Origin of the sequence: Amycolatopsis sp. NPDC004625 (assembly GCF_040609695.1) — a bacterium.
Taxonomy (GTDB): domain Bacteria; phylum Actinomycetota; class Actinomycetes; order Mycobacteriales; family Pseudonocardiaceae; genus Amycolatopsis.
This window is the reverse complement of the sequence record NZ_JBEXKX010000024.1, coordinates 1-57,023: the sequence shown is the minus strand read 5'-3', so window position 1 is coordinate 57,023 and position 57,023 is coordinate 1. Positions and strand designations below refer to the sequence as shown.

Sequence of the window (57,023 nt, the reverse complement as noted above, 5' to 3'; positions counted from 1 at the left end):
GTGAGTGGTAAGGCGAGTTAGAACCCGCCTTACCACTCACGACCGGGGCGGCTGTCCGGGCGATCTTCTGCAACGAATCGGCAACGGCGGGCCCCGGCGACCCGGCCCCGGCCCGTCCCCTTGTACGGATGTGAGCAAATTTCACGTCCGCTGAACGACGTTCACCGGCCCTCTGCCACCCCGAAACACACCCGGGCGGCCGCGGAGTACCCGGCGACCCGCTCGCGCCGTCTGAGGCCGTTTCACGTCTCCTCGTTCGTGACACCGGACGGTCACGCACCGCAACAAGATCAATTCGCCGTCCGGAGACCCCTCGTCACCCCGTGACGGACACGGACAGTCACCGTCGCCGGCTTCGGCAGAGGCTCCCGGCGGCGATCGAGACCTTCGATCAAGCCCCGGCCGGAGCCGCATTCCGCGGCCTGGGGGAGCCCATCCGGACCCCCGTCACTAGGCGCACCGGAAGCTGCACGCCTCATCTGCACGGCCATTTGGCCGCCGGTAACTCCATAGCATCGTGTTCGCTGGGCTATCCGTTAGCAACCGGCCGTGTACTAGCCCGATCGTGTTACTTCGAACCCACTGAGTGACTGTTCGTTTGAGATAGATACCCATTCGATCCCCCCGCGAAGGGCTCAGGACGGCTACAGTGCCTTCGACGACACCACTTTCGGTCTAAAGCTGGCGCGGCTGAACGGCCGAAGGTCCCGGTGCCGGTCGGGGGGCACGACCGACTCCAGGGAGGTAGTGACGTGGCTACCGTCGGCATTTCTCAGGCCGTCCGATCCACGCCAGCCGGCGCGTTGCCGGCGAGCATGGTTCCGCACCCGCGGGAAGAGCTCTTTTCGGTACTGGTGGTCGACGACCACCCGCTGTTGAGGGAGGCAATCGCAGCAAGACTCGCACAGATGGGTGCGGGGACCGTCCACGAAGCCGCCACGGTGGCCGAGGCGAGGGCGCGAGCACAGGCCACCGGGCCTTGTGACCTGGCGATCCTCGATCTCGGACTGCCGGACGGCAGCGGCATCGAGCTGGTTACGGAACTCCGTAGCCACGGCTGGCCGCGCGTGGTCGTACTCGCATCCTCGGACGACCCGTACGCGGTCCGCTCGGCCTTCCAGGCCGGGGCCCAGGCGTACCTGCTGAAGTCCGCGTCACCGGTCGTCGTGACCGATGGCGTGCGGCGTGTGCTCGAGGGCGGCGTCTACGCCGACCCGAGCGTGGCTCCGGTGCTCGCCACCGGGACCCGCGTCGCGGGCACCGACAACACCCCGCGCGAGCTGTCCGCTCGCGAGGTGGAGGTGCTCCAGCTGGTCGCCGACGGGCAGTCCAACAAGGAGATCGGCGAGGAGCTTTCGCTCTCCGCCCTCACCGTCAAGTCCCACCTGTCCCGGATCGGGCGCAAGCTCGGCACGGGCGACCGGGCCCAGATGGTGGCGCTGGCCATGCGGGCCGGCGTGATCCGCTGACGCAAGCAAACAGCCCTGCGGGGCGGGCAGACCAGGCGCGGTATGCCCGTCCCGTAGGGTCGTCATTCATGGGAAGTGCAGAGGCCGAGGACACCGGGATGGAGATCGAGTCCACGGGCGGCCCTGTGCTGCTACGCGAACCCGCCGAGGGCACGCCCCCGGTGATCACTGATCCCGGCGAGCTCGCCGAAGCGTGCGCGAGACTCGCCGCGGGCACCGGCGCGGTCGCCGTCGACACCGAACGCGCGTCCGGCTACCGGTACTGGCCCAAGGCCTACCTCGTGCAGCTGCGCCGCGAGGGTTCCGGCACGGTGCTGATCGACCCGATCGCGCTGGCCGACGACCTCGCCCCGCTGCGCGACGTCCTCAACGACCTGGAGTGGGTGCTGCACGCCGCCTCCCAGGACCTCCCCTGCCTCGCCGAGCTGGGCCTGCACCCGGCGGCGCTGTTCGACACCGAGCTGGCCGGCCGGCTGGCGGGCTACGAACGCGTGGCGCTCGGGACGCTCGTCGAGCTGCTGCTCGGCTACACCCTCGAAAAGGGCCACAGCGCGGCCGACTGGTCGAAGCGGCCGCTGCCGGTCGACTGGCTGAACTACGCCGCCCTCGACGTCGAGCTGCTCGTCCAGCTGCGCGAAAAGCTGGAAGCGGAGCTGGGCGCCCAGGGCAAGCTGGAGTGGGCGCGGCAGGAGTTCGAAAACGTGCGGACGGCCCCGCCGCCGCCCCCGCGAGCCGAGCCGTGGCGCCGGACGTCCGGCGTGCACAAGATCCGCAGCCCGCGCGGCCTCGCGGCGGTCCGCGAGCTGTGGCAGGCGCGGGACGAGCTCGCCCGCAAACGCGACCGCGCGCCGAGCCGGATCCTGCCGGACAGCGCGATCGTCAACGCCGTCACGGCCGACCCGAAGACGGTCGAAGAGCTGCAGGCGCTGCCGGTGTTCAGCGGCCGCGTCCAGCGCAAGTACACGGCGAGCTGGCTGCGGCACCTGCAGGCGGCCCGCGCGCTGCCGGCTTCGGAGCTGCCGTCGCCGTCGCAGCCGACGGACGGCCCGCCCCCGGTGAACCGCTGGGCGGACAAGGACCCGGACGCGGCGGCCCGCCTGTCGGCGGCCCGCGCGGCGTTGGCGGCGATCGCGGAGGACCGCCGGCTGCCCGTGGAGAACCTGCTCCTGCCGGACCTGGTGCGGCGCACGTGCTGGCGTCCACCGGCGGAGACGGACGAAGACGCGGTGGCGGCGGTGCTGCGCGCGGGCGGCGCCCGGCCGTGGCAGGTCGAGCTGACGGCGAGCGTGCTGAGCAAAGCCCTGCAGGCCACCGCTTCCTGACGGAGAAGGGACCCTTCGCCGGGTGGCTCGGGAAACCGACGCAGACCCGGCGATCAGCGCCCCCGGCGCGCGGTCGATGCAGTTCGGGATGCGGGAGCTGTTCCCGATCATCCGCACCCGGCTGAGCGGCCGCGGCTAATCCCCCAGCGCCGCCAGCAAAGCGTGCGCCTCGGCGCGCAGCCCGTCCGTCGGCTCCCCCGCCCCCACCAACCGGACCACGCCGTCGGCGGCCTCCCGGACGTGGGCCTCGACGTCCAGCGCCGGGTCGTCCCGGCGGATCACCGCGATGCTCTCCACCAACCCGAACACCAGGTCCGTCCGGATCCCCACGGCGGACGGCGCCACGCCCGAAGCCGCCACCAGGCGGCCGTACGCCGCCTTCAGTTCCGCTCGCTCGGTGCGGAACCGCGCCAGGTTGGGCGATCCCACCTCCGGCAGCAGGTACAGCGCGCCGAGGTTGTGGCGGGCGCCGCCGAGCAGGCCGATGTCCGCGTACGCCAGCGCCCACAGGCGGACCGCCGCCGGGGCCGCGCCCGCGGCCAGCCGGGCGGCCAGCGCCAGCGACGGGCGGACGGTCTCGGCCAGCAGCGCCGCCAAGATGTCTTCCTTCGCCGGGAAGTGGTAGTACAGCGACGCCTGGCGCAGTCCCGCGCGTTCGGCGATCGCCCGGGTCGTCGTGGCCGCGTACCCGGCTCCGGTGAACAGCTCGCCCGCCGCGTCGAGCACCGCCTGGCGCGCGTCCGGGCGGTTCGCCGCCGCTCCGCTCGCCCTCGGCCTGCCGACTCCCGACCCTTTGACCACGGACGTGATCTTGCCAGGTCTTCGCGCGCGACACGCGCACGGAGGCACGGTTACGCCCGGATGTCGTCATTGACGCCGTGTCGGTCCTGCCGTTAACGGATCCCTAACCCGGCGGAGATCATCGTGTCGCGGGGAAAACCTAATTTCTGTCGTGCGATCGAAACAAGGAGCCCGCATGACGCCACCCGACGATCTCGCCGCCTTCGGTTACCGCCAGGAGCTTCGCCGGTCGCTGGGCGGGTTCTCCGCCTTCGCCGCCGGATTCTCCTTCGTCTCCATCCTCACCACCGTCTTCCAGCTCTTCGGTTTCGGCTACACCTTCGGCGGCCCGCTGTTCTTCTGGACGTGGCCGGTCGTCCTGGCCGGCCAGCTGCTCGTGGCCCTCAACTTCGCCGAACTCGCGGCGCGCTACCCGCTGGCCGGATCCGTGTACCAGTGGGCGAAACAGCTCGGCCGGGGCTTCCTCGGCTGGCTCGCCGGCTGGATGATGCTGCTCGGCTGCATCGTCGCCCTCGCCGCCGCCGCGATCGCCCTGCAGGTCGTGCTGCCGTCGGTGTGGGACGGCTTCCAGTTCGTCGGCGGCGACCCGTCGGTGACGTCGCCCTCCGGCGCGGCCAACGCCGTGCTGCTCGGCACGCTCCTGCTCGTCTTCACCACCGCGGTCAACACCGGCGGGGTCCGGCTGATGGCGCGGATCAACGACGTCGGCGTCGCGGCCGAACTGCTCGGCGTCGTCGTCCTCGTGACCGGGCTGATCCTGTTCGCCGTCCGCGGTCCGCAGGTGGTGCTGCACGACGCACCCGGTACCAGCGCCGGAATCGGCGGCGTGCTCGCTTCGACGCTCATGGCGGCGTACGTCCTCTACGGCTTCGACACCGCGGCTTCGGTCGCGGAGGAGACGAAGGACGCGCGAAGGACGGCCCCGCGGGCGGTGCTGCGGGCCGTGCTCGTGTCCGGGATCGGCGGCCTGGCCGTGGTCGTCACCGCGCTGATGGCCGCGCCCAGCCTCACCGACGGGCAGCTCGCCGGCAAGGGGCTGCCGTACGTGATCACCGCCGTCTTCGGCGACACCCTCGGCCGGGTCTTCCTCGCCGACGTCGCGATCGCCGTCGTCGTCTGCACCCTCACGATCCAGACCGGCACGGTCCGGCTGGTCTACGCGATGGCCCGCGACGCCGCGCTGCCCGCGTCCGCCCGGCTGGCCGGGGTCAGCGCGCGGACCGGGACGCCGGTCGCGCCCGCGCTGCTGTCGGGCGCGCTGGCCATCGGGCTGCTGCTGCTCAACGTCGGCAACCCGACGCTGTTCAGCACGATCACCGGGACGTCGGTGGTCGTCGTCTACCTGGCCTACCTGCTCGTCACCGGGCCGCTGCTGGTGCACCGGCTGCGCGGCCGGTTCCCGGCCGAGCCCGGCCGGTTCTCCCTGGGCCGGTGGGGCGTTCCCCTGAACGGCGCAGCCGTTCTCTACGGAATCGCCATGATCGTGAACATCGCCTGGCCGCGTGCGGAGATCTACGATCTCGCCGGTTCGGGCGCCCCCTGGATGCTCTTGTTCCCGATAGAGTTCGTCGGCGGCGCACTGCTGATCGGCTGGCTCTGCTGGCTGCGGCTGCGCCCCGCTCCCGCCCTCGAACCCGCGACCTGAGAGAGGACGACCATGAGCACCACCGCGACGACCTACGGAGCGCGCGACCACGCCCGCGCGCAGGCCGGCACCGTGGTCGACACGATGCCGTCGATCCCGGCGAGCACCTGGCCGGCCCCGCCACCGGAGGTCGATCCCGAGGCGCTGACCTGGGCCGAGATCGTGGCCGGTGGCGGGTACACGCACAAGGTGCTGGCCCGGGGCACGCGGCTGCGCCTGACGGACGCCGACGGTGACGCCTGCGCCCACCTGCTGCTGTTCAACGCCGACCAGCCGTGGGAGCGGCTGAACGTCGCGGACACGGTGAAGGTGCAGTGGAACGCCTACCTCGGCGAGTCGGTGGCGCTGCTGTCGGACCAGGGGCGGGTGCTGGCCACGATCGTCGCCGACTCCAGCGGACGGCACGACGCACTATGCGGGACGTCCACTGTGGACGGAAACGCGGAACGCTACGGCGACGGTTCGCCGCACGGCCCCTCCCCCGCCGGGCTGGCCCTGTTCACCCTGGCCGCGGCCAAGAACGGCCTCGGGCCGAGGGACCTGCCGCCAAGCCTGTCCTTCTTCCAGGGCGTGCGGGTCCAGCCCGAAGGCGGGCTGGAGTTCACCGGCTCCGCGGGCGCCGGCCGGTCCGTCGACCTCCGGATCGAGATCCCGTCGGTCGTGCTGCTCGCCAACGTCGCCCACCCGGTCGATCCCCGGCCGGACTACACCGTGACCAAGCTCGAAGTCCTCGCCTGGCGCGACCGGCCGACCACCCCGGACAGTCCGGAGTGGACGCACACGCCGGAAGCGCAGCGTGCCTTCGAAAACACCGCCGACCACCTCACCGCCCGGGGGATCGCATGAGCACGGCGTACGAGTCCCAGCTGGAGGTCAGCGTCGACGTCCCCGCGCGGGCGCCGTTCTCCACGGTGCTGCGGGAAGGGCAGGAGCTGGCGATCATCGACCTGGGCGGCAACCAGGCCGTCGACTTCCTCTGCTACGACGCGAACGACACCGCCAAGCGCTACAGCGCGCCCGCGACGATCGCCGCGCAGGGCAACATCTTCCTGACCACCGGCAGCGTCCTGCGCACCCAGGAGGGTGCGCCGCTGCTGACCGTCGTGGCCGACACCTGCGGGCGGCACGACACGCTCGGCGGCGCGTGCAGCAAGGAGTCCAACAGCCTCCGCTACGGCCAGCACACCCGCCACCAGCACGCCTGCGTCGAGAACTTCCTCGCCGAAGGCGCCAAGTGGGGCCTGGGCAAGCGTGACCTGGTCAGCAACGTCAACTGGTACATGAACGTGCCGGTCGAAGAAGACGGCACCCTCGGCATCGTCGACGGCATTTCCGCGCCGGGCCTGGAAGTCCGGCTGCGCGCGGAGACCGACGTGCTGGTGCTCGTCTCGAACTGCCCGCAGATCAACAACCCCTGCAACGGGTTCGACCCGACGCCGGTGCGGCTGGTCGTCATCTCCCCCGGAGGCGGCGAGTGAGGCTGCTCGTCGCCAACCGCGGCGAGATCGCGGTCCGGATCCTGCGCAGCGCGAAGGAACTGGGTCTCGAAACCGTCGCGGTGTACTCCGACGCCGACCGCCTCGCCCCGCACGTGCGGCTGGCCGACCGGGCCGTCCGGCTCGGGCCGGCACCCGCGGCGGAGAGCTACCTGCGGGCCGACGCGATCATCGCCGCGGCAACGGAAACCAGCTGCGACGCCGTCCACCCCGGCTACGGCTTCCTGTCGGAGGACGCGGCGTTCGCTCGGGCGTGCGAAGACGCCGGGATCGCCTTCGCCGGGCCGTCCCCGGAGCACCTGGAAGTGTTCGGCAGCAAGCACACCGCGCGCGAAGCGGCGATCGCGGCGGACGTGCCCCTGCTGGCCGGCACCGGCCTGCTGTCCGATGTGGACGATGCGCTCACGCGGGCGGAGGACATCGGCTACCCGGTGATGCTCAAGGCGACCGGCGGCGGGGGCGGCATCGGGATGCGCGCCTGCGCGTCCCCGGACGAGCTGCGCGCCGCCTGGGACACCGTGCGCAGCGTCGCGGCCAAGAGCTTCGCCAGCTCCGGGGTCTTCCTCGAACGCCTGGTGACCCGCGCGCGGCACGTCGAGGTCCAGGTGTTCGGCGACGGCTTCGGCGAGGTCCTGGCCCTGGGCACCCGCGACTGCTCGCTGCAGCGGCGCAACCAGAAGGTCGTCGAGGAGTGCCCCGCGCCGGATCTCCCCGAAGCCGTCCGGAAACACCTGGTCGAGTCCGCCGTCGCGCTGTGCTCGTCCGTGCGGTACCGGTCCGCCGGCACCGTCGAATACGTCTACGACGCCGAGCGCGGCGAGGCGGCGTTCCTCGAGGTCAACACGCGGCTGCAGGTCGAACACCCGGTCACCGAGGCGGTGTACGGCGTCGATCTGGTGGCCTGGATGCTCCGGCTGGCCCAGGGTGACCGCGGGATGTTCCGCGCGGTCCCGGTCGCGCGCGGGCACGCCGTCGAGGCGCGGGTGTACGCCGAGGACCCGGGCGCCGGGCACCGGCCGAGCGCGGGGCTCGTCACGCGGGTCACGCTGCCGCCGGACACCCGGGTCGACACCTGGGTCGAGCCGGGCACGACCGTCACCACGCACTACGACCCGTTGCTGGCCAAGGTGATCTGCACCGGAACCGATCGCGCCGACGCAGTGGCGAACCTGCGGGAAGCGCTCGCCGCGACCCGGTTCGACGGCGTGCAGACCAACCTCGGGCAGCTGCGGGCCGCGGCCGTCGACACCGCCTTCGGCACCGCAACCCACGACACGTCCACTTTGGACGAGGTCGGAGACGCGGAAGCGCGGATCGACGTGGTCCGCGGCGGGACCATGACGACCGTGCAGGACTGGCCGGGCCGCACCGGGTTCTGGCACGTCGGGGTGCCGCCGAGCGGCCCGATGGACGACCTTTCGCTGCGCCTGGGCAACCTCGCGCTCGGCAACCCCGAGGGCGCACCCGGCCTGGAGTGCACTGTGGACGGCGTGGCGCTGCGGTTCTCGCACCCGGCCGAGGTGTGCGTCACCGGCGCGCCGACGACCGTCCTCGTGGACGGCGCCGAGGTTCCGTTGTGGACTCCGGTCGAGGTCCCCGCGGGGGCGACGCTCGACGTCCGGGCGTGCACGGCCGGGCTGCGCAGCTACGTGCTGGTGCGCGGCGGCATCGACGTGCCGGAGTTCCTCGGCAGCGCGGCGACGTTCACCCTCGGGAAGTTCGGCGGCCACGGCGGCCGCGCGCTCGCCGCGGGGGACGTCCTGCGGCCCGGCCCGGCTCCCGCGGACCCGGTCGTCGGGCCGGTCGCGGAGACCGAACGGCCGGCCTTCGCTCCCCATTGGACGATCGGTGCCCTCGAAGGACCGCACGCGGCACCGGAGTTCTTCACCCCCGAAGACGTCGACACGTTCTACGCCACCGACTGGCAGGTGCACTTCAACTCGGCGCGCACCGGCGTCCGGCTGGTCGGCCCGCGGCCGCGGTGGGCGCGGGCCGACGGCGGCGAGGCGGGCCTGCACCCGTCGAACATCCACGACACGCCGTACGCGATCGGCGCCGTCGACTACACCGGCGACCTGCCGATCCTGCTCGGCCCGGACGGGCCCAGCCTGGGCGGGTTCGTCTGCCCGGCGACGGTCGCCACCGGCGAGCGGTGGAAGCTCGGGCAGCTGCGCCCGGGCGACACCGTGCGGTTCGTGCCGATCGGCGCCGACCACGCGGCGGCGCTGCGGACGCGGCCCGCGACGGCGGTCGAGCCGAGCCGGGCCGCCCGCGACGACGGCGGTGTCCTCGCGCGACTGTCCGCTTCGGACTGTGCGGAACCTTCGGGCGAGCCGTCGGTCACCTACCGCCGCAGCGGCGACGACAACCTGCTCGTCGAGTACGGTGAGATGAAGCTCGACCTGGCGCTGCGGATGCGGGTGCACGCGCTCGGCGAACGGCTCGCCGCCGAAGGGGTGCCCGGGATCGTCGACCTCACCCCGGGCATCCGGTCGCTGCAGGTGCACGTCGACCCGGACGCGCTGCCGGTCGGCAAGGCGCTCGGGCTGGTGCGCGAGCTGGAGCGGGACCTGCCGCCGACGCACGCGCTCGTCGTGCCGAGCCGCAGTGTCCGGCTGCCGCTGTCGTGGGACGACCCGGCCACGCGCGAGGCGATCGAGCGGTACATGACGGGCGTGCGCGACGACGCGCCGTGGTGCCCGTGGAACATCGAGTTCATCCGGCGGGTGAACGGTTTGTCCACTGTGGACGACGTGTACCGGACCGTGTTCGACGCGGAGTACCTCGTGCTCGGTCTCGGGGACGTCTACCTCGGCGCGCCGGTGGCGACGCCGCTGGACCCGCGTCACCGCCTGGTGACGACGAAGTACAACCCGGCGCGGACCTGGACGGCGGAGAACTCCGTCGGCATCGGCGGCGCCTACCTGTGCATCTACGGCATGGAGGGCCCGGGCGGGTACCAGTTCGTCGGGCGCACGGTCCAGGTGTGGAACAGCTGGCACGGCGGGGCGCAGCCGTGGAACCTGCGGTTCTTCGACCGGATCTCGTGGTACCCGGTGTCGGCGGACGAGCTGCTGGACCTGCGGGCGAAGAGTTCCGCCGGGCAGCTGCCCCTCGACACGACCGAGGGCTCCTTCGCGCTCGCCGACTACCAGCGGTTCCTCGCCGACAACGCCGGCAGCATCGCCGAATTCCGGGCGACGCAGGCGGCGGCGTTCGAGGCGGAGCGGCAGGCGTGGGCGGCGGCGGGCGAGTTCGACCCGAAACCGGAACCGGTCACCCGGCCGCCGGCCCGGGTCGAGGCGCCGCCGGGCGGCCACGTCGTGGAGGCGCCGTTCGCGGCGACGGTGTGGCGGGTCGACGTCACCGCGGGCGAGCGCGTCGAGCCCGCGCAGTCGCTGGTGACGCTGGAAGCGATGAAGACCGAGGCGCGGATCCCCGCGCCGGCGGGCGGTGAGGTGGTCGAAGTGCTGGTGTCCCCCGGCGACCAGGTGGCGCCCGGCACGCCGTTGGTGGTGCTGGGATGAGCGCGGTGGACCGGGTCCGGGCGGCGTACCGGCGGATCGCGCAGGTGGACCGGCCGGAGATCTGGATCGACCTCCGGCCGGAAGCCGACGTCCTGGCCGAGGCCGCGGCCTCGGCGGCACGCGGGCTGCCGTTGTACGGCAAGCTCGTGGCGGTCAAGGGCAACATCGACGTCGCCGGCCTGCCGACGACGGCGGGCTGCCCGGACTACGCGTACAAGCCGGAGGCCGACGCGCCGGTGGTCGCGCGGCTGCGGGCGGCCGGCGCCCTCGTGCTCGGCACGACGAACCTGGACCAGTTCGCGACCGGCCTGGTCGGGACGCGCAGCCCGTACGGCGCGGTGCGCAACGCGGTCGATCCGGCCTACGTCTCCGGCGGGTCGAGCTCGGGTTCGGCGGTGGCGGTCGCGTTGGGAATCGTGGACCTCGCCCTGGGAACGGACACCGCGGGATCCGGCCGGGTGCCCGCGGCGTTCAACGGGATCGTCGGCCTGAAGCCGACTCCGGGACTGCTGCCCACCGAAGGGGTCGTGCCCGCCTGCGCGAGCATCGACTGCGTGTCGCTGTTCGCGCGGACGGTCGAGGAGGCGGCGTTCGCGCTGACCTGCCTGGCCGAGCCCGCGCAGGTCCACACGGGACGGTTCCGGCTCGGTGTGCCGTCCCCGGCCCAGCTGGGTCCCCTGGCGCCGGGCTGGGCGGAAGCGTTCGACGCCGCCGTGTCGGACTACGCCGCGGCGGGCGCCCAAGTGACCACTGTGGACATCTCGGCGTTCCTGGAGGCGGCGCAGCTGTTGTACGGCGGTGCGTTCGTCGCCGAGCGGTACACGGCGGTCGGCGAGTTCGTCGACGCGCACCCGGACGTCGTCGACCCGGTGGTGCGGTCGATCATCGGGCCCGCGCGGGACATCCGGGCGCACCGCCTGTTCGCCGACCAGGCGACCTTGGCGGGGTTGCGCGCGGAGGCGTTGGCCGCGCTGGCCGGCGTCGACGCGCTGCTGCTTCCGACGACGACCGAGCACCCGACGCTCGCCGAAGTGGCCGCGGACCCGGTGGCGGTCAACGCCCGCCTGGGCCGGTTCACCAACTCCACCAACCTGTTCGGGCTGCCGGCCCTGGCGGTTCCGGCCGGGTCGGTGGCGGGGCGTCCGTTCGGCGTGATGTTCCTGGGTGCCCCGCACGACGACCTGAAGCTGGCGGCGCTGGCGGGCCTGCGTGCACCCCGCATCCCGATCGTGGTGGTCGGTGCGCACCTGCGGGGCCAGCCGCTGAACCACGAGCTGACGTCCCGCGGCGGCCGGTTCGTGTCCGCGGTTTCGACGGCGCCTTCGTACCGGCTGTACGCCTTGGACACGGTGCCGCCGAAGCCGGGCCTGGTCCGGGTCGCCGCCGGCGGGGTGCCGATCGCGGCGGAGGTGTGGGAGCTGCCGGCCGCGGGGTTCGGCGAGTTCGTGGCCGGAATCCCGGCTCCCCTGGCGATCGGCAAACTCGAACTGGCCGACGGCACGCGGGTGCCGGGCTTCCTCTGCGAGCCGGCGGCCACGGAGGGAGCGGAAGACATCTCGGCGAAGGGCGGCTGGCTGGCGCACCTCGGCATCGGGTAAACCGGTTGCGCGGCGGAGTGACACTGAGGTGGTGAACGTTCTTCCGTGCGGCCACCTCGCGGCGGCCGCCGGGGCGCGGATCTGCGCCCACCTCACCACCGACAACGGACCCGAGTGCTTCCGCGTGCTCACCGGCGTCAGGACCGAATTCGACCTGCTGTGCCGGGAATGCGCCGACGCGGCGGCGCCCGAGCTGCTCGACGCGTGCGTCGGCTGCTTCGGACGTGCAGAGGAGGAGGCCGGCCTCGGCTGGCGCGGCCGCCCGGAGATCCTCCGGCACGATAGGGACCCCGGCGGCTCGTGGACCACGTCCGGCGGGGCACCCGCCCCGCTGAACGACCGGTGTCTCGCCGGCCTGCCGGGCGGCTGGCTCGCCTGGACGGCCGACGGCCTGGTCGCGCTCGACCCCGCGCCCCGGCACGTCGCCGCCGTCCGCCTCCCGGAGGAGCCGCCGGAGAACTGGGCGGGGCACGTGCGCGGCCCGGCCCTGCACACCTCGCCCGACGGCCGGTTCGCCGCCGCGGTCACCGACTACGGCCGGTACGGCGCGGTCTTCGAGGTGGCCTCGGGTGCGGTGACCCTGGAGCTGGACCGGCAGGACCACCACACCGAGACGACCCCCTTCCCGATCGCGTTCCTCGGTTCCCGGGTCGTCGCGGCCACGGACTGGAACCGGCTCGACGCCTTCGACGCCGCCACCGGGCGCCTGCTCACCGAGCGCGCGACGGACGACGAGAAGCACTACCTCAACTACTTCTTCGGCGCCCTGCTGCCGAGCCCGTCCGGCCGAGCGCTGCTCACCGACGGCTGGGTCTGGAGCCCGTTCGGCGTCCCGCTGGTGATCGACAGCGCGGCGTGGCCGGACGGCGACGTCCACGCCCCGGAGCACGGCCGCGCCCTCGCCCAGCGCGAATACGCCTGGGACGACCCGGTGGCCTGGCTCGACGAGCGAACGGTGGCCCAGCAACGCATCGGCGAAGACGACGAGCTGATGCTCGACGGCGTCACCCTGCTCGACGCTGCTACCGGCCGCCGCAAGGCGGTGTTCGCCGGGCCGAAGGGACGGATGTGGTCCCACGGCGGCCTGCTGTACGTCGCCGCCGAGGCCGGGCTGGAGATCTGGGATCCCGCCGAGGGCGCGCGGATCGGGTTCCTCGACGGCTTCGCGCCGATCGCCCACCGCGAAGGCACCTTCGCCGAACTCCGCGATGGTCAGCTCCGGATCTGGACTTCGCCGAGGACGCCCGACGCATGAGGCCCTCCCGCGCGGCCGTCGCGCCCCGGCCGTCGCGCAGAGACCTCGGCGGCCCCCGGGCCACGCTTCCGTGTCCCGTCGAGCCGGTGAACGACCGGTGCCTCGCGCCCTTGCCGCTTCCCTCGTGCTGAAAGCGTGCGTGGCTCACCGGCGCCCGGCACGCCCCCGCGCACAGCCGCCCGCTCGACGGCCGACGTCGCCGCCGAGGGCGCCCGGATCGGGTCCCACCCCACCGCCCACCGGGACGGCACCTTCGCCGAACTCCGTAACGATGAGCTGAGAACTTGGGCAACTCCGCGGTAACAAGCCTCACCCCGGGGCACCTCCCCGCCGATTCATTTCAGTGAACCCCCGGAGGCGGCCATGACCACGGCGACCAGATCACCGCAGACCACCCTCGTCCACTCCTACCTGTTCCTCCGGCGCGCCATCGGGCTCATCGGCCTCGCGCTGCCGTTCGTGCTCGTCCTCGGCAAGCAGCTGGCGCAGGGCGGCGACGTCGCCGGCTCGCTCAGCAGCTACTACTACACCGACCTGCGGGACGTCCTCGTCGGCGCGATGTGCGCGGCCGGGGTGTTCCTCCTCGCCTACTACGGCCACGACCGGATCGACAACCTCGTCAGCAGCGTCGCCGGGCTGGGTGCGATCGGGCTCGCGCTGTTCCCCACCACCCCCGACCACGACGTGACGCCCTGGGACCGCACCTCCGGCGTCCTGCACCTCGTCTTCGCGGCGGTGTTCTTCCTCTCGCTCGCCTACTTCTGCCTGCGCCTGTTCCCCCACGACGGCGAGCAGCCGGAGAAGTTCGGCGCCCTCTACCGCACCTGCGGCGGCGTGATCCTCGCCTGCCTGGTGCTGATCGCCCTGGCCAAGTACCTCGGCCTGACGCCGTCGCTGCACCCCGCGCTGTGGCTGGAGGCCGTCGCCGTGGAGGCGTTCGGGGTCGCGTGGCTCGTGAAAGGACGGACGATGGAACCCGGGAGTGTGCCGTAGCCCACTCGACCGGGCCACACCACTGGTTACCCGCGGGTAACAAGGGCTATCGTGCGGTCAAAGACCTCTACTCTCTGGAGCATTCGTGGCCGCACCAGCAACGCCGCTCGCGCCGAACGCGCGGGGCGTGCGAACCGTCGCCTTCGTCGAGGGGGTACGCACCCCCTTCGGCAAGGCCGGCGACAAGGGCATCTACGCCGGGACCCGCGCCGACGACCTCGTCGTCAACGCCATCCGTGAGCTGCTGCGGCGGCACCCCGAACTGCCGCCCGAGCGCGTCGACGAGGTGGCCATCGCCGCCACCACGCAGATCGGCGACCAGGGCCTGACCATCGGCCGCACCGCCGCGCTGCTCGCCGGCCTGCCGAAGTCCGTCCCCGGCTTCGCCATCGACCGCATGTGCGCCGGCGCGATGACCGCCGTCACCAGCGTCGCGTCCGGCATCGGCTTCGGTGCCTACGACATCGCCATCGCCGGTGGCGTCGAGCACATGGGCCGCCACCCGATGGGGGAAGGTGTCGACCCGAACCCGCGGATCATCGCCGACAAGCTCGTCGACCCGACCGCCCTCGTCATGGGCCAGACCGCCGAGAACCTGCACGACCGCTTCCCGGCGATCACCAAGCAGCGCACCGACGCCTACGCCGCGCGCAGCCAGGAGCGTTACGCCGAGGCCGTAAAGACCGGCAAGATCGGCCCCGAACTGGTCCCCGTCGCCACCCGCTCCAAGGAGCTGGGCTGGGGCCTGGCCACCGAGGACGAGCCGCCCCGCCCGGGCACCACGCTCGAAACCCTCGCCGGGCTGAAGACGCCGTTCCGCCCGCACGGCCGGATCACCGCGGGCAACGCGGCCGGCCTCAACGACGGCGCCACCGCCTCGATCCTCGCCGACGAAGAAACCGCCCGCGAGCTGGGCCTGCCGGTCGCCATGCGGCTGGTCGGCTACTCCTTCGCCGGCGTCGAGCCGGAGGTCATGGGCATCGGCCCGGTGCCGGCCACCGAGAAGCTGTTCAAGCGCACCGGCCTGTCCATCGACGACATCGGCCTGTTCGAGATCAACGAGGCCTTCGCCGTGCAGGTGCTGGCCTTCCTCGACCACTTCGGCATCGACGACGAAGACCCGCGCGTCAACCAGTGGGGCGGCGCCATCGCGTGCGGCCACCCGCTGGCCTCGTCCGGCGTCCGGCTCATGACGCAGCTGGCCCGCCAGTTCGCCGAGCGGCCCGACGTGCAGTACGGCATGACCACGATGTGCATCGGCATCGGCATGGGCGGCACCGTGATCTGGGAGAACCCGGCCTTCGAGGGGGCGAAGTAAATGACTTTCACCGCTGAAGCAGCGAAGGCCGCCTTCCCGGACGAGGTGGTCACCAACGCCGTGACGCGCCTGGTGAAGGTGCCTGGGCTGACCAAGCCCGTCGCGCTCATCACGCTCGACAACGGCCACGACCACACCCGGCCGAACACCTTCGGCCCGCAGGGCCTGGTGTCGCTGAACGCCGCGCTGGACAAGGCATTCGAGGCCGAGCCGGCCGCGATCGCCGTCACCGGCAAGCCGTTCATCTTCGCCGTCGGCGCCGACCTGTCCGGCGTCGAGTCGGTGAGCGACCCGGCACTGGCGCGCGAAATCGCCCAGACCGGGCACGACGTCTTCCGGCGGCTCACCGAGTCGAAGATCCCGACCTTCGGGTTCGTCAACGGCGCGGTCATGGGCGGCGGCCTGGAGCTGGCGCTGTCCTGCCACTACCGGACGCTGTCGGAGAACACCGCCGCCATCGCGTTCCCCGAGGTCTTCCTCGGCCTGTTCCCGGGCTGGGGCGGCACGCAGCTGCTGCCGAACCTCATCGGCGCGGACGCGGCCGTCACGGTGATCATCGAGAACGCCCTGGCGCAGAACAAGATGCTGAACGTCAAGCAGACGGCCGAACTCGGCATCGTCGACGCGGTCTTCGGGTCGGCCGACTACCTCGAGCAGTCGCTGCTGTGGCTGGCGAAGGTGGTCAACGGCGAGATCACGCCGGAGCGTCGCGAGATCGACCGCGGCTCCGCGTGGGACGCGGCCATCGCCCGCGCCAAGTCCCTTGTGGACGGCCGCACGCACGGCGCCTCGCCGGGCGCGACCAAGGCCGTCGAGCTGCTGGAGCTGGCCCGCGAAAACGACCTCGACCGCGGGTACGCGGCCGAGACCGACGGCCTCGCCGAGCTGCTCATGTCCGACGTCCTGCGCGCCGGGCTGTACTCGTTCAACCTGGTCAACAAGCGCGCCAAGCGCCCGGCCGGCGCGCCGGACAAGTCGTTGGCCCGCAAGGTGAACAAGGTCGGCATCGTCGGCGCCGGCCTGATGGCCAGCCAGCTCGCGCTGCTGTTCGTGCGCCGCCTCAAGGTGCCGGTCGTGCTGACCGACGTCGACCAGGAGCGCGTCGACAAGGGCGTCGGCTACGTCCACGCCGAGATCGACAAGCTGCTGGGCAAGAAGCGCGTCTCCCCGGACGGCGCGAACCGGCTCAAGGCGCTGGTCACCGGCTCGCTCGACAAGGCCGCGTTCGCCGACGCCGACTTCGTCATCGAAGCCGTCTTCGAGGAACTGGGCGTCAAGCAGCAGGTGTTCACCGAGCTGGAGCAGCACGTCAAGCCCGAGGCGATCCTGGCGACGAACACCTCGTCGCTGTCGATCACCGCGATGGCGTCGAAGCTGCAGCACCCCGAGCGCGTGGTCGGCTTCCACTTCTTCAACCCGGTCGCCGTGCTGCCGCTGCTGGAGATCGTCCGCGGCGAGCAGACCGACGACGCTTCCCTGGCGACGGCGTTCTCGGTCGGCAAGCAGCTGAAGAAGTCCAGCGTGCTGGTGAAGGACGCGTCGGCGTTCGTCGTCAACCGGCTCCTGCTGCGCTTCCTCGGCGAGGTGCTGGTCACCGTCGACGAGGGCACGCCGTTCGACGTCGCCGACTCGGCGCTCGAGCCGCTGGGCCTGCCGATGACGCCGCTGACGCTGATGCAGCTCGTCGGCCCGGCCATCGCGCTGCACGTCGGCGAGACGCTGCACGAGTCCTTCCCGGACCGGTTCACCGTGTCCGAGAACCTCGCCAAGTTCGTCAAGGCGGGCAAGAAGGGCGTCTGGATCTGGGACGCGCAGGGCAACCAGTCCGCCGATCCCGAGGTCGTCGAACTGTGGACGCAGGGCGACCAGCCGTCCACTTCGGAGCAGGTGCGCGACCGGGCGCTGTCGGCGATCGCCGAGGAGATCCGGATCATGCTCGACGAGGGCGTGGTCGCCGAGGCGCAGGACATCGACCTGTGCCTGATCCTCGGCGCCGGCTGGCCGTTCTGGAACGGCGGCATCACCCCGTACCTGGACCGCTCCGGCGTGTCCGAGCGCGTGAACGGCAAGCCGTTCCTCGCCCCGGGTGTCGCTTCGGTCCCGGCGCGTTAGTACTCGCCCTCCCGAGGGCACTTCGGCGGCGGCGCAGTGAGTTTCAGCTGCGCCGCCGTCGCGTCGGAGTCGATGACCGTCACCCGCTCGGCCTTGCGGTAGCGGGCGTGCAGCTCCTGCGCCCACGCCTTCAGGTCGGTGCCCGGGACGGCGAGCAGCGAGACCGACGGCGGGTCCACGAACACCCGCCGCGCCTTAGGGTCGTCGTGCAGGGAGTGCGCCGCGGCCTGCATTTCGGCGTCGGATTCGAAGACCACGACGACCGCCGCGCACAGCGCGTGCCCGGCCAGCGGCGCCGGGTTCGTGTCGACCGGCAGGTCCGGCGGCCGGACCAGGGCCGCGACGCCGACCGCCAGCCCCACCCCGGCGGCCAAGGCCAGCGTGATCACCGGCACCAGCACGCGGACCAGCGGCTTCTCCTCCACACCGAAGATCACAGCACACGTTGGCCGCCGGGACACCGCCCGTTCACCCCGGCGGCTTAGCGTCCCGCCGTGACCACCGACAGACGCCGCTTCCTCAAGGGCGCCGGCCTCGCGGCCGCCGCCGTGCCCCTCGCGGCCCCGGCCGCCGCCGCGTCCGACCTCGACCTGGGCCGGGTGTGCGGCCGCTACCAGTGGCTGGTGGGAGACCACCACACGCACAGCCAGTACTCGTACGACGCGATGTACCGGATCGACCAGATCGCCGCCGGCGGGCGGGCGCACGGCGCCGACTGGATCGTCTTCACCGACCACGGCCACGCCGAGCACGAGAAGGTGTCCGTCGAGCCCACCGAGGCCGACTTCCTCGCCGCCCGGCGGAAGTACCCGGACCTGCTGCTGTGGCACGGCATGGAGTGGAACGTCCCGGGCGCCGAGCACGCAACCGTGTTCTTCCAGGCCGGTGCGCAGCAGGCGGCGAAGCTGCGCGAGTTCGAGCGGACCTTCGACTGGCGGCTGACGAACTCCGAGGCGTCGAGCCCGGCGAACGAGGCCCTCGCGCTGCGGGCGTTGCGCTGGCTCGCCGACGAGGAACGCGCGCGGCGGATCCACGCGCCGGTCGTGCTGATCAACCACCCGCTGCGCAACGGCCGCGTCGCCCCGCACGAGCTGCGTGCCTACCGCGACGCCGCGCCGCACATCGTGATCGGCATGGAGGGCGCGCCCGGCGCGCAGGCCGACGGCTTCCCGAAGCCGCTCGGCAACGGCGGCGCGCGCGGCGGCTACGCGAACGCGCCCGGCCCGAACTCGTGGCCCGGGTTCCCGGCCGAGGCGTACCGGACGTTCGGCGGCTGGGACTGGGCGACGGCGAAGGTCGGCGGCCTGTGGGACTCGCTGCTCGCCGAGGGCAAGCCGTGGTGGATCACCACGAACTCCGACTCGCATTACAACCGCGGCGACACCCTCGTCCGCCCGCCGGTCCCGGACGGCTGGTACGACGGCACCGGCAAGTTCCCGGACCCGGTCGACAGCGGCGTCCGGCAGTTCGTCCCGCCGTACGCGGACTTCTACCCCGGCGAGTTCAGCCGCACGCACGTCGGCGTCACGCGGCGCAGCCTCGAAGGCGTCCTGGAAGGCCTGCGGGCCGGGCGGATCTGGCTGTCGCACGGCGGCCTGGTGCCGGACCTGCAGGTCGGCGCGTACGGCGGCGGTTCCTCGGCGACGCTGGGCGGCCGGCTGCGGGTGCGGCGGGGGTCGGACGTCACGGTCGTGGTCTCCGCGCGGCTGGCGTCCCGGCCGAACGGCGGCGGCTCGGTGCCGCGGCTGACCCGCCTGGACGTCGTCGCGGGCCCGGTCACCGGCCCGGCCGCCGACCGCGACACGATGGCCGCGCCGGGCACGCGCGTGGTCGAATCGTTCGAGCCGCGGTGGGCACCGGGACGGCAGGTCGTGTACCGGCACACCTTCCGGAACGTGCGGGATCCGTTCTACGCGCGGATCCGCGGGACGAACGGCGACGGCGAGCCGGCCCCGGACGTCATCGGGCAGGCGAACCCGTTCGAGGACTTGTGGTTGTACGCGAACCCGATTTTCGTGGACGTGTGCTGAACCGGAGAGTGCTGCTCGTCCGCTCGATCATGATCGGGCTGCGGTGGTTGCTGCGCCTGCCCGCGCCGGTGCTGCGGGTGCTTTCGGGACGCCCGGTGGTCGTCGACGGGCAGCAGCCGGTGCTCTCGGCCCGGGTGCTCATGCAGGTGTCGCGCTTCGCGCCGTTCGACGCGCCGCACCGCAACGGCAGCCTGGCGCGGGCCCGCACCGAGCTGAACCTGGCGGGTGCGCTGGCCGGCGCCGGGATCTGCCCCGGCGTCCGGACCCGCGATTCCTCGTGGCCCGGGCCCGGCGGGCCGCTGCCGCTGCGGCGGTACGAACCGGCCGGCGTCCCGGCGCCCGGCCCGGCGCTGGTGTACTTCCACGGCGGCGGCTTCGTGCTCGGCAGCCTCGACACGCACGAAGGCGCGTGCCGCCTGCTCGCGGAGGAAGCCGGGGTGCGGGTCGTGTCGATCGGCTACCGGCTGGCCCCGGAACACCCGTTCCCGGCGGCGGCGTCGGACGCGGTGGCGGCGTTCGCCTTCGTCCACGGACACGCGGCGGAGTTCGGCATCGACCCGGCCCGGCTGGCGGTGGGCGGCGACAGCAGCGGCGGCAACCTGGCGGCGGTGGTGGCCCACGCGGCGGCCCGCGGCGAGCTGCCCCGGCCGGCGTTCAGCCTCCTGCTCACCCCGGCGACGGACGCCCTCGGCGCGTCGGAATCCCACCGCCGGTTCGGCTCGGGCTTCCGCCTGGACCGCGACGAGTGGGCCTGGTACCGGGACCAGTACCTGCGCGACCCGGCGTCCTACCCGGACCCGCGAGCCTCGGTCCTCTACGACGAGAGTCTCGACGGCCTCCCCCCGACGTACGTGGCCACGTGCGGCTTCGACCTCCTCCGCGACGAAGGCGAGGCGTACGCGGCTCGCCTCGCCTCAGCGGGCGTCCCCGTGGTCCGCCGACGTCACGAAGGCCAGCTCCACGGCTTCGCGAACCGCGTCGGCGTGGACCCGGACGCCCACGCAGCCATGCTCCACGCGGCCGGAGTCCTCCGCGCCGGCCTCGCCCTCTCCCCCGGCCCTCGTGAGTGAGAAACAGTGTTAGAACACTGTTTCTCACTCACGAGGCTGCTAGCGGGCGGGGAGGTGGACCGTCACGCCGAGGCCGCCGCCCACGATCGGCTCCGCCGTGACCGTTCCGCCGTGCGCCGCCACCGCGGCCCGGACGATCGACAGGCCCAGGCCCGCGCCCGAGCGGGCCGTGCGGGCCACCCCGGCCCGGCGGAACGGCTCGAACAGCTCCGCCACCCCCGCCGGGTCGACCAGGCCGCCCGAAGACCGGACCCGCAGCGTCGACCACTGCGGCCCCGGCTGCGTCACGACCTCCAGCCAGCCGCCCTCGACGTTGTGGCGGACCGCGTTCTCCAGCAGGTTGCCCGCGATCCGCTCCAGCAGCGCCGGATCGCCGAACGCGGGCGCCGGCACCACCGAGAACGTCGCCCGGACGCCGCGTTGCGCGGCTTCACGCTGGACCGCGCGCCACGCCCGGTCGACGACCGCCGCCAGGTCCACCGGCTCGCGCACACCCAGGCCGGCGCCGTCGGTGCGGGCCAGCAGCAGCAGCGAGTTGACCAGCTGCCCGGCCCGCTCGGTGGCGTCCCGGACGACGCCGCCCATCCGGCGCAGCTCGGCTTCGTCGGCGTCGTCGTCGGCCAGGGTGACGTCGAGTTCGGTGCGGATCACCGACAACGGCGTCCGCAGCTCGTGGCTGGCGTTGGCGACGAAGTGGCGTTGCGCGTCGAACGCCGACTGGAGCCGGTCGAGCATGTCGTCGAACGTGCTCGCCAGCTCGGCCAGCTCGTCGCGCGAGCGGATCTCGCCGATCCGCTCCCCCAGCGACTCGACCGACAGCCGCCGCGCGGTGCCGGTGATCTCGCGCAGCGGCAGCAGCACGCGCGAGGTGAACGTCCAGGCGAGGATCGCCGCGGCCGCCACCACCAGCAGGAACGCGATCGACCCGAACAGCAGCATCCGGTTCCGGGCGTGCACGCGCAGGTGCTCGGCCAGCGTCGAGGCGTCGACCGTGACGCCGTCGACGACCACCACGCTGCCCGGCGGCATCTGCGGCACGGCGTCGAGCGAGTCCCGCACCAGCGTCCAGGCCAGCCAGAGCAGCAGCAGGCTGACGGCGGCGACCAGCACGGTCGCCAGCAGGGTGATCCGGGCGCGGAGGGTGCGGGTGCCCGGCAGGTTCACGCGCGCTGCGGTGTGCCGGGCTCCGGCACCCGGTACCCGGACCCGACGACCGTCTCGATGATCCCCGGCTCGCCGAGCTTCTTCCGCAAGGTCATCACGGTGACCCGGACGGTCGTGGTGAACGGGTCGGCGTTCTCGTCCCAGACGCGCTCGAGCAGTTCCTCACTGCTGACCACCGACCCGGCGGCCTGCAGCAGCACCTCGAGGACGCCGAACTCCTTGCGCGTCAGCTCGACCGGCCCGCTCGCGCGCCGGACCGTCCGCTTCGCCGGGTCCAGCTCGACGTCCCCGGCGGTGAGCAGCGGCGGCGCGGCCGGCGTGGCCCGGCGGCCCAGCGCCCGCACCCGCGCGACCAGCTCGGGGAAGGCGAACGGCTTGGCGAGGTAGTCGTCGGCGCCGAGCGACAGCCCTTCGACGCGGTCGGACACCGAGCTGCTCGCGGTGAGCATCAGCACCCGGGTCAGTTCCCCGGACGCGACGATCTCGCGGCACAGCTCGTCCCCGGACATCCCGGGCAGGTCCCGGTCCAGCAGCACGACGTCGTACCGCGTGACGGCGGCCTTCTCGTGCCCGTCGTCCCCGGTGAGCGCCACGTCCACGGCCATGCCCTCGCGGCGCAGCCCACGGGCGATCGCGTCGGCCAGGGGTTCTTCGTCCTCGACTACCAAAACTCGCACCAGCCCACAATCCCATATTTTCCTGAGAGTGCCCTTTAAGGACCCGGGGTCAGCCAGCGCAACGCGAACCACAGCCGCATGCGGACCTCCGGATCCGCCAGATCCACCCCCAACGCCTTCTCCACCTGCGCGATCCGGTGCCGGACGCTGTTGCGGTGCACGCCCAGTTCCGCCGCGGTCGGCTCCCAGCCGCCGTGGTGGGCCAGCCACGTCCGCAGCGTCGGCACCAGCGCCCGGTCCCCCGCCTGATCCAGCGCCAGCACCGGCTCCAACGCCCGCGCCGCGAACCCGCGGGAGGCACCGGGGTCCAGCAGCGCGTCGAAATCCAGCGGCGAATCCCCGGCCACGACCGGACGGCCGAGCGCGAGCGCCCGCGAAAGCAGCAACTCCCCTTCGCTTTCCGACAGTTCTCCGGCCGGCGCCGGCGAGCCCACCGCCGCCAGCCAGCCGTGAGCACGCAGGTCCTCCAGCACCGCGCGCGGCGGCACGGATCCCGCGATCGCCACGAACCGCCCGGGCGACACCGAGACCAGCGGGGTGTCCAGCCGCGCGCGCAGCCAGTCGGGCCGGTGCGCCGCCTCGTCCGGACCGCGCCGGTAGGCCGCTCCGGCTACGAGCCGGACGACCTCCGACCCCAGCAGCGATGCGGCCGCGTCTCCGGGGGACGTCCGGCCGAGCAGCAGGCCGGTGGCCGCCGCGCCCAGCTCGGCCGCGTCCGAGCCCGCGCGGCCGACCAGCCCGAGCAGGGCCGCGCCGACGGCGAGGATCGCCCGGTCGGCGCCGTCGAGCCGGCGCGTGCGGCCGACGACCACCAGGTGCGACGCCGTGGCCTGCGGGTACACCGGCTGGACGACGACGAACCCGCCGTCGAGCTCGGTGGTCGCGCTCCGGATCCCGCTGCCCGCCCGCACGGTCGCCATCAGCTCCCGCACCGGCAGCGGCAGCGGCGCGGGCGCGTCGTGCGCCGAGGCCAGCACGTCCCCGGCGCCGACCAGGGCGACCCACGAGCGCAGCACCGCCGCCAGCGACGACGTCAGCTCGCCGAGGCCGCCGCCCGCGGCGCGCGTGAGCGTCTCGCGCGCCGCCGTGATCCGCCGCTGTTCCCGCTGGCCGGCCTCGGTCAGGGCGACCGAGACCGCCCGGTTGACCGCCAGGAACGGCGTCCGCGTCGGCACCACCAGCAGCGGCAGCCCGTGCCGCGCGCAGGCCCGGCGCAGCGGCTCCGGCAGCGTTTCGTGCACCGACGGGGTGAGGCCGAACCCCAGCGCCGTCACGCCGGCGTCGCGCAGCCCGCGCACGTACCGGTCGAGCTGCTCCGGCAGGTTGACGCCCGCGGTGAGGATCAGTTCGCCGCCCAGCAGGTAGGGCGCCGGGTCCTGCAGCTCGCTGACGTGCGCCCAGCGCACCGGGGCGTCCAGCGCGCCCGGCCGCAGCGTCTCGGGGACGACGTCGAGCGCGAGTTCCCGGTTGCCGACGACCGCGCGTAACGGAACATTCACCTCCGTGTGCACTGCATCCGCGTTATGGGTCATCTCATCCCTAACCAGGTCGACTTGGAGACGGATCATCCCATGCCGAAGGGGTGGCGAGCGAACCTACGGTGACCCGAAACCGACGTGAGGAGGACACCGTGACCGGCGACTACGCGGTGATCGCGCTGTACATCGCGGGCATGCTCGGGGTCGGCTGGTACGGCCTGAAGCTCGCGAAGACGAAGTCCGACTACCTCGTCGCCGGGCGGCGGCTGGGCTGGTTCATGTACTCCGGCACGATGTCGGCCGTCGTGCTCGGCGGCGCGTCGACCGTCGGCGGTGTGAAGCTCGGCTACACCTACGGCCTCTCCGGTATGTGGCTGGTGGTCAGCATCGGCGTCGGCATCCTGGTGCTGCACGCGCTGTTCGCGCGGCGGCTGGTGCGGCTGAAGGTCTACACCGTCGGCGAGATGCTCGACCTGCGCTACGGCGGCCGCACCAGCGCGGTGTCCGGCGTCGTCATGTGGGGCTACACGCTGATGCTCACGGTGACTTCGACGCTGGCCTTCGCGACCATCTTCAAGGTGCTGTTCGACCTGCCGAACTGGGCGGGCATCGCGGTCGGCGGCTCGATCGTCGTGCTCTACTCGGTGCTCGGCGGCATGTGGTCGATCACGCTCACCGACATCGCCCAGTTCGTCATCAAGACCATCGGCATCCTGGCCATCCTGCTGCCGGTGGCGATCTCTTCCGCGGGCGGCTTCTCCGGCATGAGCGAGAAGCTGGACGCGAGCTTCTTCAGCTTCACCTCGATCGGCACCGACACGATCATCACCTACTTCGTGATCTACACCTTCGGCCTGCTCATCGGCCAGGACATCTGGCAGCGCGTGTTCACCGCCCGCACCCCGGCGATCGCGACGTCCGGCGGCATCACCTCCGGCGTCTACTGCCTGGTCTACGGCCTGGCCGGCGCCCTCATCGGCACCGCCGCACACACGCTGTACCCGGACCTCGCCAGCGCGCAGGACGCCTTCGCGACGATCGTCGAGCGGCTGCTGCCCACCGGCGTCCGCGGCCTGGTGCTGGCCGCTGCGCTGTCGGCGATGATGTCGACGGCGAGCGGCGCGCTCATCGCGTGCTCCACCACGACGACGTCGGACCTGCTCAGCAAGCTCGGCCTGAAGAAGGGCGGCGAGGTCAGCCGCAACCGGATCGCCACGCTCGTGCTCGGCCTGCTGGCCATCGGCATCGCGATGATCGTCGACGACGTCGTCAACGCGCTCACCATCGCCTACGACATCCTGGTCGGCGGCCTGCTGGTGGCCATCGTCGGCGCGCTGTTCTGGAAGCGCGGCACCCGGCAGGGCGCGTACGCCTCGATGGTGGCCGGCACGATCTCGGTGATCGCGTTCATGATCATCGACGGTGTCGAGGCCAACACGCCGATCTACTGGGGCCTCGGCGTGAGCCTGGTCGTCTACCTGGCGGTCAGCCTCGCCACGCCCCGCACGTCCGACGCCGTTCTCGCCGTTTGGACCCGCCGCCTGAGCGGCCAGGACACGCCCACCTCGATTCGGGAACAGGAGCCTGCCAGTGCCTAACATCGGACCCCTCGACTCGTCGCGCATCCCCCGGTTCGCCGGCTTCGCGACCTTCGCGCGGCTGCCGCGGATCGACCAGGTCGAGCGCGCCGACGTCGCCGTCGTCGGGGTGCCCTTCGACTCCGGCGTGTCCTACCGGCCCGGCGCCCGGTTCGGCCCGGCGGCCGTGCGCGAGGCGAGCCGGCTGCTGCGGCCGTACCACCCGGAACTGGACGTCTCGCCGTTCGAAGAGAAGCAGGTCGTCGATGCGGGCGACATCGCGGTCAACCCGTTCAACATCGGCGAGGCGATCGAAACGCTGCAGCAGGAAGCCGAAGCGCTGCAAGCGAACGGGACGCGGCTGGTGACCGTCGGCGGCGACCACACCATCGCGCTGCCGCTGCTACGGGCCGCGGCGAAGAAGCACGGACCCCTGGCCCTGCTGCACTTCGACGCCCACCTGGACACCTGGGACACCTACTTCGGCGAGCCGTACACCCACGGCACGCCGTTCCGGCGGGCGTCGGAGGAAGGGATCCTCGACACGAGCGCGTTGTCGCACGTCGGCACGCGCGGACCGCTGTACGGCAAGCGCGACCTCGAAGAGGACCGCCGGCTCGGCTTCGGCATCGTCACCTCCGGCGACGTCCTGCGCCGCGGCGTCGACGAAACCGTCGACGCGCTGCGGCAGCGCATCGGCGACCGGCCGTTGTACGTCTCGGTCGACATCGACGTGCTCGACCCGGCGCACGCGCCCGGCACCGGCACTCCCGAAGCCGGCGGGATGACCAGCCGCGAGCTGCTGGAGATCCTGCGCGGGCTGCGCGATCTCAACCTGATCGGGGCCGACGTGGTCGAGCTGGCCCCGGCTTACGATCACGCCGAGATCACCGCCATCGCGGCCTCCCACGTCGCCTACGACCTGGTGAGCCTGCTTTCGCTGGGGAAGGGCGCATGACCCGCATCGGCGGCGACGTCGTCGTCGAGACCCTCCGGGCGCTGGGCGCCGACACGGTGTTCGGCCTGCCGGGCCAGCACGCGCTGGGCCTGTTCGAGGCGCTGCGGCGCGCCGGCGACCTGCGCGTGATCAGCGGGCGCGTCGAGAACAACCTGGCCTTCGCCGCCGACGGCCACGCCCGAGCCCGGCTCGCGGCGGACCCGGACGGCCCGGTCCCGGTGACGCCCCTGGTCGTCTCGACCGGCCCGGGTGCGTTGCTGACGTTGGCTTCCCTGCAGGAGTCGCGGGCGGCTTCGGTGCCGGTGCTCGGGATCTCCAGCCAGATCCCGGTCGCCGGGCTGGGCGGTGGCCGGCACGGGTACCTGCACGAGCTGCCCGACCAGCAGGCGAGCTTCGCCGGCGTCGTCAAGTCGGTGCACGTGGTGCGGCGCGCGAGCCAGATCCCGTCGGCGCTGCGGGAAGCGTGGACGTCGGCGGCGACCGCGCCCTACGGCCCGGTGTGGGTCGAGATCCCCCAGGACGTCCTGCTCGGCCCGGCCGGGATCCCGCCGATCACGTCGGTGTCGGCCACGCCCGCGCCCCTGGAACCCCTGCCGGAGCTGGTCACCGCGGCCGCGGATCTCCTGGGCGCGGCGTCGAACCCGGTGATCCTGGCCGGCGGCGGAGCACTTCGCTCGGGCGCGCAGGCCGAGCTGCTGGCGCTGGCCGAGGCGCTGCGCGCGCCGGTGATCTCGACGTTCGGCGGCAAGGGTGTCTTCGGCTGGGACCACGAGCTGTCCGGCCGCTCGTGGCTGGAGGACTGGCACACCACGGAGTTCCTCGCGGCCGCCGACGTGCTGCTCGTGCTCGGCTCCGGGCTGGGCGAGCTGTCCAGCAACTACCGCGAGTTCGCTCCGCGCGGCCGGGTGATCCAGGTCGAAGCGGACCTGGGGAAGCTGGAGTCGAACTACCCCGGCCTGGGCATCCACGCCGACGTGCGGCCGACGCTGCAAGCACTGCTGGAGTGGGTGCCGATGCGGGCGTCCGACGGCCGCGCGGAGAAAGCGGTGTCCGGCTTGCTCGCGCGCGTCGAGTCGCGTTTGGACAGCCAGGACCTGGCCACCGAGCGCAAGCTGGTCGACGACATCCGGGCCGCGCTGCCCGAGGGCACGCAGACGTTCTGGGACATGACGATCGCGGCGTACTGGGCGTGGTCGGCGTGGAACCCCGAGGGCGCACCGATCCACACCGCGCAGGGCGCGGGCGGGCTGGGTTACGGCCTGCCGGGCGCGCTCGGCGGCGCGGCCGCGGGCCGCCCGACGCTGGCGGTGTCGGGCGACGGCGGCGCGATGTACGGCCTCGCCGAGCTGGCCACGGCGGCGCAGCACGGCCTCGACGTCACGTGGCTGATCATCGACGACGGCGGCTACGGCATCCTGCGCGAGTACCTGACGGACACGTTCGGCCAGTCGACGGCCACCGAGCTGGCGCGGCCCGACTTCGTGGCCCTGGCGAGCTCGTTCGGCGTCCCGGCGCGGCTGTCCTCTCTGGACACCGTGGGCGCGGACCTCGCCGAGGCGCTGCGGACGCCCGGGCCGTCCGTCGTCGTCCTCCCCGCGTTGCTGAAGATGTTCGCGCCGACCCACCTGGAGCAGGCATGACCCGCACGCTCGACCTGACCGATCCGGCGACCGGCGAGGTCTTCGGCACCAGCCCGATCGCCTCGCCGTCCGAAGTGGACGCAGCCATGGCGGCCGCCGCGCAGGCGTTTGCGGTCTGGCGCCGCAGCACCCCGGCCCAGCGGCAGCTGGCGCTGCTGAAGCTCGCCGACGCCCTGGAGGCACGGGCGGGCGAGTTCGCCGACCTCGAAGTCCGCGAGACCGGCAAGATCCGGTCGGTGGTCCTGGAAGAGGAGATCCCGGAGTGCGTGAGCGCGCTGCGGTTCTTCGCCGGGGCGGCCCGCCACCTCGAGGGCACCGCGGCGGGCGAGTACACACCCGGCCACACGTCGGTGATCCGCCGCGAGCCGGTGGGCGTCTGCGCGCAGATCGCGCCGTGGAACTACCCGCTGATGATGGCGGTCTGGAAGATCGCCCCGGCGCTGGCGGCGGGCAACACGGTGGTGCTCAAGCCGGCCGAGACGACCCCGTCGACGGCGGTCCTGCTGGCCCGGATCGCGGCGGACTTCCTGCCTGCGGGGGCGTTCACGGTGCTGACCGGCGACCGCGACACGGGCCGGGCCCTGGTGCGCCACCCGCGCACGGACCTGGTCTCGATCACGGGCTCGACCCGGGCGGGCATCGACGTCGCCACGGTGGCGGCCGCGGACCTCAAACGCACCCACCTGGAGCTGGGCGGCAACGCACCGCTGGTGGTCTTCCAGGACGTCGATCTGGCGGAGACGGCGGAAGGCATCGTGGGCGCGGCGTTCTACAACGCGGGCCAGGACTGCACGGCAGGCAGCCGCGTCCTGGTCCACGAGTCGATCCACGACGACTTCGTGGCCGAGCTGGCGAAGACGGCGGCCGCGCAGACCCCGGGCGTCGACTACGGGCCGTTGAACAGCGCAGCGCAGTTCTCGCGCGTCGAAGGCCTGATCACGCGGTTGCCGTCGCACGCCCGCATCGAGACCGGCGGGTCACGGTTCGGTTCCCACGGCTTCTTCTTCTCCCCCACGGTGATCTCGGGGGTGCGCCAGGACGACGAGATCGTCCAGGAGGAGATCTTCGCCCCGGTGATCACCGTCCAGTCCTTTGCGGACGAAGCGGCCGGCATCGAGCTGGCCAACGGCGTCCCGTACGGACTGGCGTCGTCGGTGTGGACCCGGGACCTCGCCGTCGCGGCCCGGGTGTCGGCCGGGCTGGACTTCGGCTGCGTGTGGGTCAACACGCACGGGCCGCTGGTCGCCGAGATGCCCCACGGCGGTTTCGGCCACTCCGGCCACGGCAAGGACCTCTCGGGATACGCGTTCGCGGAGTACACCCGAGTGAAGCACGTGATGACGAGGTTCGCGTGACCGCCCGGGTGACGGAGGTCGAGCACCACGGCATCGCCCCGATCCCGCCGGCCGAGCAGACGTCCCGCCCCCGCGACCTGTTCCGCCTGGCCTTCGGCGGCGCGAACACCTTCGCCACGATCATCCTGGGCACCCTCCCGATCGCGTACGGCCTGAGCTTCCGCGACGCGGTCCTGGCCACCGCCCTCGGCGTGGTGGTGGGCGGCCTGGTCCTGGCCCCGATGGCCCTGTTCGGCCCGCGAACCCGAACCAACAACGCGGTGTCGTCCGGCGCCCACTTCGGCGTGGTCGGCCGGTGCGTGGGATCGTTCCTGTCGCTGCTGACGGCGATCACGTTCTTCGCGATCTCGGTCTGGGTGAGCGGCGACGCGGTGGCGGGCGCAGCCCAGCGCCTGTTCGGCTTCGACGGCGGCGCGGTGCTACGCGGCGTCGCGTACGGCGTGATCGCGATCGCCACGCTGGTGGTGTGCATCTACGGCTACCGCTTCATGCTGCTGGTCAACCGCATCGCGGTGGTCCTCGGCACGGCGATCATGCTCCTGGGGGTGTTCGCCTACGGCGGCACCTTCGACCCGGGTTACGCGGGAACGGGAACGTACGCGCTGGGAACGTTCTGGCCGACGTTCACCCTGGCGGCGTTGACGGCCCTGGCCAACCCGATCTCCTTCGGCGCGTTCCTCGGCGACTGGGCCCGCTACATCCCGGCGAGGCACAGCAAGCGCTCTCTCCTGGCGGCACCGTTCCTGGCCCAGGTGGCCACGCTCCTCCCGTTCGGCTTCGGCATCGCCACGGCAACCCTGGTGGCGAACCCGGCGGACTACATCACCGGCCTGACGGCGATTTCCCCGCTGTGGTACGCAATCCCGCTGATCGTGGTGGCGCTGATCGGCGGCCTGTCGACCGGAACGACGTCGCTGTACGGAACGGGCCTGGACTTCAGTTCGATCTTCCCCAGGCTGTCCCGGGTCCAGGCGACACTGCTGATCGGAACGCTGAGCGTGGCGTTCATCTTCGTCGGCAACTTCGTCCTGGACATGGTGTCGAGCATCAACACGTTCGCCACCCTGATCGTCCTGTGCACCAGCCCCTGGATGGTGATCATGATGATCGGCTTCATCCAGCGCCGGGGCTGCTACGACGTAGAAGACCTGCAGGTGTTCAACGAAGGCCGAAAGGGCGGCCGCTACTGGTTCACCCGGGGAGTGAACTGGCGGGCAATGGCGGCGTGGATCCCGGCGACAGCGTTGGGCCTGCTGTGCGCGAACACCCCGATGATCGCGGGTCCCCTGCGGAACGTGGCGGGCGGCGTGGACATCAGCCTGATCGTCACGCTGGCAACAGCAGCAATCGCCTACCCGCTGATGGTCAAGCTGTTCCCGGAACCTCCGGAGGTCTTCGCAAAACCACTCACCCCGAAGCCGGAAGCCTCTCGAATCACCGCCGGTTGACATCCTTCTCAGGGGCAGAAGCATCCGAAGACCCCAACCGGGAAGCCCACTCGGTGACCCGCCGGGCGACATCCTGAGCGGTCAGCCCGATCCGCCCCAGCACCTCATCCCGGCTCCCGAGGTCATGGAAAGCCTGCGGAACAGCCAGATCCCGCACCGGAACATCGCACTCGGCATCCCGGAACAAGGCCGCCAAGGCAGACCCGAAGCCACCGTGCCGCCCACTGTCCTCGACGGTGACGACGAGCTTGTGCTGTGACGCCAGGGCAACCAGCTCGGCCGGCACCGGAAGAACCCACCGCGGATCCACGACCGTAACGCCGATCCCCTGATCGGCAAGCCGATCGGCAGCGGCCAGCCCCAGCGTCGCAAAGGCACCGACGGTCACCAGTAGCACGTCGGCCCCGTCGACCGGCCGACGCAGCACGTCCACGGTGCCGACCCGCTCCACCGCGGTCACATCGGTCCCGACCTTGCCCTTGGAGAACCGCAACGCGGTCGGCCCGTCCGAAACGGCAACAGCCTCGCGAAGTTCTTCTCGCAGCGTGGCCGGATCACGAGGAGCGGCAACCCGCATCCCCGGCACCATCCCGAGCAGGGACAGATCCCACATCCCGTGGTGAGAAGGCCCGTCCGGCCCGGTGATCCCGGCCCGGTCCAGCACCAGCGTCACCGGCAGCCGGTGCAGCGCCACGTCCATCAGCACCTGGTCGAACGCCCGGTTCAGGAACGTCGAGTAGATCGCCACGACCGGGTGCAGCCCACCCATGGCCAGCCCGGCCGCCGAAGTGACGGCGTGCTGCTCGGCGATCCCGACGTCGTACCACCGATCCGGGAACGCCTCGGCGAACTTGTCCAACCCGGTGGACCGCAGCATCGCCGCGGTGATCGCGACGACATCCGGGCGCTCGGCGCCGATCGCCGCCAGCTCGGACCCGAACACCCCGGTCCAGCTGGGCCCCTTGACGGGCGGCAGGCCGGTCTCCGGGTCGATCGGATCGGTCTGGTGCATCTGGTCGTGCTCGTTGTTGACCGCCGGCGCGTACCCGTGGCCCTTTTCGGTCACCACGTGCACGATCACCGCCCCACCGAAGGAGCGAGCGCTCTGGAACGCCTTCTCGAGCGCGACCAGGTCGTGCCCGTCGACCGGCCCGAGGTACTTCAGCCCGAGGTCGGAGAACATCGCCTGTGGGCTCAGCGCGTCCTTCAACCCGGCCTTCGCCGCGTGCAGTGCCGCATAGATCGGCCGCCCGACCACCGGCGTGTGCCGCAGCAGCTCCCGCCCCCCGTCGAGCAGCCGCTCGTACCCCGGCTGCAGGCGCAGCGCCGCGAGGTGGTCGGCCAGGCCCCCGATGGTCGGCGAATACGACCGGCCGTTGTCGTTGATCACGATCACGACCGGCCGCTCCCGGTGCGCGGCGATGTTGTTGAGGGCCTCCCAGCACATACCACCGGTGAGCGCGCCGTCGCCGACGACGGCGATCGCGTGCCGGCCGCCGCCGGCCAGCTCGAACGCCTTCGCCAGGCCGTCCACATAGGACAGTCCGGACGAGGCGTGGCTGCTCTCCACCCAGTCGTGGTCACTCTCCGCACGCGACGGGTAACCGGTGACACCGCCGGTCTGGCGCAGCAGGTCGAAGCCGTCCGCGCGGCCGGTGACGATCTTGTGCACGTACGCCTGGTGACCGACGTCCCAGACGATCGCGTCGCGCGGCGAGTCGAACACGCGGTGCAGCGCCAGGGTGAGCTCGACGACGCCGAGGTTCGGCCCCAGGTGCCCGCCCGCCCGCCGGACCTTGTCGACGAGGAAGTCCCGGATCTCGGCGGCCAGTTCGCCGAGGTCCTCGACACTCATGCGCTTCAGGTCCGCCGGTCCGCTCACGGACTCCAGCATCGTCACTCGTCTCCACCTCACTCGCTCGGTTCCGGCCAGTCTACGGAGACCCGCCACCGGGGTTCCGCCCGCCGCGTCCGGCGTCACACCCGAGCGCGACCGCCGGTCAGCACCCGGGGTGAACCTCGTCTCGCCGCGTCGCTGTGGCGGTCACGCGGCGTGGCCACGAGAATGGCCGCATGGCGGACTTTCTCATCGGCGGCGACTGGGTGGACGCGGTGGACGGCGGACGGCGCGAGATCCGCTGCCCGGCCGACGGCTCCCCGGTCGCGACGGTCGCCGAGGGCACCGCCAAGGACACCGAGGCCGCCATCGCGGCGGCGCGCCGGGCGTTCGACACCGGCCCGTGGCCCGGCACGCCCGCGCACCTGCGCGGTGATCTGCTGCTGCGCACCGCGGACCTGCTGGACCGCGACGCGGAGGCGTTCGCCAGGGCCGAGTCCCTCGACACCGGCAAGCGCCTGGTGGAGAGCCGGTACGACATGGCGGACATCGCCGCGTGCCTGCGCTACTTCGGCAAGCTCGCGGCCCAGGACGCCGGGCGGGTCGTCGACACCGGCAACCCGGACGCGATCAGCCGGATCGTGCACGAGCCGGTCGGCGTCTGCGGCCTGATCACGCCGTGGAACTACCCGCTGCTGCAGACCGTGTGGAAGATCGCACCGGCGCTGGCGGCGGGCAACACCTTCGTGCTCAAGCCCAGCGAGCTGACCCCGCACACGGCGATCCTGTTCCTGAAGCTGCTCACCGAAGCCGGCCTGCCGCCGGGGGTGGGCAACCTGGTGCTGGGCGCGGGCGCCGAGGCCGGCGCGCCGCTGGCGGCCCACCCGGACGTCGACCTCGTGTCGTTCACCGGCGGCCTGGCGACCGGCCGGGTGATCGCCGCGTCCGCCGCGGCGACGGTCAAGAAAGTGGCGCTGGAGCTGGGCGGCAAGAACCCGAACGTGGTGTTCGCCGACGCCGACTTCGAGACCGCGGTCGACTACGCGCTGACGGCGGTGTTCCTCCACTCCGGCCAGGTGTGCTCGGCGGGCGCGCGGCTGATCGTGCAGCGCGAGTGGCACGACGAGTTCGTCGGCGAGCTGGTGCGCCGGGCCGAGCGGATCCGGCTGGGCGGCCCGTTCGACCCGCACGCGGAGACCGGCCCGCTGATCTCGGCGGCCCACCGCGAGAAGGTCGAGGCGTACGTGGCGGCGGCGCTGGCCGAGGGCGCGGTGCTGCGCACGGGCGGCCGCCGTCCCGACGACCCGGCGCTGGCCGGCGGCTTCTACTACCTGCCGACCATTCTGGACCGGGTGAAGCAGGGCTCGTCGGCGGTGGTGGACGAGTCGTTCGGCCCGGTGCTGACGGTCGAGACGTTCACCGACGAGGACGACGCGGTCCGCATCGCCAACGACACGCACTACGGCCTGGCGGGGGCGGTGTTCACCCAGGACGCGGGCCGCGCGCAGCGGGTGGCGGGGCGGCTGCGGCACGGGACGGTCTGGATCAACGACTTCCACCCGTACCTGCCCCAGGCCGAGTGGGGCGGCTACAAGCAGTCGGGCTTCGGCCGCGAGCTGGGCCCGACCGGCCTGGCCGAGTACACCGAGGTCAAGCACATCTACCAGAACCTCCGCCCGGCCCCGCAGCGCTGGTTCGCGGGCTGAGCATCGCCCGATCGGGAACCCCCGGACGGCCCAGCCGCCTTATGCTGCCTCCACCGCGACGCAGGGAGGCCGGAGTGGACCAGCAGCGACGGGGGTTCCGGGGCCCGAGGGCCGTCCTGGTGGGACTGGCGGGCCTGGGCGTGCTGGCGGGCCTGACCCTGCGGACGGCGGAGTACCCGGGAGCGCTGCCGCCGGGAACGCCCGACCCGGAGCTGGACCTGAGCCTGCGCCTGGTCTGCGCGGCGGCGGTGCTGATCGCGGTGACGCTGGCGTACCTGACCTTCGCCCGCCACCAGGACGAGCCGCTGGCCATGGCGTGCCTGCCGGGCCTGGTGGTGACGGGCGTGATCCTGCGGCACCTGGTGGTGACGCTCCCGGGCGTGACCCGCCTCCAGCCGGCGGCGAGGGTGGTGCCGGGCGCGGGGACGTGGGTGCTGCTCGTGTCGGGCGTGGCGATGACGGCGACGGGTTTGGCGGCGGCGTTCGCGGTGCGCCGGGCCGGCTGAGGGCAGCTGCACCCAAACTCAGGACAGCAGAGCCACGCACTCCACGTGGTGGGTCATCGGGAACGCGTCGAACGCCCGCAGGTCGGTCAGCGAGTACCCGTGGGACGCGAACGTCGCCACGTCCCGCGCCAGGGCCGCCGGGTCGCAGGCCACGTACACGATCCGGTCCGGCGCGCCCGCCACGATCGACTCCACGACCGCCTTTCCCGCCCCCTTGCGCGGCGGGTCCAGGACCACCACGTCGACCGGCTTGGCCGCCGACGCCAGCACGTGCTCCACCCGCCCCGCGCGCCACGACACCTGCGGCAGGTCCGCGAGGTTGCGCTCGCCGTCGGCGACCGCGCGCCGGCCGGATTCCACCGCCAGCACGTGCCCCGAAGGACCGACCTGCGCGGCCAGCACCGACGCGAACAGCCCGACCCCCGCGTAGAGGTCCCAGGCCGTGCCGCCGGACGGCACCTCCGCCCACTCCCCCACGACGGCGGCGAACGTCGACGCCGCCGCCGGGTGGACCTGCCAGAAGCCGTGCGCGTCGAGGCGCCAGTCGCGGCCCGCCGCGTGCTGGACCGCGACACCGCCGGTCAGCTGCCGCGCCCGCACCTTGCCGCGGACCGTCGACAGCTCGCGGATGTGCAGGTCGCCGTCGCCGTCGGTGGTGACCTCCAGCTCGCTGCCCGGCCGCCAGCGCCGCGCCAGGACGTCGTCGAGCTCGCCCGGGACGGCGATCGGGCAGTCGTCCAGGGCCACCACCCGGTGGCTGTGGTGCGCGCGCAGCCCCGCGCGCCCGTCGCGCCCGGCGACCAGCCGGACGCGGCTGCGCCAGTCCAGGGGCCCGCCGTCGAGGGCCTCCACGACGACGTCACGCTCGATCCCGGCCAGCCGCTGCAGCTGTTCCGCCACGACCGACGCCTTGAGCGAGCGCTGGTGGTCCGGTGAGGCGTGCTGCCAGTCGCAGCCGCCGCAGCCGCCGGGCACGGCCAGCGGGCACGGCGGCGGGACCCGGTGCGGCGACGCGCTGAGCACCTCGATCGCGTCACCACGGCAGAACGAACCGCCGTTGTCCTCGGTGACCTCGACGCGGACCTGTTCGCCCGGCAGCGCGTGCCGGACGAACACCACGCGGCCCTCGGCGCGCGCGACGCAGTGGCCGCCGTGCGCCACCGCACCGACTTCGACCTCGAGGACGCGACCCAGCCAGCTCGTCATTCGGCGGGCTCCTTGGGCTTCGGCGCCACGACCGGCTTCCCGTTGGGCGAGAACCCGCGGCGGACGTCACCGGCCGCCGGCCGCTCGTTGCGGACCCGCGCGGCCGCCTTGGCCGAGGACTCCAGCTGCCACGGCACGCTCGCCACGATCACGCCGGACTGGAACAGCAGCCGGCCCTTGAGCCGCAGCGCGCTCTGGTTGTGCAGCACCTGCTCCCACCAGTGCCCGACCACGTACTCCGGGATGAACACGGTGACCACGTTGCGAGGGTTGTCACCACGCACGCGCTTCACGTAGTCGAGGACCGGTTTCGTGATCTCGCGGTAGGGCGATTCGACGACCTTCAGCGGCACCTTGAAGTTGTGCGCGTCCCACTCGGCGGTGAGCTTGCGGGTGTCGGCATCGTCCACATTGACCGTCACGGCTTCCAGGACGTCCGGGCGCATCGCCTTGGCGTAGGCCAGCGCGCGCAGCGTCGGCCGGTGCAGTTTGGACACCAGCACGATCGCGTGGTTGCGCGACGGCAGCACGGTCGGGGTGTCGCCGAGCTCCTTGAGCTCGTCGGCGACGCGGTCGTAGTGCCGCCGGATCGCCGTCATGAGCACGAAGATCGCCACCATGGCCGCGATCGCGATCCAGGCGCCGAGCAGGAACTTGGTGATGAGCACGATCACCAGCACGACGCCGGTGCAGGTGAGGCCGACCGCGTTGACGGTCTGGGAACGCCGCATCCGGCGCCGCTTGGCGGGGTCGGTTTCCCGGGCCAGCAACCGGTTCCAGTGCCGGATCATGCCCGCCTGGCTGACCGTGAACGACACGAACACGCCCACGATGTAGAGCTGGATCAGCCGGGTCACCTCGGCGTCGAACGCGATGATCAGGACCAGCGCGAACGCGGCCAGGAACAGGATGCCGTTGGAGAACGCGAGCCGGTCGCCGCGCGTGTGCAGCTGCCGCGGCAGGTAGCGGTCCTGCGCCAGGATCGAGCCCAGCACCGGGAAGCCGTTGAACGCGGTGTTCGCGGCCAGCAGCAGGATGATGCCGGTGGAGAAGGAGATGTAGTAGAACGCCGGCGGGAAGTCGGCGAACACCGCGTGCGCGATCTGCGCGACGATCGTCTTCTGCTCGTAGCCGGCCGGCGCGCCGGCGAGCTGCCGCGCCGGGTCCTCGGCGAACTTGACGTCGGTGATCGTGGCCAGGGTGATGATGCCGACCAGCATGGTGACCGCGAGCAGGCCCATCATCAGCAGCGTGGTGGCCGCGTTCTTCGACTTCGGCTTCTGGAACGCCGGGACGCCGTTGCTGATCGCCTCGACCCCGGTCAGCGCCGCCGCGCCGGAGGAGAAGGCCCGCAGGATCAGGAACGCGTACGCGACGCCGGCGAAGGTGCCTTCGGCGTTCAGCGTGAAGCCGGCGCTCTCGGCCTTCATCTCGGAGCCGGTCGCGGCCTGCACCAGGCCCCACACGACCATGACCAGGATGCCCAGGATGAACCCGTATGTCGGGATCGCGAAGGCCTTCCCCGACTCGCGGATGCCGCGCAGGTTCAGCGACGTCAGCACGACCACGATGACGATCGAGGCGAGCACCTTGTGCTGCGCGACCCACGGGACGGCCGAGCCGATGTTGGCCACACCGGACGAAGTGGACACCGCGACCGTCAGCACGTAGTCGACGAGCAGGGCGCTGGCCACGGTGAGGCCGAACTTGCCGCCGAGGTTCGTGTTGGCGACCTCGTAGTCGCCGCCGCCGCTCGGGTAGGCGTGCACGTTCTGCCGGTAGGACGCGACCACGACCAGCATGACCACGGCGACCATGATGCCGATCCACGGCGCGATCGCGTACGCGGACAGCCCGGCGACGCTCAGCGTCAGGAAGATCTCTTCCGGCGCGTACGCCACGCTCGAGAGCGCGTCGGACGCGAAGATGGGCAGCGCGATGCGCTTCGGCAGCAGCGTGTGAGAGAGCCGGTCACTGCGGAACGGACGTCCGAGGACCAGGCGTTTCAGCACGGTCGGGAACTTCGACACCACGGAAGCGTAGCTGCCACGGGGCACGGTAGGTTCGGCGCTGGCATGTCGGGGGTATGACGGACGGGTAACCGCCGAGGAGGAGGCAGGGCGTGCACGTGGTGATCATGGGATGCGGCCGGGTCGGCGCGTCCCTGGCCGCTGCGCTGGAGCGGCTCGGCCACGAGGTGGCCGTCATCGACAAGAACCAGCAGGCGTTCCGCCGGCTCGGGAGCGACTTCCACGGCCAGCAGGTCGTCGGCGTCGGTTTCGACCGCCGGGTGCTGATCGAAGCCGGCATCGAGCGGGCGGGTGCGTTCGCGGCGGTGTCCAGCGGCGACAACTCGAACATCATCTCGGCGCGGGTCGCGCGCGAGAACTTCGGCATCGAGCACGTCGTCGCGCGGATCTACGACCACAAGCGGGCGGCCGCGTACGAGCGGCTGGGCATCCCGACGGTGGCGACGGTGCCGTGGACGACCGACCGGTTCCTGCGGACGCTGCTGCCGGACGGCGTGGCGTCGGCGTGGCGGGACCCGTCGGGCAACGTGGCGCTGCTGCAGCTGCCGCTGCACGAGGGCTGGGTCGGGCACTCGGTGCAGTCCCTGCAGCAGGCGACCGGCGCGCGGGTGGCGTTCATCATGCGCTTCGGCACCGGCGTGCTGCCCGACACCAAGACGGTGCTGCAGGCCGACGACGTCGTGTGGGTGGCCGCGCGGTCGGGCACCGTCACCGACGTGACCAGTGTGGCCCACCGCGAACCGGAGGACGAGGCATGAGGGTCGCGATTGCGGGCGCCGGGGCGGTCGGCCGTTCCATCGCCGCCGAGCTGATCGACGGCAGGCACCAGGTGATGCTGATCGAGCGCGAGGCCGACCAGTTCGAGCCGCACGCGGTCGAGCAGGCGGACTGGGTGCTCGGCGACGCGTGCGAGGTCTCGATCCTGGAGGAGTCCGGCATCGAGCAGTGCGACGTGGTGATCGCGGCGACGGGCGACGACAAGGCCAACCTGGTGGTCTCGCTGCTGGCGAAGACGGAGTTCGCGGTCCGCCGCGTCGTGGCCCGGGTGAACAACCCGGCGAACGAGTGGCTGTTCACGGACGCGTGGGGCGTCGACGTGGCGGTCTCGACCCCCCGCATGCTGGCGGCGATGGTCGAGGAGGCGGTCAGCGTCGGCGACCTGGTGCGGCTGATGACGTTCCGGCAGAGCAACGCGAACCTGGTGGAGCTGACGCTGCCGGCGGAGACGCCCTTGGCGGGCAAGCCGGTGAGCGAGCTGACGCTGCCGCGCGACGCGGCCCTGGTGACGATCCTGCGGGGCGACCGGGTGATCGTGCCCCAGCCGGAGGACCCGCTTGAGCCGGGCGACGAGCTGCTGTTCGTGGCGACGGCGGATGTGGAACCGGAGATCCGGACGGCGTTGGGATATTGAGCACGGCGTGAGAAGGCCCCTGGCGAGCTTCGCCGGGGGCTTTTCTCGTGGGCCGCTCTTGCGGGAATCGGTGTCGGCTGCGCTTTTGCCGGGTTTCGTCCGGGCTGGTTGCTGTCACAGCCTCTCGCCGCGTGCCGTCGTCCCGGCGGCTGCGCCGGGCACCCACACCGAGATCTGCCAGGACGTGTTCCCCTGGCTGCGCCACAACCACCGCCGACTGCGCTCAACAGCCGGGGGCGCCCCCACGCGCGCGGGTTGTCAGGCGTCGGGGGTCTGGGCGTACTTCTCGCGCAGCCGGGCCTCGACCTCGGCATCGCTCTCCACCGCCGGTTCCGCCTCCGCCAGGGCCTTCAGCCGCTTGTCCGAGCGCCGGACCGCCCACACCACCACCAGCAGGCCCAGTGCGTACAGCGGGTACCCCATCGCGATCTTCGCGAAGGCCAGCCAGCCCGTGTAGTCCTCCTGGTACAGCCAGCGCTGCACCACGAACCGCGCCGCGAAGATCAGGGCCATGGCCAGCGTGGCGACGTCGTAGCCGTAGCGGGACGGCTTGTCGCGCCGCCACGCCTGGCCCGTTCCGTTGAGCATGTTCCAGACCACGCCCGCGATCGGCCAGCGCACCACCACCGACAGCACGAAGATGCCGCAGTAGATCAGGCTCGCGTAGATGCCGAACAGGAAGAAGCCCTTCGCCGACCCCGTCCGGTAGGCGATGAACGCCGCGATCGCCACGCCGAAGAACCCGGAGATCGCCGGCTGGAGGGGTTCCTTGCGGACCAGCCTCAGCACCGCGATGGCCACCGCGCTGCCGATCGACGTCCAGATGGCCGCGGTCAGGCCGAAGAACGAGTTCGCCAGCACGAAGACGATCACCGGAACGGATGAATAGATCAGTCCGGAGACGCCACCCATCTGCTCGAGCAGGGTCGGCTGCGGCTCTTCGCCGTCGGTCTTCTTCTCGCTCGGGGCGGGTTCAGTCACGATGGGTGATCAACTCACTGGGCTCTGGAGCTCGTAATAGGGGTTGTACAGCACCTTCTGGCCGTCACGCTCGGCCATCCGGCCGCGCACCTTGATCGTCCGGCCAGGCTCGATGCCCGGGATCCGGCGGCGGCCGAGCCAGATTAGCGTCACGCCCTGTGTCCCGTCGAACAGCTCGGCCTCCAGCGTGGCGGCCTCGTTCGTCGGGCAGAGCTCGACGCTGCGGAGCCGGCCCATCACGGTGACCTCTTCGCCGGAGCGGCAGTCACAGGCCCGCTGCGCCCCTTCGGCGCCCGACCTCATCGACATCTCGTCGGCGTCGAGATCCTCGACGTCGCTGGTCAGCTTGCGTACCAGCCGGCTGAAGTAGCCGCCGTCTTTGGCGGACATAGGTGCTCCTGTGCTCCGGGGCCCGGCGACAAACTGCTTGCGGCCCGAACGATTCAAGCGTACTGCGGTCTCCGCCAGGGAAACGCCTTTGCGCAAAGATCGCAACGTGACATCCGCAATCAGAGTTCCCGCCGCGGTGCTCCTGCCCGGTACCGGCTCGGACGAGGTGTTCGTCCGAGCCGTCTTCGAACGGCCGCTGCGGGCCCTCGGTGTCCCGCTCGTCGCGCCACCGCCGCCCGCGGGCGGCGCCCTCGCCGACGGGTACCTGGCCACCCTGGACGCGCTGGCGGACGAACACGGCGAACTGCTCGTAGGCGGCATTTCGTTCGGCGCCCACCTCGCCGCCGAGTGGGCCGTGCACAATCCCCGCCGTTGCGGGGGCCTGCTGGCCGCGCTCCCGGCCTGGAACGGCGCCCCGGGCCCGGCACCCGCATCGCGCGCCGCGACGCTGACGGCGGACCTGGTGGCCGGTTCCGGCGTCGACGCCGCCCTGGCGCAGACGGCCGGCGGCCCGGACTGGCTGCGTGCCGAACTGGACCGGGCGTGGCGCCGCCACGGCGACGGGCTGGCCGAGGGCCTGCGCGTCGCGGCGGGCCGGCCGTCCCCCACCCTCGCCGAGCTCGCGGGCCTCGCCGTCCCGGCGGGCATCGGCACCTGCACCGACGACCCGGTGCACCCGACGAAAGTCGCATCGGCGTGGGCGAGCGCCCTCCCCCGCGCGGCCCTCGGCGAGACGACGCTCACCGCGCTGGGCGCGGACCGCGAATCCCTCGGCCGGGCGACGGTCCTCGCCTTCCTGCGGGCCCTCCGGACGGCGTGAAGGCCACCCCGGGAGCCCGGGGTGGCCTTCACGCCGCGGAAGGCGTCAGCCTTGCTGCTGCTGGGCCGCGATGTGCTCGGCGACGGCCTCGGGCAGCGTGATGGTCAGCGGGGTCCGGACCGGCATCGGCGCGTCGCCGCGGTCGACGATCGTGCGCCGGACGATCTCGCGCAGCACCTCGACGGCCGCCGCGGCCTCGGACTGCGGGCCGGCGATGACGCCGCGCAGCATCCAGCGGGGCCGGTCGATGCCGACGAAGCGCAGGGCGACGTCGCCGATGATGGCCGAGATCTCCAGGCCCCACGCGCCGCGGCCGATGGTGACCTTGGCGCCGTCGGCCCGCAGCTGGTCGGCCAGTTCGGAGCTGACCTCGCGCCACAGCCCGCCCGTGCGCGGCGCCGCGTACGCGCTGACCGTGATCTGGCCCTGCTCGGTGACGACGTGCACGGCCCGCACGCCCCCGGTCTCCGGGTCCATTTCGACCTGGACCTGGGAACCGTCGGGCACCGGGACCTTCACCGAGCCGAGGTCGATCCGCGGGATGCCGTCGTCCTCGAAGTCCGCGACGTCGAACGGGCCGTCGGAAACGTCCGAAAGCTCCGGATCCTCGTCGTCGTACGGCTCGTCCTCGAAAGTGTCCTCGGCCTCGGGCGCGGCGTGCCGTCCGGCGGACCCGCCCTCGGTCCGCCGCTTGCGTCCGAAAATCCCCACTACTTCTCCGTTCCTTCCCCCGTGGCGGCGCTCGCGGCGAGCGCCGGTGCTCCCAGTGTGGCGTGTCCACCCGTGGAGCCGTAGCCTCCGTCGCCCCGCTCGGTCGTGTCGAGCTCCGCGACCTCGACGAACTCCGCGTGCTCGACCCGCTGCACGACCAGCTGGGCGACGCGGTCGCCGCGCGTCAGCTTCACCGGGTGCACCGGGTCGTGGTTGATCAGGCAGATCTTGATCTCCCCGCGGTAGCCGGCGTCGATGGTGCCCGGGGTGTTCACCACGGAGAGGCCGACCCGGGCGGCCAGGCCCGACCGCGGGTGGACGAACCCCGCGTACCCGGGCGGGAGCGCGATCGCGACGCCGGTGCCGACGACGCCGCGTTCCCCGGGTGCGAGGACGATATCCGAGGTGGTGACGAGATCGGCGCCCGCGTCGCCCGGCCGGGCGTAGGCGGGCAGCGGGACATCCGGGTCGAGCCGGGAGAGGAGTACCTGAACGCTGGACACGGGCGGCGAGATTACTCTCTACCCGTGGGTGAATCAGCGAAGACGGCCGCGAACACCGCGGTCCGGCACTCCGAACGGCTGTACGTCCCGTGGTGGGGCTGGCCGCTGCCGGTGCTGGGGGCGATCCTGCTCGCGGCGGAGATCGACCTCGGGTACCCCGGCATCCGGGCGTGGCTGCCGTACGTGATCGCGTTGCCGGTGGTCACGGCGCTGCTGCTGTCGCTGGGCCGGTCGAAGGTCCGCGTCACCGGTGGTGACGAGCCGGAACTGTGGGTCGGCGACGCGCACCTGCCGCTGCGGTTCGCCGGCGAGGTGGAGGTGTTCGACAAGGACGCCAAGCGCAAAGCCCTGGGCCGCGACGGCGACCCCGCCGCCTACGTGCTGCACCGCGGCTGGGTCGGCCCGGTCGTGAAGGTGCATCTGACCGACGCCGACGACCCGACGCCGTACTGGCTGTTCAGCACCCGGCACCCGGAAAAGGTCGCCGAGCTGCTCAAGGGCGCCTGAGACACCCCGGACATGGGAAGGGGGCCGGCCTGCCGGCCGGCCCCCTTGTCCCCAGCGCGTTTCGAGCCTCCCCCTTGGTTCCCTCGAGGCTCTCCGTCGCGTCTGTTCGTCCCCTGTGTCGAGAACCCCTGCGCTTGTCAGGCGCAGTCGCGGCAGATCAGGCGTCCGCCGTTGTCCTCGGCCAGCCGGCTGCGGTGGTGCACCAGGAAGCACACGGAGCAGGTGAACTCGTCCGCCTGCTTCGGCACCACCTTCACGGTCATGTCCTCTCCGGAAAGCCCGGAAAGGTCGGCACCCGGCAGCTCGAAGTTCTCGGCGGTCGCGTCCTCGTCGACGTCGACGACGCCGGACTGGTTCTCGTTCCGCCGGGCCTTGAGCTCCTCCAACGAGTCTTCGGCCAGCTCGTCGGCTTCGCTGCGGCGCGGAGCGTCGTAGTCGGTAGCCATGTGTCCCTCACCCCTGCGATCAGCTTGTGTAGTCGTTTTCCCAGACCCCCGGGTGCGCCCGTGAGTCCGCCGTGCCGCTGGTCAACGTTCCAGGGCCCTCGTTTGTGCCCGACGGCCGAAGTGACCGAGGTCTCTTCTTTTCGGGCCTCTTCCTGCGGCCGGAGCCCGCGAAGGGTAGCTCACCGCTCTCCGGGTTCTGCAACGAGTCAGACATTGCCGGGGAATCGTCACCCGACAGGGGGAACCCGCAGGTAAGACGCGTTGTCGTCCGTTCGGGTTGCGCCCGGGTGGAGAACTTCACCTGCGGCCCGTCCCGGCTTGCCCCCGCCGCCCCCGCCGTGGTGCGATCGCCGCACGGGGATCGGCCCCGGGCGCGGCCCGGGACCACAGGCGGAACACGGGAACCGGCCGGGTGACCCTGGACGACGCGCGCCGGCCGCAGCGCCTAGGCTGAGCGGCCACGACGGTGCTCGGGTCCGCACCGGCCGGGGTTCGGTGTTCGGGAAGGGACGGGCAGGTGGCGTCGGGGAACGGCATCGGGGACCGTGGGACGCGGCCGTATCGCAAGCACAAGCCGCTGCCGGCGCTGATCGTGATCGGCGTGCTCGCCCTCGGCGCGATCGTCGTCTGGGTGAACGCGGCCATCGGCAAGGGTGACGTCGACAACGCCGTCAAGTGCGACCCGCCCGCGAGCCCGCCACCGGGTGTCACGTTCAGCACGCTCCCGCACAACGCGCTCGACGACCGCGCGCCGGTCCCGCCGGACAAGGTCGCCTACCGGGTGCTGAACGCCTCGGGCAGCCGCGGCCAGGGCGGCATCACCACGACGGCACTGCGCGAGCTCGGGTTCACCGGCGCGGCCGAGCCGGCCAACGACCCGGCGTACGAGAACCGCGAGGCCAAGTGCCGCGGCCAGATCCGCTTCGGCGAGAACGGCGTCACGGCGGCCCGCACGCTCAGCCTGGTGGTGCCGTGCGCGGAGCTGGTCCAGGACAACCGCAAGGACGCGAGCGTGGACCTGGTGACGGGCACGCTCTTCGGCGACATCCGGCCCCGCGCCGAGGCCCGCCAGATCATCACGCAGCTCGCGGACTGGTCCAAGGCCCACCAGGGCGGCGGCTCGAACGAGCAGTCGGCGGGCGCGAAGGCCCCGATCGTCGACCAGACCCTGCTGGCCTCGGCCCGCGACGTGGAGTGCTGACCGGCACCAGCCGACCCTCCAGGCACGCGAACCGACCCTCCAGATACGCGAACCGACCCTCCAGGCACGCGAACCGACCCTCCAGGCACGCGAACCGACCCTCCAGATACGCGAAACGACCCTCCCGGTCAGCGGGACTCCTCAGACCTCCGCCGCACCGCAGTCGGCGAGGACCTTCCGCAGCGGCTCCGCGATCGTCGGCGCCGCCGCGTACGTCGCGTCCGCGCCCAGCTCCGGTGCCGAGCCCGGCAGCGACACCTCCGCGCCCGCCTCGGCCGCGATCAGCGCACCCGCCGCCCAGTCCCAGCGGTTGAGGCCGTGCTCCACGTACGCGTCCAGCCAGCCCGCCGCCACCGCGCACAGGTCCAGGGACGCCGCGCCGTTGCGGCGGATGTCCCGCACCTGCCCGAGCAGCGCCGCCGCGAAGCGCGACTGCCGCACCCGCCGCGCGGGCGAATACGCGAAACCGGTTCCGACCAACGTCACCTCCAGGGCCGCCGGTTCCGCCACCGACAGGCGACGGCCGTCCAGGTACGCGCCCTGGCCGCGGGCCGCCGACCACACGCGGCCGCTCGCCGGCTCGACCACCGCGCCGGCCACCGACTCGCCCGCGACCTGCGCCGCCACCGACACCGCGAACCACGGCAGGCCGTAGAGGAAGTTGACCGTCCCGTCGATCGGGTCGACCACCCACGTCACGCCGTCGCCCGCCGCACCACCGCCTTCCTCGCCCAGCACCGGCTCGCCCGGCCGCAGCGCCGCCAGCCGCGAGCGCACGAGCCGCTCCGACTCGTGGTCCACCGCGGTCACGACGTCGGTGGCCCCGGACTTGGTCCCGACGGCCACCGAACGGCCGTCCGCCATGCCTTCCCACGCCTCGCGGACCAGGGCGGAGGCTTCCGTCGCGACCTGCACCGCGACGCTTTTCAGCAACGACTCGTCAACTCCCACGTCCGACATGTCACCACATCCGGTTAAAGTCTCCGAGGCAGGCTTCTGAATCGTGCGAGAAGGGACCACGTCCGTGGTGGAGGCGACCCGCCGAGGTTTCGGCATCGACATCGGCGGCAGCGGGATCAAGGGCGCCTTGGTCGACCTGGAGAAGGGCCAGCTCATCGGCGACCGGATCCGGATCGAGACGCCGAAGCCGTCCACCCCGTCGGCGGTGGCGGACGTCGTGCACGACGTCGTCACGCAGGCGGGCTGGGACGGCCCGGTCGGCGTGACGCTGCCCGCGGTCGTCAAGAAGGGCGTCGCGCACACCGCGGCCAACATCGACAAGCAGTGGATCGGCACCGACGCCGACGCGCTGTTCGCCAAGCGGCTCGGCCGGAGCGTCGACCAGATCGCGATGCTCAACGACGCCGACGCGGCGGGCATGGCGGAGATCCGCTTCGGCGACCCGGTCGCGCGCAAGGGCGTGACCGCCCTGCTCACCTTCGGCACCGGCATCGGCAGCGCGGTGTTCCAGGACGGCAAGCTCGTCCCGAACACCGAATTCGGCCACCTGGAGATCGACGGCCACGACGCCGAGAAGCGCGCGGCCGCTTCGGTGAAGGACAACGAGGGGCTTTCCTACCCCGAATGGGCCAAGCGCGTGCACCGTTATCTGACCGTGCTGGAGAACCTGATCTGGCCCGACCTGTTCATCGTCGGCGGCGGGGTCAGCAAGAAGGCCGAGAAATGGGTGCCGCTGCTGGACATCCGCACTCCGGTGCTGGTCGCGACGCTGCAGAACAACGCCGGCATCGTGGGGGCCGCGGCCGCCGCGGCCGAGGGCATCGAGCACTGATCCGGCGCTGACCGGCACCGCCGGGAGCCGATCCGGCACCGATCGCACCGGGCGATCGGGGCGCCGGAAGCGGCCGGAGGGTGATCGCTTCGCACCGCATGCGCGTACCGTCGTTACAATGGAACACGGCCCACGGCTGCGGAGGGCAAAACCGCAGGCCGAGGTGTGATCCCCGAATGTGAGGCAGCAATGGCCCCCCGGCCGTTGCTCGTCGTGATCGACCGCTGCGAAAGGGCGTAAGTGGCAGCCGCAAGAACCGCAACCCGAGGCGGGACGAAGACAGCGACCGCAGCCGGCGAGCCGGCCGAAGAGGCAGCCACCGGGACGGCGAAGCCAGCGGCGCGCAAGACCACCACCGCCAAGAAGGCGCCGGCCAAGAAGGCACCGGCGAAGAAGGCCGTGACCAAGGGCGCGAAGACCGAAGACGGCGAGCCGGACGGTCCCGGCGAGCTCGAGGACGACGAGCTGGGTACGCCCGACCTGTCGGACCTGGAAGAGGTCGAGGTCGACGTCGTCGACGAGACGGTCAACGACGAGCCGGACGCCGACTCGGCCGACGACGACGATGACGACGAGGAGTCGGACGAGGAGACCCCGGCGCAGCGTCGCCGCGGCGCCGCGGCCGAGAAGGCCAAGACCGGCTCCGACAACCCGGACTTCGTCTGGGACGAGGAGGAGTCCGAGGCGCTGCGCCAGGCGCGCAAGGACGCCGAGCTCACCGCGTCCGCCGACTCCGTGCGTGCCTACCTCAAGCAGATCGGCAAGGTCGCGCTGCTGAACGCGGAGGAGGAGGTGGAGCTGGCCAAGCGGATCGAGGCCGGGCTCTACGCCGCCGAGCGCGTGCGCACCGCCGAGGAGGAGGGCGAGAAGCTCGTCACCCAGATGCGCCGCGATCTCAAGTGGATCGTGCGTGACGGCGAGCGCGCCAAGAACCACCTGCTCGAAGCGAACCTGCGGCTCGTGGTGTCGCTGGCCAAGCGCTACACCGGCCGCGGCATGGCGTTCCTGGACCTGATCCAGGAGGGCAACCTCGGCCTGATCCGCGCGGTGGAGAAGTTCGACTACACCAAGGGCTACAAGTTCTCGACGTACGCCACGTGGTGGATCCGCCAGGCGATCACCCGCGCGATGGCCGACCAGGCCCGCACCATCCGCATCCCGGTGCACATGGTCGAGGTCATCAACAAGCTCGGCCGCATACAGCGTGAACTGCTCCAGGACCTCGGCCGCGAGCCGACCCCGGAAGAGCTGGCCAAGGAAATGGACATCTCCCCGGAGAAGGTCCTGGAGATCCAGCAGTACGCGCGCGAGCCGATCTCGCTGGACCAGACGATCGGCGACGAGGGCGACTCGCAGCTCGGCGACTTCATCGAGGACTCCGAAGCGGTCGTCGCGGTCGACGCGGTGTCGTTCACGCTGCTGCAGGACCAGCTCCAGTCGGTGCTGCAGACACTGTCCGAGCGCGAGGCCGGCGTGGTCCGGCTGCGCTTCGGCCTGACGGACGGCCAGCCGCGCACGCTCGACGAGATCGGCCAGGTGTACGGGGTGACCCGGGAGCGCATCCGGCAGATCGAGTCGAAGACGATGTCGAAGCTGCGCCACCCGTCGCGGTCGCAGGTGCTGCGGGACTACCTGGACTGAGTTTCAGTACGGCACAACGGAAACCCCGTCACTTCGGTGGCGGGGTTTCCGCCTTCAGGGCACGGCCAGCCCGCGCTCCCGCAGCGACTGCTCGACCCGCAGCCGTTCGATTTCCCGGTCCATCCCCTCGGGCAGGTCCCCGAGCCGGTGCGGCACCCCGACCTGGCGGCACGCCTGCGTGAGCAGCTCGTCGTACGCCTGGCGGGTGCCCAGCCGACGTGCGGCCGGTGTGCCCGACGGGTACTCGACCAGGAGCCGGTGCACCCGGCGCAGATCCGCCGCCACGCGCTCGATCGGCGGCCCCTGCGGTTGCGGCTCGGCTCGCTTCGCCCGGATCCAGGCGAGAAGCTTGGGGACGCGCAGCGCGCACCAGAAGAGCACCGTGGGGGCGAGACAGACCACGGCGAAGAGGATCAGGTTCGCGAGGACGCCACCGGCGCCGTCCATGCCCCGATGGTAAGCCCACCCGCCCCGCCCCGCGAAAGGCTTTTCGCGTGATCGGAGGGGCATCTCGCGTGACTGGAGGGGCATCTCGCGTGACTGGAGGGGCATCTCGCGTGACTGGAGGGGCATCTCGCGTGACTGGAGGGGCATCTCGCGTGATTGGAGGGGCATCTCGCGTGATGCCCCTCGGGACACGCGTGATGCCTCTTGCGTTACGGGAGTTCGGGGGTTTCCGGGGTCTCCTCCACCAGCCACAGCACCCCGGCCGGCGGGAGCTGGAGGACCGCCGACGCCGGCTGGCCGTGCCACGGCTCGAGCACCGCCTCCACCGCGCCCATGTTGCCGACGCCGGAGCCGCCGTACGCCTCGGCGTCGGTGTTGACGACCTCCAGCCAGCGACCCGCCGACGGCAGGCCCACCCGGTAGTCGTGGTGCGGGACGCCCGAGAAGTTCGCGATGCACGCCAGGCGCGAGCCGTCCGCACCGATGCGGAGGAAGCTCAGCACGTTGCCGCTGGAGTCGTTCGCGTCGATCCAGGCGAAGCCGTCCGGGGAGGCGTCCTGGCTGTACAACGCCGGCGACGACCGGTAGACCGTGTTCAGCGACCGCAGCAGCTCCCAGACGCCGAGGTGCAGCGGCTCGTCCATGAGGTGCCAGTCGAGCGACTTCGACTCCGACCACTCCCCCGGCTGGCCGAACTCGCCGCCCATGAACAGCAGCTGCTTGCCCGGGTGCGCCCACATGAACGCCAGCAGCGACCGCAGCCCGGCCGCCTTGTTCCAGGCGTCGCCCGGCATCCGGCCCCAGAGGGATCCCTTGCCGTGCACCACTTCGTCGTGCGACAGCGGGAGCACGAAGTTCTCGCTCCACGCGTACACGAGCGAGAACGTCATCTCGTTGTGGTGGTACGCGCGGTGGATCGGCTCGTGGGACAGGTACCGGAGCGTGTCGTGCATCCAGCCCATGTTCCACTTGAAGCCGAACCCGAGGCCGCCCAGGTGGGTCGGGCGCGTGACGCCCGGCCACGCCGTCGACTCCTCCGCCACCATCACGACACCCGGGTGTCGCTTGTAGACAGTCGCGTTCAGCTCCTGCAGGAACCGCACCGCGTCGAGGTTTTCGCGCCCGCCGTACTGGTTCGGCAGCCACTCCCCCTCGTTGCGGGAGTAGTCGAGGTACAGCATCGAGGCGACGGCGTCGACGCGCAGGCCGTCGAGGTGGAACTCCTCGATCCAGTACAGCGCGTTGGCGACGAGGAAGTTGCGGACCTCGTTGCGGCCGAAGTCGAACACGAGCGTGCCCCAGTCGGGCTGCTCGCCGCGGCGCGGGTCCGCGTGCTCGTACAGCGCGGTGCCGTCGAACTTGGCCAGCGCCCAGCTGTCCTTCGGGAAGTGCGCGGGCACCCAGTCCACCAGCACGCCGATCCCGCGCTGGTGCAGGCGGTCGACGAAGTAGCGGAAGTCGTCCGGCGAGCCGAAGCGGGACGTCGGCGCGTAGTACGACGTCACCTGGTAGCCCCACGAACCGCCGAACGGGTGCTCCGACACCGGCAGCAGCTCGACGTGCGTGAAGCCGGTCTCGACGAGGTAGTCGCCCAGCTGGTCGGCCAGCTCCCGGTAGTCGAGCCCGGGCCGCCACGAGCCGAGGTGGACCTCGTAGACGCTCATCGGCGCCGCGATCCACTGGGTCGCCTCGCGCTTCGCGACCCACTCCTCGTCCGACCACAGGTGCGCGGAGCTGGTGACGACCGACGCCGTCGCCGGCGGCTGCTCGGTGGCGAACGCCATCGGGTCGGCCTTCTCGTGCCAGTTGCCGTCGGCGCCGAGGATCCGGAACTTGTAGCAGGTGCCCAGGCCGACGCCGGGCACGAACAGCTCCCAGACGCCGGACCCGCCGAGCGAGCGCATCGCGTGGCCGCGGCCGTCCCAGCCGTTGAAGTCGCCGATCACGCGGATGCCGCGGGCGTTCGGCGCCCAGACCGCGAACGACGTGCCCTCGACGACGCCGTTGGGCGTCTCGTAGGACCGGACGTGCGCGCCGAGCGCTTCCCACAGCCGTTCGTGCCGGCCTTCGCCGATCAGGTGCAGGTCCAGCTCGCCCACCGTCGGCAGCCAGCGGTACGGGTCGTCGGCGGTCACGGTGTGCCCGTCGTACTCGACTTCGAGCCGGTAGTCGCCGGGGTGCTCGGGCACGGCGACAGCGAACAGTGCGTCGATCACCGGTTCCATCGGGTACTTCTTGCCGCCCGCGCAGAGCGTGACGCCTTTCGCGCCGGGCAGCAGCGCCCGGGCGGCGAAGCCCTTGCCCACCGCGTGCACGCCCAGCACCGAGTGCGGGTCGTGGTGGGCCCCGGCGAGGAGCCGGTCGATGTCCGCGGCCGGCGGGGCCGCGGCCGGGAGACCTTCGGGAGCCGCGTTCACGGTGTCGTCCCTCCGCTGGTGATCCGGGCGATCGAGGCGAGCGGCACGCCGAGCCAGTCCGGCCGGTTCGCGTGCTCGTAGCCCACCTCGTAGACCGCCTTGTCGAGTTCGAAGGCGCGCAGCAGCTCGCCCTGGTCGCGCGGGTCCGCCGCGATGGCCGCGTACCCCTCGCAGAACGCCGCCCGGTTGCGCTCCGACCACTCGTGGGCGCGCTCGGCCAGCGCCGGCTCGTCCGGCTGGCCGACCAGCATCTGCTGGGCCGCGTAGTCGAACGACCTCAGCATGCCCGCGACGTCGCGCAACGGCGACCGCAGCGCGTGCCGCTCCTCGATCGGGGCCGCGGGCTCGCCCTCGAAGTCGATCAGCAGCCAGCCGCCGACCGTCCGCAGCACCTGGCCGAGGTGCAGGTCGCCGTGGATGTACTGCATGGTCACCGAGTCGGCGGGCAGCGTGCGCAGCCGCTCGAACGCCGCCCGCAGCTTCGGGGCGTGCGCGGCCAGCTCCGGCACCCGGCCGGCGATCGTGTCGAGCCGGTCGAGCATCGCCTTCGTCGAGCGTTCGAGCTCGTCGGCGTCGACGGCCTCGGTGCCGAGCGCCTCGGCCAGGTCGGCGTGCACCTCGGCGACGGCGCGCCCCAGCCGCTCGGCCTCACCGGCGAAGTCGCCGCCGACCTCCCCGGCGTGCAGTTCCGGCGCCGCCATCAGGTCGCGGACGCTGGTGGTGGCCATCGCCCAGCCGTCGACCGCGTCCGAGACGAACTGCTGGAGCATGCCGACCGTGGTCGGCTCGCCGTCCAGGTCGCCGGTGATCGAGCCGAGCGGGGCCGCGATGTGCTTGCTGCCCACCGCCTGCAGCGCGCGGTGCAGCAGCAGGTCCTTGTTCTTGCCCGGCGACAGCTTCCGGAACAGCTTGAGGATGTACTGCCCGCCGTAGACCAGGGACGTGTTGCTCTGCTCCGAGGTGATCGGCCGGGCCCGCAGCCCGGTCTCCAGCTCGACGCCGGGCTCGTGCTCGAAGACCAGCGACCCCACGGTCTCCTCGCGGGCCATCAGGTCCAGCAGCACGCCGGTGACGTCCAGGTCGCCGGACGCCTCGTAGGCGTTGAGGTCGCCGACCGCGCCGATCCAGCTGGTCGACGCGATCTCCGGCGGGTGCGTCCGCCGGCCCACCAGCAGCTGGTAGGGCTCGCGCCGGTCGTCCTGGGCGACCTCGATCACCGCGTGCAGCAGCTGCGGATCACCGGCGACCAGCTCGGTCACGCCGAGGGGGCGGACGCCGGTCACCGGCCGGTCCTTCCCGGCGAACCAGCGCTGCTCCGGCAGCCACCGCTTCAGGTCCTCGGTCAGGTCGTCGACCAGCTCACGCGGGTCGGACAAGGGACTCACCTCGCTTCGCCTTCGTCTCCCGAGTTCGTCAGCTGGAACCAGTAGAAGCCGTGCCCCGGCAGCGTCAGCAGGTACGACAGCTCCCCGATGCTGGGGAACCGCACGCCGCCGGTGAGTTCCACCGGCGTGCACCCGCGGTGCGCGGACAGATCCAGCTCCACCGGCTGCGGGAACCGGGAGAGGTTGTTCACGCAGAGCACGACGTCTTCGCCGCCGTCCGGGCGCTTCCACTGGCGCTTGTAGGCCAGCACGCTCGGGTTGGACCCGCCGAGGTCGACGAACTCGCCCTCGGCGAACGCGTGGTGCTGCTTGCGCACCTCGATCATCCGGCGGGTCCAGTTGAGCAGCGAAGACGCGTTGTTCGACTGCGCCTCGACGTTCAGGCCCTGGTAGCCGTACACCGGGTCCATGATCACCGGCAGGTAGATCCGGCCCGGGTCGCAGCTGGAGAACCCGGCGTTGCGGTCCGGGGTCCACTGCATGGGGGTGCGCACCGCGTCGCGGTCGCCGAGCCAGATGTTGTCTCCCATGCCGATCTCGTCACCGTAGTACAGAACGGGCGAGCCCGGCAGGGACAGCAGCATCGCGGTGAACAGCTCCTGCTGGTTCCGGTCGTTGTCCAGCAGCGGCGCGAGCCTCCGGCGGATGCCGATGTTGGCCTTCATGCGCGGGTCCTTGGCGTACTCCGCGTACATGTAGTCGCGCTCTTCGTCGGTGACCATCTCGAGGGTCAGCTCGTCGTGGTTGCGCAGGAAGATCCCCCACTGCGTGCCGCTGGGGATCTCCGGGGTCTGGGTGAGGATCTCCGAGATCGGGAACCGGGACTCGCGCCGCACGGCCATGAAGATCCGCGGCATCAGCGGGAAGTGGAACGCCATGTGGCACTCGTCGCCGCCGACCTGCGGGTCGCCGAAGTACTCGACGACGTCCGAGGGCCACTGGTTGGCTTCGGCGAGGAGAATGCGTCCGGGGTACTCGTCGTCGACGACCTTGCGGCAGCGCTTGAGGAACTCGTGCGTGCGCGGCAGGTTCTCGCAGTTGGTGCCCTCCTGCTCGAACAGGTACGGCACGGCGTCCAGGCGGAACCCGTCGATGCCCAGGTCGAGCCAGAACCGCAGGATGTCGATCATCGCGTTCTGGACGTCGACGTTCTCGAAGTTCAGGTCGGGCTGGTGGGAGAAGAACCGGTGCCAGTAGAACTGCCCGCGGACCGGGTCGTAGGTCCAGTTCGACGTCTCGGTGTCGACGAAGATGATCCGCGCGTCGGCGTAGCGGGAGTCGTCGTCGCTCCACACGTAGTAGTCGCCGTACGGGCCGTCGGGGTCGGTGCGGGACTGCTGGAACCACGGGTGCGCGTCCGAGGTGTGGTTGAGCACCAGGTCGGTGATCACCCGGATGCCGCGCCGGTGGGCCTCGTTGAGCAGGAAGACGAAGTCCTCGACGCTGCCGAACTCCGGCAGCACCGCGCGGAAGTCGCTGATGTCGTACCCGCCGTCGCGCAGCGGCGAGGCGTAGAACGGCGGCAGCCACAGGCAGTCGATACCCAGCCAGGCCAGGTAGTCGAGCCGGCCGGCCAGGCCGCGCAGGTCGCCGGTGCCGTCGCCGTTGAAGTCGGCGAACGCGCGCACCAGCACCTCGTAGAACACCGCGCCCTTGAACCACTCCGGGTTGCTCGGGGCCTGCTGCGCCGACCGGAAGTCCCCCGCCTGCGGTTCCACCAGCATGCCGTCGGCGGTCATCGCCTCGCCGGTGTGCGGCACGCCCTCCAGCCCGGGTACCGCCTCGGGCAGGCCATCATCCACCATCTGTGCCACCTCAGTCCTAACTTCGCCGTCCTTCCCGTCCCGTCCGCCTCAGCCGGCCAGGCGGCGTCTCACCGACACCATGTGCGCGACCGCCCGCCAGGGTTCGAGCCGCACGTAGTTCGCCGGGCCCCAGTCCCAGGTGTCGCCGGTGACCTCGTCGTGGGCGATCAGCCGCTCGTGCGCTTCGAAACCGAGCGCGCCGGTGTCGAGCCAGAGCGTGCCCTCCTGGGGCCCGTACGGGTCGAGGGTGACGACCGTGACCACGGTGTCGCCGGTGGCCGGGTCCTGTTTGGAGTAGGCCAGCAGCGCGTCGTTGTCGACGTGGTGGAAGTGCAGGGTGCGCATCTGCTGCAGCGCCGGGTGCGCGCGCCGGACGGCGTTCAGCTTCGCCAGCCATGGCTCCAGTGAACGCCCCTCGGCGAGCGCGCGCTCGTAGTCGCGCGGACGCAGCTGGTACTTCTCGGAGTCCAGGTACTCCTCGCTGCCTTCGCGGACCGGGACGTGCTCGAACAGCTCGTACCCGGAGTAGACGCCCCACGTCGGCGAGATCGTCGCCGCCAGCGCCGCCCGCAGCGCGAACATGCCGGGGCCCCCGCGCTGCAGGGACTCGTGGAGGATGTCCGGGGTGTTGACGAACAGGTTCGGCCGGCCCTCGTTCCAGTGGTCGCGCAGGTCGACGGCGAAGTCGATCAGCTCCTGCTTGCCGGTGCGCCAGGTGAAGTAGGTGTAGCTCTGGGTGAAGCCGAGCCGGGCCAGGCCCCACAGGCGCGCCGGGCGGGTGAACGCTTCGGCCAGGAACAGCACGTCCGGGTGGGCGTCCTTGACCGACTGGATCAGCCAGGCCCAGAAGTCCGGCGGCTTGGTGTGCGGGTTGTCGACCCGGAAGATCTTCACCCCGTGGTCGATCCAGACGGTGATCACCCGCAGCATCTCTTCGTAGACGGCCTTGGGGTCGTTGTCGAAGTTGATCGGAAAGATGTCCTGGTACTTCTTCGGCGGGTTCTCCGCGTAGGCGATCGAGCCGTCCGGGCGGGTGGTGAAGAACTCGGGGTTCTTGAGCACCCACGGGTGGTCGGGCGCGGCCTGCAGCGCGAAGTCCAGCGCCACCTCCATGCCGAGCTCGTCCGCGCGCGCGACGAAGGCGTCGAAGTCGTCGAAGGTGCCGAGCTCGGGGTGGATCGAGTCGTGGCCGCCCTCGTCGGCACCGATCGCCCACGGCGAGCCGACGTCCTCGGGCTGGGCGTCGAGCGTGTTGTTCGGGCCCTTGCGGTTGACCCGGCCGATCGGGTGGATCGGCGGGAGGTAGACGACGTCGAAGCCCATTTTCGCGACGCGGTCGAGCGCGCCCGCGGCGGTGGTGAAGGTGCCGTGCACCGCCTTGCCCTCGGCGTCGAGACCGCCGGTGGAGCGGGGGAACAGCTCGTACCACGAGCCGTACGCGGCGCGGCGGCGATCCACCCAGATCTTGTGCGGCTTGCCCTTGGTGATCAGCTCGCGGACCGGGAACTCGCGCATGACCAGGCGGACCTCGGGCGAGAGCGCGGGCCCGACGCGCTCGGCGAGGCTGAGCTCCTCGTCGCGCAGCGCCTTCACGGCGCCGACCAGAAGCGCTTTCTCCGCCCGCCGGTCGGGGCGGCGCGAGACGCGCTCGATCAGCCGGGCGCCGTTTTCGAGGTCGTTCGCGAGGTCCTCGGGCCCCTGCCCGGCGGCGATCTTCACCTCGACGGCGTGCTCCCACGTCGCCCACGGGTCGCCCCACGCGTCGACGCGGAACGTCCACAGGCCGGTCGTGTCCGGCGCGATCACCGCGGCGAACTCGTCCGGGTGGTCGGGGCCGCGCGGCACCATCCGCGTCTGGCGCGTCAGCCGGTCTTCCGGCCCGCGCCACGCGACGGTGGCCGCGACGGCGTCGTGGCCTTCGCGCCAGACGGTCGCGAAGACCGGGATGTGTTCCCCCACAACGGCTTTGGCCGGATACCGGCCGCAGCTCACGCTGGGGGAGACGTCGTCGATGCCGAGCCGGCCGGTCATGGGCAACGCCCCTCGAAGTGTCGGTTGGACGCAGACGGCGACAGTCTGCCTGACTCGATCAAGCGTCCACGAGGCAGGGTTCTTAAGGCTGGTACCCACTGCCCGCCGACCGAAACGCTTTCGCCGCAACGAATTTCCAGCGGATGTCCGGCAGGTTAAGCCGGCGCGCGGACGACACGCGAACCCGAACGGCCAAGACCCGTACCCGAACGGACGATTCGCGTACCCGGACAGTCGGCCGGCGTACCCGGACAGTCGGCTCGCGTACCCGGACGGTCGGCTCACCGTCCGACCCTCCGGGTAGGCTCGCGTACCCG

Annotated in this window: 45 protein-coding genes and 1 pseudogene; 27 read left to right on the top strand and 19 right to left on the bottom strand. The window is 71.9% G+C overall.

All coding sequences use genetic code 11. The features are described from left to right. Positions 1 to 752 precede the first annotated feature (752 nt). The gene (locus tag ABZW17_RS26040; RefSeq protein ID WP_033261886.1) at positions 753 to 1,469 is read left to right on the top strand and encodes a response regulator transcription factor; all 717 of its coding nucleotides are present in this window, start codon (positions 753 to 755) and stop codon (positions 1,467 to 1,469) included. A 68-nt stretch (positions 1,470 to 1,537) separates the two neighbouring features. Continuing rightward, entirely contained in the window at positions 1,538 to 2,791 is a 1,254-nt protein-coding gene (locus ABZW17_RS26035) for a ribonuclease D (protein ID WP_354819304.1), read from the top strand. 135 nt (positions 2,792 to 2,926) lie between these two features. Here ABZW17_RS26035 and ABZW17_RS26030 read toward each other — a convergent pair whose 3' ends face one another. Then, positions 2,927 to 3,592 (bottom strand): helix-turn-helix domain-containing protein, encoded by a 666-nt coding sequence (locus ABZW17_RS26030; protein ID WP_354819301.1) that lies wholly within the window; start codon positions 3,590 to 3,592, stop codon positions 2,927 to 2,929. A gap of 175 nt (positions 3,593 to 3,767) precedes the next feature. On the opposite strand from ABZW17_RS26030, the gene ABZW17_RS26025 reads away from it, so the two are divergent. The 9 genes from ABZW17_RS26025 to ABZW17_RS25985 all read left to right on the top strand — a co-directional run bounded on the left by ABZW17_RS26025 (position 3,768) and on the right by ABZW17_RS25985 (position 17,536). Then, entirely contained in the window at positions 3,768 to 5,237 is a 1,470-nt protein-coding gene (locus tag ABZW17_RS26025; protein ID WP_354819298.1) for an amino acid permease, read from the top strand. A 12-nt stretch (positions 5,238 to 5,249) separates the two neighbouring features. Next, positions 5,250 to 6,083: an urea amidolyase associated protein UAAP1 gene (locus ABZW17_RS26020; RefSeq protein WP_354819295.1), complete on the top strand. Its 834-nt coding sequence runs from the start codon at positions 5,250 to 5,252 to the stop codon at positions 6,081 to 6,083. Beyond that, on the top strand, positions 6,080 to 6,715 hold the full coding sequence (locus tag ABZW17_RS26015; RefSeq protein ID WP_354819293.1) for an urea amidolyase associated protein UAAP2: 636 nt from the start codon (positions 6,080 to 6,082) through the stop codon (positions 6,713 to 6,715). The genes ABZW17_RS26020 and ABZW17_RS26015 overlap by 4 nt, the downstream gene beginning before the upstream one ends. Further along, complete coding sequence (uca, locus tag ABZW17_RS26010) at positions 6,712 to 10,260, top strand: urea carboxylase (protein WP_354819290.1); 3,549 nt, start codon at positions 6,712 to 6,714, stop codon at positions 10,258 to 10,260. The genes ABZW17_RS26015 and uca overlap by 4 nt, the downstream gene beginning before the upstream one ends. Beyond that, positions 10,257 to 11,858: an allophanate hydrolase gene (locus ABZW17_RS26005; RefSeq protein ID WP_354819287.1), complete on the top strand. Its 1,602-nt coding sequence runs from the start codon at positions 10,257 to 10,259 to the stop codon at positions 11,856 to 11,858. The genes uca and ABZW17_RS26005 overlap by 4 nt, the downstream gene beginning before the upstream one ends. A gap of 31 nt (positions 11,859 to 11,889) precedes the next feature. Further along, a complete protein-coding gene (locus ABZW17_RS26000; RefSeq protein ID WP_354819284.1) occupies positions 11,890 to 13,113 on the top strand; it encodes a hypothetical protein in 1,224 nt (407 codons plus the stop codon). Between the two features lie 363 nt (positions 13,114 to 13,476). Further along, complete coding sequence (locus tag ABZW17_RS25995) at positions 13,477 to 14,106, top strand: DUF998 domain-containing protein (protein ID WP_354819281.1); 630 nt, start codon at positions 13,477 to 13,479, stop codon at positions 14,104 to 14,106. A 127-nt stretch (positions 14,107 to 14,233) separates the two neighbouring features. Further along, positions 14,234 to 15,424, top strand: coding sequence for a thiolase family protein (locus ABZW17_RS25990; RefSeq protein WP_354819576.1), 1,191 nt, complete (start codon positions 14,234 to 14,236; stop codon positions 15,422 to 15,424). Beyond that, positions 15,425 to 17,536, top strand: a complete 2,112-nt coding sequence (locus tag ABZW17_RS25985; protein WP_354819278.1) for a 3-hydroxyacyl-CoA dehydrogenase NAD-binding domain-containing protein — start codon at positions 15,425 to 15,427, stop codon at positions 17,534 to 17,536. On the opposite strand, the gene ABZW17_RS25980 is transcribed toward ABZW17_RS25985, so the two are convergent. Continuing rightward, complete coding sequence (locus ABZW17_RS25980) at positions 17,533 to 17,973, bottom strand: hypothetical protein (protein ID WP_354819275.1); 441 nt, start codon at positions 17,971 to 17,973, stop codon at positions 17,533 to 17,535. The two genes, ABZW17_RS25985 and ABZW17_RS25980, sit on opposite strands and share 4 nt — an antisense overlap. 57 nt (positions 17,974 to 18,030) lie before the next feature. Here ABZW17_RS25980 and ABZW17_RS25975 point away from each other — a divergent pair, with 57 nt between their 5' ends. Together ABZW17_RS25975 and ABZW17_RS25970 are read left to right on the top strand one after the other, a co-directional pair. Then, a complete protein-coding gene (locus ABZW17_RS25975) occupies positions 18,031 to 19,566 on the top strand; it encodes a histidinol-phosphatase (RefSeq protein WP_354819272.1) in 1,536 nt (511 codons plus the stop codon). Beyond that, on the top strand, positions 19,560 to 20,636 hold the full coding sequence (locus tag ABZW17_RS25970) for an alpha/beta hydrolase (RefSeq protein WP_354819269.1): 1,077 nt from the start codon (positions 19,560 to 19,562) through the stop codon (positions 20,634 to 20,636). The genes ABZW17_RS25975 and ABZW17_RS25970 overlap by 7 nt, the downstream gene beginning before the upstream one ends. Before the next feature lie 39 nt (positions 20,637 to 20,675). On the opposite strand, the gene ABZW17_RS25965 is transcribed toward ABZW17_RS25970, so the two are convergent. From ABZW17_RS25965 to ABZW17_RS25955, 3 genes are read right to left on the bottom strand one after another with little or no spacing between them, the layout of a single operon-like run. Beyond that, on the bottom strand, positions 20,676 to 21,800 hold the full coding sequence (locus ABZW17_RS25965; protein ID WP_354819266.1) for a HAMP domain-containing sensor histidine kinase: 1,125 nt from the start codon (positions 21,798 to 21,800) through the stop codon (positions 20,676 to 20,678). Then, a complete protein-coding gene (locus ABZW17_RS25960) occupies positions 21,797 to 22,477 on the bottom strand; it encodes a response regulator transcription factor (protein WP_167384631.1) in 681 nt (226 codons plus the stop codon). The genes ABZW17_RS25965 and ABZW17_RS25960 overlap by 4 nt, the downstream gene beginning before the upstream one ends. 35 nt (positions 22,478 to 22,512) lie before the next feature. Next, a complete protein-coding gene (locus ABZW17_RS25955) occupies positions 22,513 to 23,976 on the bottom strand; it encodes a PucR family transcriptional regulator (RefSeq protein WP_354819262.1) in 1,464 nt (487 codons plus the stop codon). Between the two features lie 131 nt (positions 23,977 to 24,107). Here ABZW17_RS25955 and ABZW17_RS25950 point away from each other — a divergent pair, with 131 nt between their 5' ends. Genes ABZW17_RS25950 through ABZW17_RS25930 form a run of 5 tightly spaced genes read left to right on the top strand, consistent with a single transcriptional unit; the run spans position 24,108 to position 30,933 of the window. After that, positions 24,108 to 25,553 (top strand): sodium:solute symporter, encoded by a 1,446-nt coding sequence (locus ABZW17_RS25950; RefSeq protein WP_354819259.1) that lies wholly within the window; start codon positions 24,108 to 24,110, stop codon positions 25,551 to 25,553. Continuing rightward, positions 25,546 to 26,490, top strand: coding sequence for an agmatinase (speB, locus tag ABZW17_RS25945; RefSeq protein ID WP_354819256.1), 945 nt, complete (start codon positions 25,546 to 25,548; stop codon positions 26,488 to 26,490). Before ABZW17_RS25950 ends, speB begins: the two co-directional genes overlap by 8 nt. After that, entirely contained in the window at positions 26,487 to 28,130 is a 1,644-nt protein-coding gene (locus tag ABZW17_RS25940) for a thiamine pyrophosphate-binding protein (RefSeq protein ID WP_354819253.1), read from the top strand. The genes speB and ABZW17_RS25940 overlap by 4 nt, the downstream gene beginning before the upstream one ends. Next, on the top strand, positions 28,127 to 29,485 hold the full coding sequence (locus ABZW17_RS25935) for an aminobutyraldehyde dehydrogenase (protein WP_354819250.1): 1,359 nt from the start codon (positions 28,127 to 28,129) through the stop codon (positions 29,483 to 29,485). The genes ABZW17_RS25940 and ABZW17_RS25935 overlap by 4 nt, the downstream gene beginning before the upstream one ends. Next, complete coding sequence (locus tag ABZW17_RS25930; RefSeq protein ID WP_354819247.1) at positions 29,482 to 30,933, top strand: cytosine permease; 1,452 nt, start codon at positions 29,482 to 29,484, stop codon at positions 30,931 to 30,933. Before ABZW17_RS25935 ends, ABZW17_RS25930 begins: the two co-directional genes overlap by 4 nt. Here ABZW17_RS25930 and dxs read toward each other — a convergent pair. After that, positions 30,920 to 32,833 (bottom strand): 1-deoxy-D-xylulose-5-phosphate synthase, encoded by a 1,914-nt coding sequence (gene dxs, locus ABZW17_RS25925; protein WP_354819573.1) that lies wholly within the window; start codon positions 32,831 to 32,833, stop codon positions 30,920 to 30,922. The genes ABZW17_RS25930 and dxs overlap by 14 nt on opposite strands. Before the next feature lie 173 nt (positions 32,834 to 33,006). Between dxs and ABZW17_RS25920 the strand changes: the two genes are divergently transcribed. Together ABZW17_RS25920 and ABZW17_RS25915 are read left to right on the top strand one after the other, a co-directional pair. Continuing rightward, entirely contained in the window at positions 33,007 to 34,476 is a 1,470-nt protein-coding gene (locus ABZW17_RS25920) for an aldehyde dehydrogenase family protein (protein ID WP_354819244.1), read from the top strand. A gap of 74 nt (positions 34,477 to 34,550) precedes the next feature. After that, a complete protein-coding gene (locus tag ABZW17_RS25915) occupies positions 34,551 to 34,982 on the top strand; it encodes a hypothetical protein (RefSeq protein WP_354819241.1) in 432 nt (143 codons plus the stop codon). A gap of 18 nt (positions 34,983 to 35,000) precedes the next feature. Here ABZW17_RS25915 and ABZW17_RS25910 read toward each other — a convergent pair whose 3' ends face one another. Continuing rightward, positions 35,001 to 36,188, bottom strand: coding sequence for a class I SAM-dependent RNA methyltransferase (locus tag ABZW17_RS25910; RefSeq protein WP_354819238.1), 1,188 nt, complete (start codon positions 36,186 to 36,188; stop codon positions 35,001 to 35,003). After that, positions 36,185 to 38,218, bottom strand: coding sequence for an APC family permease (locus ABZW17_RS25905; RefSeq protein ID WP_354819235.1), 2,034 nt, complete (start codon positions 38,216 to 38,218; stop codon positions 36,185 to 36,187). The genes ABZW17_RS25910 and ABZW17_RS25905 overlap by 4 nt, the downstream gene beginning before the upstream one ends. An 83-nt stretch (positions 38,219 to 38,301) precedes the next feature. Here ABZW17_RS25905 and ABZW17_RS25900 point away from each other — a divergent pair. Both ABZW17_RS25900 and ABZW17_RS25895 read left to right on the top strand, forming a co-directional pair. After that, positions 38,302 to 38,976, top strand: a pseudogene (locus tag ABZW17_RS25900) (TrkA family potassium uptake protein); the annotation flags it as partial. Then, positions 38,973 to 39,629 (top strand): TrkA family potassium uptake protein, encoded by a 657-nt coding sequence (locus ABZW17_RS25895; protein WP_003067924.1) that lies wholly within the window; start codon positions 38,973 to 38,975, stop codon positions 39,627 to 39,629. The pseudogene ABZW17_RS25900 and the gene ABZW17_RS25895, both read left to right, overlap by 4 nt. Before the next feature lie 258 nt (positions 39,630 to 39,887). Here the strand turns inward: ABZW17_RS25895 and ABZW17_RS25890 are convergent, their stop codons facing one another. Then, on the bottom strand, positions 39,888 to 40,610 hold the full coding sequence (locus ABZW17_RS25890; RefSeq protein ID WP_354819231.1) for a DUF3159 domain-containing protein: 723 nt from the start codon (positions 40,608 to 40,610) through the stop codon (positions 39,888 to 39,890). A 9-nt stretch (positions 40,611 to 40,619) separates the two neighbouring features. Next, positions 40,620 to 41,000 (bottom strand): OB-fold nucleic acid binding domain-containing protein, encoded by a 381-nt coding sequence (locus ABZW17_RS25885; protein ID WP_003074944.1) that lies wholly within the window; start codon positions 40,998 to 41,000, stop codon positions 40,620 to 40,622. A gap of 136 nt (positions 41,001 to 41,136) precedes the next feature. Between ABZW17_RS25885 and ABZW17_RS25880 the strand changes: the two genes are divergently transcribed. Next, positions 41,137 to 41,820: an alpha/beta hydrolase gene (locus ABZW17_RS25880; protein WP_354819571.1), complete on the top strand. Its 684-nt coding sequence runs from the start codon at positions 41,137 to 41,139 to the stop codon at positions 41,818 to 41,820. Positions 41,821 to 41,865: 45 nt separating this feature from the next. Here the strand turns inward: ABZW17_RS25880 and ABZW17_RS25875 are convergent, their stop codons facing one another. After that, positions 41,866 to 42,531 (bottom strand): DUF3710 domain-containing protein, encoded by a 666-nt coding sequence (locus tag ABZW17_RS25875; protein ID WP_354819227.1) that lies wholly within the window; start codon positions 42,529 to 42,531, stop codon positions 41,866 to 41,868. Continuing rightward, positions 42,531 to 43,034, bottom strand: a complete 504-nt coding sequence (dut, locus tag ABZW17_RS25870) for a dUTP diphosphatase (protein WP_354819224.1) — start codon at positions 43,032 to 43,034, stop codon at positions 42,531 to 42,533. Before dut ends, ABZW17_RS25875 begins: the two co-directional genes overlap by 1 nt. Positions 43,035 to 43,058: 24 nt before the next feature. On the opposite strand from dut, the gene ABZW17_RS25865 reads away from it, so the two are divergent. Next, positions 43,059 to 43,541, top strand: coding sequence for a DUF3093 domain-containing protein (locus ABZW17_RS25865; RefSeq protein WP_354819221.1), 483 nt, complete (start codon positions 43,059 to 43,061; stop codon positions 43,539 to 43,541). A 137-nt stretch (positions 43,542 to 43,678) separates the two neighbouring features. Here the strand turns inward: ABZW17_RS25865 and ABZW17_RS25860 are convergent, their stop codons facing one another. Then, a complete protein-coding gene (locus ABZW17_RS25860) occupies positions 43,679 to 43,987 on the bottom strand; it encodes a DUF4193 domain-containing protein (protein WP_013224476.1) in 309 nt (102 codons plus the stop codon). 517 nt (positions 43,988 to 44,504) lie between these two features. On the opposite strand from ABZW17_RS25860, the gene cei reads away from it, so the two are divergent. Further along, positions 44,505 to 45,188: an envelope integrity protein Cei gene (gene cei, locus ABZW17_RS25855; RefSeq protein ID WP_354819218.1), complete on the top strand. Its 684-nt coding sequence runs from the start codon at positions 44,505 to 44,507 to the stop codon at positions 45,186 to 45,188. A 141-nt stretch (positions 45,189 to 45,329) separates the two neighbouring features. Here the strand turns inward: cei and ABZW17_RS25850 are convergent, their stop codons facing one another. Beyond that, entirely contained in the window at positions 45,330 to 46,148 is an 819-nt protein-coding gene (locus ABZW17_RS25850) for an inositol monophosphatase family protein (RefSeq protein WP_354819215.1), read from the bottom strand. 67 nt (positions 46,149 to 46,215) lie between these two features. Between ABZW17_RS25850 and ppgK the strand changes: the two genes are divergently transcribed. Next, positions 46,216 to 46,980, top strand: a complete 765-nt coding sequence (gene ppgK, locus ABZW17_RS25845) for a polyphosphate--glucose phosphotransferase (protein WP_354819568.1) — start codon at positions 46,216 to 46,218, stop codon at positions 46,978 to 46,980. Positions 46,981 to 47,220: 240 nt separating this feature from the next. Beyond that, positions 47,221 to 48,621 (top strand): RNA polymerase sigma factor, encoded by a 1,401-nt coding sequence (locus ABZW17_RS25840; protein WP_354819212.1) that lies wholly within the window; start codon positions 47,221 to 47,223, stop codon positions 48,619 to 48,621. Between the two features lie 54 nt (positions 48,622 to 48,675). Here ABZW17_RS25840 and ABZW17_RS25835 read toward each other — a convergent pair whose 3' ends face one another. The 5 genes from ABZW17_RS25835 to ABZW17_RS25815 form a co-directional block, all read right to left on the bottom strand. Further along, positions 48,676 to 49,068 (bottom strand): hypothetical protein, encoded by a 393-nt coding sequence (locus ABZW17_RS25835; protein WP_354819209.1) that lies wholly within the window; start codon positions 49,066 to 49,068, stop codon positions 48,676 to 48,678. Positions 49,069 to 49,277: 209 nt separating this feature from the next. Beyond that, positions 49,278 to 51,485 carry a 1,4-alpha-glucan branching protein GlgB gene (glgB, locus tag ABZW17_RS25830; RefSeq protein ID WP_354819206.1) on the bottom strand — a complete coding sequence of 736 codons (2,208 nt, stop codon included), beginning with the start codon at positions 51,483 to 51,485 and terminating at the stop codon, positions 49,278 to 49,280. Continuing rightward, complete coding sequence (locus ABZW17_RS25825) at positions 51,482 to 52,861, bottom strand: phosphotransferase (RefSeq protein WP_354819203.1); 1,380 nt, start codon at positions 52,859 to 52,861, stop codon at positions 51,482 to 51,484. Before ABZW17_RS25825 ends, glgB begins: the two co-directional genes overlap by 4 nt. A gap of 5 nt (positions 52,862 to 52,866) precedes the next feature. Beyond that, entirely contained in the window at positions 52,867 to 54,675 is a 1,809-nt protein-coding gene (gene treS / locus ABZW17_RS25820) for a maltose alpha-D-glucosyltransferase (RefSeq protein ID WP_354819201.1), read from the bottom strand. 48 nt (positions 54,676 to 54,723) lie between these two features. Next, positions 54,724 to 56,706, bottom strand: a complete 1,983-nt coding sequence (locus ABZW17_RS25815; protein ID WP_354819198.1) for a maltotransferase domain-containing protein — start codon at positions 56,704 to 56,706, stop codon at positions 54,724 to 54,726. Positions 56,707 to 57,023: the final 317 nt, after the last annotated feature.

What these genes read in the sequence shown, in the direction of transcription:
- ABZW17_RS26035 (WP_354819304.1), top strand. Translation starts at nt 1,538, where the DNA reads ATGGGAAGTGCAGAGGCCGAGGACACCGGGATGGAGATCGAGTCCACG.
- ABZW17_RS26025 (WP_354819298.1), top strand. Translation starts at nt 3,768, where the DNA reads ATGACGCCACCCGACGATCTCGCCGCCTTCGGTTACCGCCAGGAGCTT.
- ABZW17_RS26020 (WP_354819295.1), top strand. Translation starts at nt 5,250, where the DNA reads ATGAGCACCACCGCGACGACCTACGGAGCGCGCGACCACGCCCGCGCG.
- ABZW17_RS26015 (WP_354819293.1), top strand. Translation starts at nt 6,080, where the DNA reads ATGAGCACGGCGTACGAGTCCCAGCTGGAGGTCAGCGTCGACGTCCCC.
- ABZW17_RS26005 (WP_354819287.1), top strand. Translation starts at nt 10,257, where the DNA reads ATGAGCGCGGTGGACCGGGTCCGGGCGGCGTACCGGCGGATCGCGCAG.
- ABZW17_RS25995 (WP_354819281.1), top strand. Translation starts at nt 13,477, where the DNA reads ATGACCACGGCGACCAGATCACCGCAGACCACCCTCGTCCACTCCTAC.
- ABZW17_RS25985 (WP_354819278.1), top strand. Translation starts at nt 15,425, where the DNA reads ATGACTTTCACCGCTGAAGCAGCGAAGGCCGCCTTCCCGGACGAGGTG.
- ABZW17_RS25940 (WP_354819253.1), top strand. Translation starts at nt 26,487, where the DNA reads ATGACCCGCATCGGCGGCGACGTCGTCGTCGAGACCCTCCGGGCGCTG.
- ABZW17_RS25935 (WP_354819250.1), top strand. Translation starts at nt 28,127, where the DNA reads ATGACCCGCACGCTCGACCTGACCGATCCGGCGACCGGCGAGGTCTTC.
- ABZW17_RS25920 (WP_354819244.1), top strand. Translation starts at nt 33,007, where the DNA reads ATGGCGGACTTTCTCATCGGCGGCGACTGGGTGGACGCGGTGGACGGC.
- ABZW17_RS25910 (WP_354819238.1), bottom strand. Translation starts at nt 36,188, where the DNA reads ATGACGAGCTGGCTGGGTCGCGTCCTCGAGGTCGAAGTCGGTGCGGTG.
- ABZW17_RS25895 (WP_003067924.1), top strand. Translation starts at nt 38,973, where the DNA reads ATGAGGGTCGCGATTGCGGGCGCCGGGGCGGTCGGCCGTTCCATCGCC.
- ABZW17_RS25885 (WP_003074944.1), bottom strand. Translation starts at nt 41,000, where the DNA reads ATGTCCGCCAAAGACGGCGGCTACTTCAGCCGGCTGGTACGCAAGCTG.
- ABZW17_RS25860 (WP_013224476.1), bottom strand. Translation starts at nt 43,987, where the DNA reads ATGGCTACCGACTACGACGCTCCGCGCCGCAGCGAAGCCGACGAGCTG.
- ABZW17_RS25850 (WP_354819215.1), bottom strand. Translation starts at nt 46,148, where the DNA reads ATGTCGGACGTGGGAGTTGACGAGTCGTTGCTGAAAAGCGTCGCGGTG.
- ABZW17_RS25835 (WP_354819209.1), bottom strand. Translation starts at nt 49,068, where the DNA reads ATGGACGGCGCCGGTGGCGTCCTCGCGAACCTGATCCTCTTCGCCGTG.
- treS (WP_354819201.1), bottom strand. Translation starts at nt 54,675, where the DNA reads ATGGTGGATGATGGCCTGCCCGAGGCGGTACCCGGGCTGGAGGGCGTG.
- ABZW17_RS25815 (WP_354819198.1), bottom strand. Translation starts at nt 56,706, where the DNA reads ATGACCGGCCGGCTCGGCATCGACGACGTCTCCCCCAGCGTGAGCTGC.